Source organism: Geitlerinema sp. PCC 9228, from assembly GCF_001870905.1.
In the GTDB taxonomy this organism is placed as follows: Bacteria; Cyanobacteriota; Cyanobacteriia; order Cyanobacteriales; family PCC-9228; genus PCC-9228.
In genome coordinates, this window is the sequence record NZ_LNDC01000100.1 from 57,672 (window position 1) to 112,590 (window position 54,919).

The 54,919-nt window shown below is 50.7% G+C and carries 42 protein-coding genes (1 of these 42 running past the window's edge); 26 read left to right on the forward strand and 16 right to left on the reverse strand.

Annotation, left to right across the window (positions count from 1 at the left end; genetic code table 11):
• A protein-coding gene (locus AS151_RS09835) for an S-layer family protein (RefSeq protein WP_211517566.1) crosses the window boundary here: on the reverse strand, positions 1 to 1,117 show its 5' portion. Its footprint begins 1,541 nt before the window's first position; the window shows 1,117 of its 2,658 coding nt (coding positions 1-1,117); its start codon is at positions 1,115 to 1,117; the stop codon falls past the left edge of the window.
• Between the two features lie 233 nt (positions 1,118 to 1,350).
• Between AS151_RS09835 and AS151_RS09840 the strand changes: the two genes are divergently transcribed.
• Positions 1,351 to 1,866: a transcriptional repressor gene (locus AS151_RS09840; RefSeq protein WP_071516915.1), complete on the forward strand. Its 516-nt coding sequence runs from the start codon at positions 1,351 to 1,353 to the stop codon at positions 1,864 to 1,866.
• 74 nt (positions 1,867 to 1,940) lie between these two features.
• Here AS151_RS09840 and AS151_RS09845 read toward each other — a convergent pair whose 3' ends face one another.
• Positions 1,941 to 3,695, reverse strand: coding sequence for an NYN domain-containing protein (locus tag AS151_RS09845; protein WP_071516873.1), 1,755 nt, complete (start codon positions 3,693 to 3,695; stop codon positions 1,941 to 1,943).
• A gap of 278 nt (positions 3,696 to 3,973) precedes the next feature.
• Here AS151_RS09845 and mnmG point away from each other — a divergent pair, with 278 nt between their 5' ends.
• The 6 genes from mnmG to AS151_RS09875 all read left to right on the forward strand — a co-directional run bounded on the left by mnmG (position 3,974) and on the right by AS151_RS09875 (position 10,698).
• Positions 3,974 to 5,893, forward strand: coding sequence for a tRNA uridine-5-carboxymethylaminomethyl(34) synthesis enzyme MnmG (gene mnmG / locus AS151_RS09850; RefSeq protein ID WP_071516874.1), 1,920 nt, complete (start codon positions 3,974 to 3,976; stop codon positions 5,891 to 5,893).
• Between the two features lie 329 nt (positions 5,894 to 6,222).
• Entirely contained in the window at positions 6,223 to 7,413 is a 1,191-nt protein-coding gene (locus AS151_RS09855) for a hypothetical protein (protein ID WP_139240598.1), read from the forward strand.
• Between the two features lie 66 nt (positions 7,414 to 7,479).
• Complete coding sequence (locus AS151_RS09860; protein WP_071516876.1) at positions 7,480 to 8,070, forward strand: TIGR04376 family protein; 591 nt, start codon at positions 7,480 to 7,482, stop codon at positions 8,068 to 8,070.
• A 29-nt stretch (positions 8,071 to 8,099) separates the two neighbouring features.
• Positions 8,100 to 8,483: a DUF2358 domain-containing protein gene (locus AS151_RS09865; RefSeq protein WP_071516877.1), complete on the forward strand. Its 384-nt coding sequence runs from the start codon at positions 8,100 to 8,102 to the stop codon at positions 8,481 to 8,483.
• A 63-nt stretch (positions 8,484 to 8,546) separates the two neighbouring features.
• Positions 8,547 to 9,737, forward strand: coding sequence for a TRC40/GET3/ArsA family transport-energizing ATPase (locus AS151_RS09870; protein ID WP_071516878.1), 1,191 nt, complete (start codon positions 8,547 to 8,549; stop codon positions 9,735 to 9,737).
• 421 nt (positions 9,738 to 10,158) lie between these two features.
• Entirely contained in the window at positions 10,159 to 10,698 is a 540-nt protein-coding gene (locus tag AS151_RS09875; RefSeq protein ID WP_071516879.1) for a cyclic nucleotide-binding domain-containing protein, read from the forward strand.
• 17 nt (positions 10,699 to 10,715) lie between these two features.
• Here AS151_RS09875 and AS151_RS09880 read toward each other — a convergent pair whose 3' ends face one another.
• Positions 10,716 to 12,086 (reverse strand): HAMP domain-containing sensor histidine kinase, encoded by a 1,371-nt coding sequence (locus AS151_RS09880; protein ID WP_071516880.1) that lies wholly within the window; start codon positions 12,084 to 12,086, stop codon positions 10,716 to 10,718.
• Between the two features lie 655 nt (positions 12,087 to 12,741).
• On the opposite strand from AS151_RS09880, the gene AS151_RS09890 reads away from it, so the two are divergent.
• Positions 12,742 to 13,065, forward strand: coding sequence for a DUF3155 domain-containing protein (locus tag AS151_RS09890; RefSeq protein WP_071516916.1), 324 nt, complete (start codon positions 12,742 to 12,744; stop codon positions 13,063 to 13,065).
• Between the two features lie 233 nt (positions 13,066 to 13,298).
• A complete protein-coding gene (locus AS151_RS09895) occupies positions 13,299 to 13,793 on the forward strand; it encodes a DUF427 domain-containing protein (RefSeq protein WP_071516882.1) in 495 nt (164 codons plus the stop codon).
• Between the two features lie 3 nt (positions 13,794 to 13,796).
• Here AS151_RS09895 and AS151_RS09900 read toward each other — a convergent pair whose 3' ends face one another.
• The 4 genes from AS151_RS09900 to AS151_RS09915 form a co-directional block, all read right to left on the reverse strand.
• Positions 13,797 to 14,354 (reverse strand): NUDIX hydrolase, encoded by a 558-nt coding sequence (locus AS151_RS09900; RefSeq protein WP_071516883.1) that lies wholly within the window; start codon positions 14,352 to 14,354, stop codon positions 13,797 to 13,799.
• On the reverse strand, positions 14,338 to 15,198 hold the full coding sequence (locus AS151_RS09905; RefSeq protein ID WP_071516884.1) for a DUF928 domain-containing protein: 861 nt from the start codon (positions 15,196 to 15,198) through the stop codon (positions 14,338 to 14,340). The genes AS151_RS09900 and AS151_RS09905 overlap by 17 nt, the downstream gene beginning before the upstream one ends.
• Before the next feature lie 222 nt (positions 15,199 to 15,420).
• Positions 15,421 to 18,063: a DNA mismatch repair protein MutS gene (gene mutS / locus AS151_RS09910; protein WP_343327428.1), complete on the reverse strand. Its 2,643-nt coding sequence runs from the start codon at positions 18,061 to 18,063 to the stop codon at positions 15,421 to 15,423.
• A gap of 672 nt (positions 18,064 to 18,735) precedes the next feature.
• Positions 18,736 to 19,437: a PEP-CTERM sorting domain-containing protein gene (locus AS151_RS09915; protein ID WP_071516886.1), complete on the reverse strand. Its 702-nt coding sequence runs from the start codon at positions 19,435 to 19,437 to the stop codon at positions 18,736 to 18,738.
• A 379-nt stretch (positions 19,438 to 19,816) separates the two neighbouring features.
• Here AS151_RS09915 and gatA point away from each other — a divergent pair, with 379 nt between their 5' ends.
• The 4 genes from gatA to AS151_RS09935 all read left to right on the forward strand — a co-directional run bounded on the left by gatA (position 19,817) and on the right by AS151_RS09935 (position 25,462).
• Complete coding sequence (gatA, locus tag AS151_RS09920; RefSeq protein ID WP_071516887.1) at positions 19,817 to 21,304, forward strand: Asp-tRNA(Asn)/Glu-tRNA(Gln) amidotransferase subunit GatA; 1,488 nt, start codon at positions 19,817 to 19,819, stop codon at positions 21,302 to 21,304.
• A 213-nt stretch (positions 21,305 to 21,517) separates the two neighbouring features.
• Positions 21,518 to 22,381, forward strand: a complete 864-nt coding sequence (locus tag AS151_RS09925) for an alpha/beta fold hydrolase (RefSeq protein ID WP_071516888.1) — start codon at positions 21,518 to 21,520, stop codon at positions 22,379 to 22,381.
• 33 nt (positions 22,382 to 22,414) lie between these two features.
• A complete protein-coding gene (locus AS151_RS09930) occupies positions 22,415 to 25,075 on the forward strand; it encodes a DNA polymerase III subunit alpha (RefSeq protein WP_071516889.1) in 2,661 nt (886 codons plus the stop codon).
• A 24-nt stretch (positions 25,076 to 25,099) separates the two neighbouring features.
• On the forward strand, positions 25,100 to 25,462 hold the full coding sequence (locus AS151_RS09935; protein ID WP_071516917.1) for a hypothetical protein: 363 nt from the start codon (positions 25,100 to 25,102) through the stop codon (positions 25,460 to 25,462).
• Between the two features lie 67 nt (positions 25,463 to 25,529).
• Here AS151_RS09935 and AS151_RS09940 read toward each other — a convergent pair whose 3' ends face one another.
• A complete protein-coding gene (locus tag AS151_RS09940; protein WP_071516890.1) occupies positions 25,530 to 26,429 on the reverse strand; it encodes an NAD(P)-dependent oxidoreductase in 900 nt (299 codons plus the stop codon).
• Positions 26,430 to 26,665: 236 nt separating this feature from the next.
• Between AS151_RS09940 and AS151_RS09945 the strand changes: the two genes are divergently transcribed.
• From AS151_RS09945 to AS151_RS09960, 4 genes are all read left to right on the forward strand, one after another.
• Positions 26,666 to 27,475: a cistern family PEP-CTERM protein gene (locus tag AS151_RS09945; protein ID WP_071516891.1), complete on the forward strand. Its 810-nt coding sequence runs from the start codon at positions 26,666 to 26,668 to the stop codon at positions 27,473 to 27,475.
• 498 nt (positions 27,476 to 27,973) lie between these two features.
• On the forward strand, positions 27,974 to 30,457 hold the full coding sequence (locus tag AS151_RS09950) for an ATP-dependent Clp protease ATP-binding subunit (protein ID WP_071516892.1): 2,484 nt from the start codon (positions 27,974 to 27,976) through the stop codon (positions 30,455 to 30,457).
• Between the two features lie 249 nt (positions 30,458 to 30,706).
• A complete protein-coding gene (locus tag AS151_RS09955; RefSeq protein ID WP_071516893.1) occupies positions 30,707 to 32,812 on the forward strand; it encodes a TIGR00300 family protein in 2,106 nt (701 codons plus the stop codon).
• Between the two features lie 170 nt (positions 32,813 to 32,982).
• Complete coding sequence (locus AS151_RS09960) at positions 32,983 to 33,624, forward strand: DUF2062 domain-containing protein (RefSeq protein WP_084639492.1); 642 nt, start codon at positions 32,983 to 32,985, stop codon at positions 33,622 to 33,624.
• A 93-nt stretch (positions 33,625 to 33,717) separates the two neighbouring features.
• Here AS151_RS09960 and AS151_RS09965 read toward each other — a convergent pair whose 3' ends face one another.
• Positions 33,718 to 36,243: a metallophosphoesterase gene (locus tag AS151_RS09965; protein ID WP_084639493.1), complete on the reverse strand. Its 2,526-nt coding sequence runs from the start codon at positions 36,241 to 36,243 to the stop codon at positions 33,718 to 33,720.
• Positions 36,244 to 36,625: 382 nt separating this feature from the next.
• Here AS151_RS09965 and AS151_RS09970 point away from each other — a divergent pair, with 382 nt between their 5' ends.
• The 3 genes from AS151_RS09970 (at position 36,626) to AS151_RS09980 (ending at position 38,110) form a co-directional block, all read left to right on the forward strand.
• Positions 36,626 to 37,231 (forward strand): hypothetical protein, encoded by a 606-nt coding sequence (locus AS151_RS09970; protein WP_071516895.1) that lies wholly within the window; start codon positions 36,626 to 36,628, stop codon positions 37,229 to 37,231.
• 139 nt (positions 37,232 to 37,370) lie between these two features.
• Complete coding sequence (locus AS151_RS09975; protein WP_071516919.1) at positions 37,371 to 37,832, forward strand: hypothetical protein; 462 nt, start codon at positions 37,371 to 37,373, stop codon at positions 37,830 to 37,832.
• Between the two features lie 68 nt (positions 37,833 to 37,900).
• Positions 37,901 to 38,110, forward strand: a complete 210-nt coding sequence (locus tag AS151_RS09980) for a hypothetical protein (RefSeq protein WP_071516896.1) — start codon at positions 37,901 to 37,903, stop codon at positions 38,108 to 38,110.
• A gap of 348 nt (positions 38,111 to 38,458) precedes the next feature.
• Here the strand turns inward: AS151_RS09980 and argF are convergent, their stop codons facing one another.
• The 3 genes from argF to glyS form a co-directional block, all read right to left on the reverse strand.
• Complete coding sequence (gene argF / locus AS151_RS09985) at positions 38,459 to 39,388, reverse strand: ornithine carbamoyltransferase (RefSeq protein ID WP_071516897.1); 930 nt, start codon at positions 39,386 to 39,388, stop codon at positions 38,459 to 38,461.
• A 37-nt stretch (positions 39,389 to 39,425) separates the two neighbouring features.
• Positions 39,426 to 40,802 (reverse strand): UDP-N-acetylmuramoyl-L-alanine--D-glutamate ligase, encoded by a 1,377-nt coding sequence (gene murD, locus AS151_RS09990; protein ID WP_071516898.1) that lies wholly within the window; start codon positions 40,800 to 40,802, stop codon positions 39,426 to 39,428.
• A 359-nt stretch (positions 40,803 to 41,161) separates the two neighbouring features.
• Positions 41,162 to 43,321 (reverse strand): glycine--tRNA ligase subunit beta, encoded by a 2,160-nt coding sequence (gene glyS / locus AS151_RS09995; protein WP_071516899.1) that lies wholly within the window; start codon positions 43,319 to 43,321, stop codon positions 41,162 to 41,164.
• A 566-nt stretch (positions 43,322 to 43,887) separates the two neighbouring features.
• On the opposite strand from glyS, the gene apcA reads away from it, so the two are divergent.
• From apcA to purN, 5 genes are all read left to right on the forward strand, one after another.
• On the forward strand, positions 43,888 to 44,373 hold the full coding sequence (gene apcA / locus AS151_RS10005; RefSeq protein WP_071516901.1) for an allophycocyanin subunit alpha: 486 nt from the start codon (positions 43,888 to 43,890) through the stop codon (positions 44,371 to 44,373).
• 148 nt (positions 44,374 to 44,521) lie between these two features.
• Positions 44,522 to 45,007, forward strand: a complete 486-nt coding sequence (gene apcB / locus AS151_RS10010) for an allophycocyanin subunit beta (RefSeq protein ID WP_071516902.1) — start codon at positions 44,522 to 44,524, stop codon at positions 45,005 to 45,007.
• A gap of 247 nt (positions 45,008 to 45,254) precedes the next feature.
• Entirely contained in the window at positions 45,255 to 45,458 is a 204-nt protein-coding gene (locus AS151_RS10015) for a phycobilisome linker polypeptide (RefSeq protein WP_071516903.1), read from the forward strand.
• Between the two features lie 260 nt (positions 45,459 to 45,718).
• A complete protein-coding gene (locus AS151_RS10020) occupies positions 45,719 to 46,666 on the forward strand; it encodes a type IV pilin-like G/H family protein (protein WP_071516904.1) in 948 nt (315 codons plus the stop codon).
• Positions 46,667 to 46,708: 42 nt separating this feature from the next.
• The gene (gene purN, locus AS151_RS10025) at positions 46,709 to 47,404 is read left to right on the forward strand and encodes a phosphoribosylglycinamide formyltransferase (protein WP_071516905.1); all 696 of its coding nucleotides are present in this window, start codon (positions 46,709 to 46,711) and stop codon (positions 47,402 to 47,404) included.
• A 14-nt stretch (positions 47,405 to 47,418) separates the two neighbouring features.
• Here the strand turns inward: purN and AS151_RS10030 are convergent, their stop codons facing one another.
• The 4 genes from AS151_RS10030 to rlmN form a co-directional block, all read right to left on the reverse strand.
• On the reverse strand, positions 47,419 to 48,006 hold the full coding sequence (locus AS151_RS10030; RefSeq protein ID WP_071516906.1) for a CPBP family intramembrane glutamic endopeptidase: 588 nt from the start codon (positions 48,004 to 48,006) through the stop codon (positions 47,419 to 47,421).
• On the reverse strand, positions 48,003 to 49,079 hold the full coding sequence (locus AS151_RS10035) for a DUF3326 domain-containing protein (protein WP_071516907.1): 1,077 nt from the start codon (positions 49,077 to 49,079) through the stop codon (positions 48,003 to 48,005). Before AS151_RS10035 ends, AS151_RS10030 begins: the two co-directional genes overlap by 4 nt.
• Positions 49,080 to 49,417: 338 nt before the next feature.
• Positions 49,418 to 49,594, reverse strand: coding sequence for a hypothetical protein (locus AS151_RS22075; protein ID WP_170861363.1), 177 nt, complete (start codon positions 49,592 to 49,594; stop codon positions 49,418 to 49,420).
• A 270-nt stretch (positions 49,595 to 49,864) separates the two neighbouring features.
• A complete protein-coding gene (rlmN, locus tag AS151_RS10040; RefSeq protein WP_071516920.1) occupies positions 49,865 to 50,938 on the reverse strand; it encodes a 23S rRNA (adenine(2503)-C(2))-methyltransferase RlmN in 1,074 nt (357 codons plus the stop codon).
• A gap of 349 nt (positions 50,939 to 51,287) precedes the next feature.
• Between rlmN and AS151_RS10045 the strand changes: the two genes are divergently transcribed.
• Positions 51,288 to 54,674 carry an efflux RND transporter permease subunit gene (locus AS151_RS10045; protein ID WP_071516908.1) on the forward strand — a complete coding sequence of 1,129 codons (3,387 nt, stop codon included), beginning with the start codon at positions 51,288 to 51,290 and terminating at the stop codon, positions 54,672 to 54,674.
• Positions 54,675 to 54,919: the final 245 nt, after the last annotated feature.

The following is a 54,919-nucleotide window of genomic DNA, read 5'->3' on the forward strand; positions in this document are numbered from 1 at the left end:
CAACCACGAAGCGTTGGGTTTCCACTTGCAAGCGACCGCCGCTGCCGGTGGCTTCCGGGGCAACGGCGGCAAATACGCTGCTGGCAAAGCCTTCCGGACTTTCTCCCACTACTTCCACTGCTTCCTGTGCCTGCAAATACACTCCCCGACCGCTACCGTTTCCCAGAGTATCGGCGAGAATGGAAGACCCATCTCGCAGCAAAATGTGCGATCCCTGCAGGCGCACGAAACCACCGCCGTTGCCGCTGGCTTCGAGGGAGGCGGTTTTTTCCAGCAAAATCCGATTCCAAGTGGCGATGTTTTGGGGTTGAAATTCCCAACCCCTCCGTGTTTCCACCCAGCGCATGCGCCCGCTACCGAGGCTGGCGAGTTCGATTTCGCCCCCACTGGCGGTGAGGTTGCCCCCGGAAAGCACGATATTGCCGCCGATGAGGGCGAGGGTGGCTTGGGGGGAGACGGCAAATCCGGTGGGTCGTTCTTCTCGGACGGTGGCTAGGGAATTGTCGAAAAATAGGTTGTTGCCAGGACCGAATACGCGAATGTCGCCGGCGTTGCTGCCGACTTGCAAGCCTATGGGGGTGGATATGGTGAGTAAGGGGGGACTGGCTGGATTGGTGGCATGGAATTGCGTTCCGTCAGCAAATTCTAAGCTGCGGGCGGTGGTCCCTAAGAAAGAACCGCCGATGTCGAGCTGGGCGTTGCTGCCGATGGTAATGCCGTTGGGATTGATGAAAATGAGGTTGGCGCTGCCGTTAGCCTGTAGGGTTCCTTCGAGGACGGAGATGCGATCGCCGGTTACCCGTGTAATGATATTTTTGATGGTATTCGCGTTTTGGAAGGTGGCGATGGTTTCCGCTGGCAGGGAAAATTCCTGAAAGCTGTGGAAAAGATTGGCACCGACTGTGGTTCCTCCTGATATTTCTAAGTGATTTTGGGCTCGCGTGACTTGAGAGTTTTGCGGCAGGGTGCGATCGGGGACAATTTGAGTAATGATTTGTACGTTTTTGTCGGCAGATGTATGGGGGAATGGTTCCCGGGCAACAACAGGTGGGCAGCCAAAAGGTGCGATCGCGACAGCTAGGGTACAGGTAGCGAAAAACTGTTGGATGGGGCGCATGGGCGGCAGGTTTAGAACCAAGTGAAGAATACGCGGCAAGTATGGCAGTGGTATCGCTTCCATTATGGTAGGACAATTTTCTCATGGATGGGGAAATTTTTCCCAACAGCGACCGATGGAAAAAGAGAGAAAAATCCCGGCAAGCTATTGCAAATTTTTCCCATCAAATGGTACAGTACAACCACGAAACTTGCTTTTTATTTTCAACCACAATCGAATCGCGACGGAACCATATGGCACTTTATACCGCTGCATCGCTGAAATCAGAACTTCACCAACGTGGATGTCGCATGACGCCGCAACGGGAAAAGATCCTGCATATTTTTCAAACCCTTCCCCAAGGAAAGCATCTCAGCGCCGAAGAACTATACCAAATTCTATGCGATCGCCACGAACCCGTGAGCCTCTCCACCGTCTATCGCAACGTCAGTTTGATGGCGCGGTTGGGAATTTTGCGGGAACTGGAACTCGCGGAAGGGCACAAACATTACGAACTCAACCGCCCCCATCCCGAACACCACCACCACCTGGTTTGTGTTTTGTGCCACCGCACCCTAGAATTCAAGAATGACTCGGTGTTGCAAACGGGGTACAAGCAAGCCGAAGCCTCCCAATATCAATTGTTGGACTGTCAGATGACCATCCACGCGGTTTGCGAGGAGGCGGTAGAAGCGGGATGGCCCAGTTTGCCGGAGAATTGGACTTGCCCAAAACGGTGCAATCGGTCGCAACCGCTGCCGGATAGTTGAAATTTGTTTTCAGTTGTTTTCGTCAAGCCCCCCACAGCGATCGCTAATGGTTTGCAACAATTCCCCGGGATGGGCTAAGGCAGAATTTGCTGGATGACACTTTCTTCAATTTCTTCGTCAATTTCCATCAACACCTCCCGCAAGCAGTTGCGAACGCTATTGCGCAGAGCTTGCAAAATTTGCGCCGCCGATTGAAACTCCGGCTTCAAAGTTCCCATCCACTTCCAGGGAGGTCCAGCGCGATCGACAATTTCCAAACATTCCGCCGACAGAAAAGCCAACAAACAGTTGAGCACTTTCTCGCGGGGAATTTGATAGTCCAAATTGGCTTCGATTTTCTCTGCCGCCTCTTCAATGGCTTCCCCTTCGATGGGATGGTTGGCCAGGGCATCGGCAACCATGGCAATCTCTTGGGGGTCTTCCAACTTAAACTTTTTGTACCCGCTGAGCAAAATTTGCCGGTACCTTTCTTCGCAATGGACGTTTTCCGGTACGCCATTGGCACCGCTACGCAAAATCAGCTTGGCGGGATGGTTTTTATCTACATCAAATTCCGTATCGTTACAAATCAGTTTTAAGAAAGAAGTGAACCGCTTGTCGTTCACGGATTCCGCGTATTGAGCGTAAATATCTTCAAAATTTTCGATGTTTTCTACCAGGAAATTACGCACTTGCGGCAGAACGATACCGCCACGAATCATGCGTATGTCTTGTTTAAGTTGGGGAAGCACTTGCTTAGTGGTAGCAATTAGGTCGATTTCCGGTACGTCTGCTTTGTGGTGGTGGTTGTTTTCCCACTCATGGCCATCGTTCGCCAGTTTGTCCTCTGGATCGCGCAAACGCACAAAAGCATCACCAACCGATTCCAATACCCGATTGGTTTGGGCTTCGTAGGCACAGCCAATGACAATTTTGCCGTATTCGTGGAGCTTTTTCGCCAGGGAAGCAAAAGCTCCATCCCCGGAGACGATAATAAATACTTCTACACTAGGGCGGGTATGTACCACTTCCATCACATCAATAGCCAGTTGGATGTCCGCCGCATTTTTGTGGGGACCGTGACCGAACCCAAACAGTTGGATGGGATCGATGCCCAACTCCACAATTTCCCGGCGCATCCCCCGCAAGCGGCTATCGGACCAGTTGGCATAGGCTCTTTGAATGGCAATACGCCCCACCTTGCCCGTGTCTTTGACCATACTGACAATTTCTCGCAAAGACAAGTCAGCAATGAGTTTTTCGCTGAATTTGTATCCCCGGGTGAGGTTTTCAATATCGTAGAAAATAGCGGCGTTGTAATTTTTGGCGGGTTGGTGGGCGTGGCCAGATGCGGCAGCATCGGTATCGAGGGTTTGCTGCAGGTGGCGTACCTGTTGGGAAAGCTGTTCTACGTTTTGCAGGAGCTGCTGTTCGCGGCGTTCTTGGTCTTGGCGCTTTTTCAGTTGCTTGTTTGCGGACATGAGTGCCGATTGCAACCGATGCCACGATTGGGGAAACTCTTCCTTGGTCAGCACTTGCAACGCCATTTCGTAGCCAGCGATCGCAATTTGTAGGGTAGAAATTTCGTCATCGCCGGGGAACTGCTGCATAAAATCGCTAAATTCCCCCAACAACTTGGCGATCGCCTTAGCACGGTCGTTGGAACTGCGGTGAAACTGCCGTTGCGCCCAACTGCGTAAGTGTTGGGCAAATTCAAGGTTGAGCTGGTCTTGGTTGGCTTGGACAAAAGCGTACAAAACTTGACGATCGCCGCGAGAATCGGAAGTAGTTTGTAACAGTTGTACGAGAAGGGTTTGATACTCAGAGGTCGGCATCGCTTCCGAAGTCATGCTGAATTTCCTTTCCACGCAGCACCTTGACGCAAGAGAACTGCGCCCCTACTAGCATTCAAAATTAAACAATTGCGCATCTGGAGCGTCCGCTACTACGATCGATTGTAACCGTTTCGCCGCGACAGTAGCTGCCACAATTTCCCCTTCCTAGAAGCGATCGCCATGGCGGGGACCACCAATTTCCCACCAAAGCCAGAAAAATCGCTACTATAATTGGAAAATACCCCATAAACCCCCTCAATCAAAAAGACTGTACCTGTTCTCCACGCTCAATCATGACCGTTACTTCCCCTGTCCAATTTCAAGATGCGTTTGATGTCGTCGTGGTCGGCGGCGGACACTCCGGTTGCGAAGCCGCCCTAGCCGCCGCGCGTTTGGGTTGTCGGACGTTGATGCTCACCCTCAACCTGGACAAAATCGCCTGGCAGCCCTGCAATCCCGCTGTGGGTGCCCCCGCCAAAACCCAACTAGTCCACGAAGTGGATGCCCTGGGCGGCGAAATTGGCAAAATGGGCGATCGCACCTACCTACAAAAACGCATGCTCAACCAATCCCGCGGTCCCGCCGTCTGGGCTTTGCGCGCCCAAACCGACAAGCGGGAATACAGCCAACTCATGCGGCATATTCTGGAAAACCAGGAAAATCTTATGCTGCGCGAAGGCATGGTCACCGATCTAGTTTTGGGGAAAAACGACGAAGTCATTGGCATACAAACCTACTTTGGCGTGGCCTTTGGCTGCCAAGCCGTTATCCTCACCACCGGTACCTTCCTAGGCGGTCGCATTTGGGTGGGGGATCGATCCATGCCAGCGGGTCGCGCCGGAGAATTTCCTGCCATCGGTCTCACCGAAACCCTCAACCGCCTCGACTTCCAAGTGGGTCGCCTAAAAACCGGAACCCCAGCGCGCATCGACAAGCGTTCCGTAGATTACAGCAAAATGCAAGTCCAGCCACCAGACGAACAGGTACGCTGGTTCAGCTTTGACCCGGAAGTTCACGTGGAGAGGGAACAAACCAACTGCTATTTAACCCATACCACCCCCGAAACCCACCAATTCATTCGCGATCGCTTGCATCTGACCCCCATTTACGGCGGTTGGGTCGATGCCAAAGGTCCGCGCAACTGTCCCAGCATCGAAGACAAAATCGTACGCTTTGCCCAGAAAAACAGCCACCAAATCTTCATCGAACCGGAAGGACGGGAGACGCCAGAGCTTTACATCCAAGGCTTTTCCACCGGTCTGCCCGAAAATGCCCAACTGCAAGCTTTGCAAACCGTTCCCGGTCTGGAAAACTGCACCATGCTGCGCCCGGCTTATGCGGTGGAATACGACTACCTACCAGCCACCCAATGCTATCCCACCCTCATGACCAAAAAACTGTCCGGGCTGTTTTGCGCCGGGCAAATTAACGGCACCACCGGCTACGAAGAAGCCGCCGCCCAAGGTTTGGTAGCTGGCATCAACGCCGCCAGAATGGTTCGCGGTGAAGAAATGCTGGTGTTCCCCAGGGAACAAAGCTACATCGGTACGCTCATTGACGATTTGTGTACCAAAGAACTCCACGAACCCTATCGGATGTACACCAGCCGTTCGGAATACCGTTTGGTGTTGCGCGGCGACAATGCCGACCGCCGGTTGACGCCTTTGGGTCGCGAAATCGGTCTGATCGACGATCGCCGCTGGCAGCTGTTTCAAGCAAAACAAGCGCGCATCGAAGCGGAAAAAGAACGCCTGTACAATACCCGCATTAAAGAAAGCGATCCGGTAGGCCAAGCGATCGCGGCTGATACCCAACAAAAAATCAAAGGGTCGCTCACCCTAGCCGATTTGCTGCGTCGCCCTGGATTTCACTACGATCGCCTGCAACAGTACGGTTTGGACAATCCCAAATTAAACCTGGTGGAAACCGAAGGGGCAGAAATCGACATCAAATATTCCGGCTATCTCGCCCGCCAGCAACAGCAAATTGACCGCCTGGCAAAAAACCAACGGCGCAAGCTCCCCCCGGATTTGGATTATCATGCCATCGAAACCATTTCCTATCAAGCCAGGGAAAAACTAGAGCAGGTTCGCCCGCTCACCATCGGTCAGGCTTCCCGCATTGGTGGCGTCAATCCCGCCGATATCAACGCGCTTTTGATTTATCTAGAAACCAAAAACCGGCAAAAAACAGCCGCCGCCTCTTCTTCCTAGGGAAACCAGCCGAAAAACGATCGTCGTGGGATAATTTCATCAGCAGTCGATGCCGGGGTCACTCCCGGACATCTCTCCTGCAAAACCGGACTTAACAGTTTCCCGCTCTAAGGCCCCTGGGAACGGGTCCAATGACAAAGGTAGGATTTATGGGGATTTCTCCCGTAGTTCCTTACCTTCTGAGTTTTGAGCGCGTGAATCAGGAGCTTGAAAGCCCTGACTTTTTAAAGCTCCCGATTCATGCAGTAAACTATAGGGTAGGCATCGCCATATTGAATTTCTACAAAATTTGGTTGGCGGCGGTTGAGGTCTTTAAACAGCAAACAGCTATGGCACAAACAAGCAATTCCCCATTTTCCGATTCCCATCGCATGGAGCAATCTCCATCTACAAACGGCGAAACACAGCATGAGGCCCCGGCAGAGAATCCTTTGCAAGTGGAAGCTTATGCCGACCGCCTGATGGACGATGTGTTTGCCGATGTGGAACGGGTGGCTTCTGGCAGCAATCGTTTGCCAGCGGAACCCGCCCAACCAGCCCCCATGCAGCTGAAATCAGTGCGCGTTCCCTCCATCGTGCTTTCCCCGCAATGGGAAGCCCCGCCACCCGCTACCACAACCGAAGACACCAGCAGCGATCGCAGCAGCCACGCTTGGCAGTTATTTGACCGGATTTTACTGGCTTCTGCCGGTACAGCGTTGGTTTTGATTGTAGGACTGTGGCTGGGAACCCGCCAGCAGGTACGGCAATTTTTTGGCATTGCCCCCACCCCGGCACCGGAACCTACCCAGGAAAATGCCACTGGATCGGCCCCTGGGGTGCCCCCATCAGTGGCGGAGAAAGAAGAATTTCAAGAATACCTGCGCCGCTCTCTAGCAGCGATCGAACGCAACCAACAACAGCAACGCTCGCCACAGCCTCAAGTGGCGCAGCAGCCAGCGGTGGACCCGCAAACCATGGCCCAGGTAACCAACAATCCAGAACTGGCCAGTGCCCTCAACCGCCTAGCTAGCGCTATCGAACGTTCCCACCTGCAAGCTTCCATGCCGCCAGGGGGTCTGTATCCCATGCCCATGCAGGGGTCCATGCCTCCGATGGCCCAGCAGCCCAGCCAACCCGTAGCGCCACCGCCGACCCCCACGCCTGCGATTCCCCCATCTCCCACACCAGTGGCTAGCCAACCGGCCCCCCAAACCACGACGCCAGCAACGCCACCAACCCAACAAACGTCGCCAACCACATCCACACCAGCGCCCAGCCCCAGTCCATCGCCAACACCAACCACAGCCACTTCGCCGCAACCCCTCGACAGCAGCGAGGGCAACCACGTTTTGGTGGGGATTATGGAATTGGGCGATCGCTCGGCGGGCTTATTTGAAATCAACGGTGTCGCCAGGCGCATCCGCATCGGTCAAACCATTGGTTCCAGCGGTTGGACCTTGGTGGAAGTGAAAGACGGGGAAGCCATTATTCGTCGCAACGGCGAAGTACGCTCGATTTTTGTCGGACAGAAGTTCTAGCCATCGGCGACGGTCCCGACCGGTTGTTACAATAAAATAGAAAACCGCAGCCGAGGAGTATCCACCGTGGGCTTATTTGAAGACGTTAGCAAATTCTTAGAAGAACGACTGGATGAATTTCTGCGCAAACATCCCCATCTGGAGCTACAAGCTTTAGAAGAGCAGTTACGAGAGCAAGAAGATGACACGTTAAAACTAATATTAGATCTACAAAAGCAAGAGAAACAAAAACAAAACGAGATTCTTTCCACGGCGCAAGATATCCAACGCTGGCACCAACGCATGGAACGGGCGGAAGCTTCGGGACGCCAGGATTTGGCCCAAGCTGCCCGGGAACGGGAAGCCACCCTTTTGCGCAAGGGGAACCAGCTTTGGGGACAGATGCAGGGCATCAACCAGCGCATTGAGAAAGCCAAAGAGCTATATTACCAACTACAAAACCGGCGTAAAGAAGTTTCGGCTAAGGCGAAGGCAGCAGCAGCTGAAGCAAAGTCTAAAGAAAATCAGGAAAGTTGGGATAATAAAGCTTGGTTTAGTGATTACGAACCAACCAGTCGAGGCGATCGATCCAACTTTGACGATCCGTTAGAACAACAGTTCCAACGCTGGGAAACCGAACAGGAACTGGAAGAAATTAAGCGCAATGTCAACAAATAATCTTGTGGAAACGAGGAAGTAGCAGGTTCATGGATATTGTCGAAATTCTCAAACGGGATTACCAGCGTTTCCCGGCGGACCAAACCTACAGCATTTACGAGGCGGATGTGTATTTTGCCGATCCCCTCAATCGATTCCGCGGTGTCGATCGCTTTCGCGATAACATTACTTTTATTGCCACTTGGTTTCGCGATGTGCGCATGGAGTTGCACGAGATTCGCCGCGATCGCCATGTGATTACCACCCGCTGGACGTTAAATTGGACCGCTCCCCTGCCATGGCAACCTAGGGTCCGCATTCCCGGTTGGAGCGAACTTACCCTCAACGACCGCGATCGCATTATCTCCCATATCGATTATTGGCACTGTTCGCGGTGGGCGGTTTTGCGCCAGCATCTATCGCTTTTTAGTTAAAAAAGAAACAAACGCGCTACATTGGAGAAAAGTAAAAAATTGTAAAAAATTGGGAGAACCATTATGCGTTTGCTGCTGATGACAGGAAAAGGCGGCGTCGGCAAAACCTCCATGGCAGCCGCCACCGGCTTGCGTTGTGCGGAATTGGGCTATAAAACCCTGGTTCTCAGTACCGATCCTGCCCATTCCCTCGCCGACAGCTTCGACATGGAGCTAGAACACGAGCCCAAGCAGGTGTGCGAAAATCTCTGGGGCGCGGAACTAGATGTTTTGCTAGAGCTAGAAGATAACTGGGGCTCTGTCAAACGCTACATCACCGAAGTCTTGCAGGCGAGAGGTTTGGAAAGCGTACAAGCAGAAGAACTGGCCATTCTCCCCGGCATGGACGAAATTTTTGGTTTGGTGCGGGTCTTCCGGCACCATCAAGATAGCAACTTTGACGTACTGATTGTCGATTCTGCTCCCACTGGCACCGCTCTGAGACTGCTCAGCTTGCCAGAAGTGGGGGGATGGTACATGCGGCGTTTTTACAAACCCCTGCAAAAAGTTTCCGCCTCCCTCAGACCGTTGGTAGAACCCCTATTCAAACCCATTGCCGGTTTCTCCCTCCCCGACGAAGAAGTCATGGATGCGCCTTACGAGTTTTACCAGCAAATTGAGGCGTTGGGCAAAATTCTCACCGACAATACCATTACTTCAGTACGGTTGGTAACCAATCCCGAACGCATGGTAATCAAAGAATCCTTACGCGCCCATGCTTACCTGAGTTTGTACAACGTGGCGACGGATTTGGTAATTGCCAATCGGATTATTCCCGACGAAGTAACCGATCCGTTTTTCAAACCCTGGAAAGAACACCAGCAACAACACAAACAGGAAATTCACGAAAACTTCCAACCCTTGCCGGTGAAAGAGGTTCCCCTGTACTCCCAGGAAATGTGCGGTTTGGATACCCTGAGAAAACTCAAAGAGATTCTCTACGGTGAGGAAGACCCCACCCAGATTTACTACAAAGAAACCACATTCCAGGTGATTCAAGAGGGGGAAGAGTACAAACTGCAACTGTATTTGCCGGGAATTCCCAAGGACAAAATCCAGCTCAACAAAAACGGCGACGAATTAAACATTCGCATTGGCAACCACCGGCGCAATATGGTCCTACCCCAGGCTTTGGCGACCTTGGAACCGGTTGGGGCGAAAATGGACGGAGATAATTTGACGATCCGCTTTGCTGCCAATGTGGGCGCTGCATAGAGCGCGATCGCAGTTTCTCCCACCTAAAAAGCGACCCGTGCGCCCTGAGCCGCTGTCAAACCAAAATGTGCGGCCAATTCCTTTAAAAGTACGTCCACTGCAGGACGGAAACCCCCTCCCTGAGGGTCCCTATCGCCGGGGATGGTCTAGCATCAAGCGCGAATTGATCTAGGCACACCTAACGAAGCAAGAATCTCACCAATTCTATTCGTAAGAGTGTCAAAATGTTGCTAAAGGGGAGACCGCTTCCCCTGGAAATTCCCAAATTAGGTTCCTACTGGCTTGCTCCCATATTTCATAAAATGTGGGAGCCTTGATTTTCGAGCTGGCGCGTTTTCCTATAGGTTAGGTTCTGTTGCAACGAACTCCTACCATAGAATAGGAACAAACTAGCTTCGTTAGGAAAACAATATAGTTAGGCATGAAAAAAGTTCTATTTATACTGGGAGAACTGAACGACGACGATATCGACTGGATGATTACCACGGGGCATCGCGAGGAACTAACTGCCGGTACTGTCTTAATTCAAGAAGGCAAACCCATCGATGCTTTGTATATTTTGCTCGATGGCGTTCTCTCGGTTTCGGTTTCGGTTTTGGGAGGCAAAGAAATTGCCAGACTCTCCAGCGGTGAAGTGGTGGGAGAAATGTCTTTTATCGATTCCAGTCCGCCTTCCGCTACGGTGAAAGCAGTTACGAAGGGATTGGTTTTATCCCTGCCGCGCCGCCAGCTCAGCGATAAGTTGGACCGGGATGTGGGATTTGCCTATCGCTTCCACCGGGCAATTGCCGTTTTGCTCTCGCAGCGCTTGCGGGGAACGGTTTCCTTGCTGGGATACGGAGAAAATCTGCAAATCGCCACCAACGGTAGCTATCAAATTCGCGACCCCATCCTTTCCCACAATATGGATATTGCTAGCGCGCGTTTCGATTGGCTGTTGCGGCGGTTGCGGGAAGGATAGGTGGTTGTTCCTTCCAGCTAACTGGCTTCTGGCAGCCACAGCAAAAACGTCGTACCGGGATTTTGGGGATGGCTTTGCCAATCGCGGTCTAAGGCCGGACTAAAAGCTTGAATTTTGCCGTTCATGCGTTCTACCAATTCTTTGGCAATGGCTAGCCCCAATCCGGTACCGGGAATGTCGGTTTGTGCTTGAACGCCGCGGTAGTGACGCTCGAAAATCCGCTCCAGGTCTGCTTCCGGAATGCCCGGACCGGTATCGCTGATTTCAATGGGTTGCAGGGCTTGGTTGCCTGGGGGGGGGCGGTGACCGGCTTCTACTTTGACTCGACCGCCGGCGGGAGTGTATTTGACGGCGTTATCCAGCAGGTTGGTCAGTACTTCCCGCAGGGCGGTGGCATCGACTTGAATGAGGGGCAAGCGATTGGAGACCTTTTGTTGTAGCTGCAAATCTTTGGCTTCGGCCATGGCTTGGGCGGAAGCGAGAACAGGGTCTAAAATTTCATAGATGGAATGGGGATGTGACGGTAGTTGGGAGGAGGGGGGTAACTGGGCATGGGAAAGGGAAGCAGGTTGGGATGCCCCGGTTTGGTCGGTGGCAGCTTGCAAGGCCTTGGGATGGGGTGCTGGGGTGGGTTCGACGGCAATTTCCACTGGTTCGGTTTTGGCAGTTTGTTTGAGGATTTGCAGCAGTTCTTGCATGCGATCGCTTTCTCGCAAAATATTGCTGGCTAAATTGCGGTTTTTGTCTTCCTGGGGAAGGCGTTTTAGTAAAAGCTTGCCAAAGGTTTGCAGGGCGGTGAGGGGATTGCGCAGTTGGTGCAGGAGATCGTCGAGACGTTGGGACCATTCCCGTTGCTGCTGTTGCTGTTCGCTGGCTTGATGCTGCCACCACTGCGATCGCCGGTCCACAATTCTTGCAAGCGCTAGCGTATGGCTTATGCGAGAAATTTGTCCCTTTTCTTCTTGGTTCCAAGGGCGATCGGAGCGCATGGTTACCAGAAATCCCATGACTACCCCTTCGTGGATTAACGGAGAGATGCTGCGGTGCTGCTGCTGCCAGTTTTGGGGCAAATTCGCTTCGGAAATGCCCACCGGCAAGGTCTCGCTTCGGTCTTGAGAACCACTCCCGAGCAGTTTGGGGGCTGCTGGTTGTTGCTGCAAGTCTTCGAGAAAAATGGTGAAGGCTTGTTTTTCCCGTTCGGCTTCCGTTTCTGGATAGACCACCACAGGCACTAAGTTGAGCTGGGAGTGGGCTTCTAATTCCGATACAGAAGGTTTGTCTGGGGTGAGGTAAACCATACTTAAAGAAGCCCCCAGGGATTGGCTCAGCAGAGCGGTTTGTTCTCGACAGAGGGTGACAAATTCTTCAGAAGTGGCAGAGGTGAGCATGGTATCTATATATTTTTTTCTGGCAAGCGACGATAGGTTAGGCGCACTGAATTGAATTGAGCACAAGTCAGACGCTAGCGCCGATGGTGGGGACCAACTGACTGTTGTGGCAGGGGAACTGCAAGCAAATCCAGCCAATGGCATGTGGGCAACTGCTACTATCCCGACGAATCCACCAGGACCAGCAATCGATCTTTCGCGCCTACGGCGAACGGGTAAGGGGTGTCTTTTTCCATTCTACCCCGAAGCTTTCTCTCGATCGGCAACAGCCGCAGCGATCGCGGGCTATGAGTTCTTAACTTTCTTGCTAAGGAAGTTGTTGTCCCGAAAATGGTTTTTTTGAGTTGCTGGCGGGCAAATTTTTACCTGGAGAGCCACCAGACAACCAAAAGAGAAAATTCCAGAAAAATTCGTTGGCTCGCTTTTGTTGCTGGGAAAAGAAGAACTCAAAAGTCCTGCTGTGCGCCCTTTTTGGCAGCGATCGCTGCGGCGAGCTTTCCCGATCTGTTTTTCCCACTTTGCGAATTGTTGGGATTTTTTCATTTTGTATCGAAGCTTTAATAATCCTTGAATTTTTCGGCAGTAGCGGATATAATTTTATCGGTTTTTGTATCAAACAATACAACGATCGGCAAAAAAAAAGGAGGGGTTGAGCTTGGCTAGAAGACGCAAGCGGAAAAGCCGCCGTCGTTTGGAAGGACGGAAAATTCTAGAGCACGTACCTCAATATAGCATCGAAAGTGGTGAAGAGAAGCCAGTAACCGCAGCCAGGAAATTTATTCAATCGGAAGGAATCGTGCCACCGGCGCTGTTATTGGTCAAACGAAACGAACATACCACCGATCGCTATTTTTGGGCGGAAAAAGGATTGTTCGGCGCTCAGTACGTAGAAGAAAATCATTTTCTCTTTCCCAGCTTACGGGCCATGCTAGAAGAAAAGGTAGAGCCATCCAATTCCGTAGCGATTTCAGGTCGCTAGCCACACCTGAGACAACCAAACGGATAACATTGGACCCAAATCGGAAAAGGTTGGTCTGCTATAAGGTCCTATCATCGGCAAATGGGTATTTGGCGAGCAAGTGCTCCCATGCAAGCTCGGCGGTAGCTACAATGTGAGTAGCCGTTGGTCGCAGTTGTTGGCGATCGCCAAATCCAGCGGTCGTGGTTAGGGACACCTAGCAAGCATGCCTGAGGCTACAGGAGAGTTACTTTATGCAATCAGAACGCATCCAGCCAGGACCCGGTCAAGAATCGGTCTGGGACTATCCCCGTCCGCCGCGGGTAGAACCGACCAGCAAACACGTTCGCGTAATTTTTCATGGAACAACCATCGCCGACACCCAGCGAGCGCAACGGGTTTTAGAAACCAGCCATCCACCGACTTACTACATTCCTTTAGAAGACGTGAAAACGGAATATCTCTTTCCCACCTCTCGCACAAGCTTTTGTGAATGGAAAGGGAGGGCTAAATACTATACCATAAAAGTGGGCGATCGAGAAGCAACCAACGCGGCTTGGCAGTATCCCCAAGCAAATGAAAACCATGCAGCCATCCGCGATTGCATTGCTGTTTACCCCAGTAAAATGGATGCCTGCTATGTAGATGACGAGCGCGTACAACCCCAAGCAGGCGACTTTTACGGCGGTTGGATTACCAGCGATATCGTTGGCCCCTTCAAAGGCGGTCCGGGAACCTGGGGATGGTAGGGGTTAAAAAGAAAGTACCCCAGCACAGCTAGCCAGACCCAAAGCCGCTACACTGCCGGCTACATCGATATCCCCAGCCAACAAGCGATCGCGTACTTGCGAAGTGGGTACTGTCACAATTTCGATGTCTTCAGTACTATCCAAGGCGCGATCGCTACCTACATAGGCACCCCTGGCCAAAAATACGTATATACTGTTGGTATCGTTCACCGGATTGTCATGGAGAACTGCTAGCTGTTGCCAGTGGCTCGCCAAATACCCCGTTTCCTCTTGCAATTCCCGACAGGCAGCGCTTTGAGCGGATTCTTGCTCCCTTTGAAAGCGACCAGCCGGCAATTCCAGCAAAATTTTGCCCACGCCATGGCGGTACTGGCGTACGAACACCACATTTCCGTCTGTGGTTACCGGAATCGTCAGGGCAATATCCGGCTTTACGCGGACAAAGAAATCGGGAATCACCTGACCGTTGGGGAGTTTGACCTCATCTTGGCGGATGCGGCACCAAGGATTGTCGAGGACCAAATGCGATCGCAGGACTTCCCATTTATCGATGGAACTCAAGATCGTCTGTTTCCTCCTGTGATGGCAGCGAAAACGTCAGCGGCGATTTAGCCACCCGATCCAAGTTTACCGAACGCAGCAACTCTTGCCACTGCTGGGCGTACTTATTGGAGGTCATTTCCCCGTAGGTACGGCCGCCATTGCTTTCCGATTGCAAGCGCAATTTGGCTAGCAAATCCAGCGCATCGTACCACAAACCGGTTTCCGCATACAGCGTTACCCGATCCATCCCCGAGGTCGTTTCCAGTTGTTGTTGGAACGCATCGGTCGGTTTCACCCGGCGAATCCAACCAAAATCGTAGACATCCTGGGAGCGATCGCTAATATCCCCAGAAAGAATCAACGAGGCTTCCCAATAGTAGGTTTTTCCCGGTGCCAACGCCGGTGCCTGGGCATCGCTCAAATCCACGCGCACGACCCCTGGTACCCCTGTGGTTTCGATGGTGGTGCGGTAGAGAATTTCCTGTTGCTGTTCGTCAAGCAGAGCAAATTCCACCGGTACTTGGCAGCGGGTGGGAACGTACATATAAAAACTCGGAGATGCTTGCAATGTTAATCCAAAATAATCTGGGGGTAGCAACAGCGTAAACTGCCCAGCGGTGGGGCATCCCCCGCGGGTGCCAGCTCCTTCCAAACGCCCCGGTTTGCCCTCATTTTGCGGTTCAAACGAGCGCGGATTGGGTTGTTGTAGCCTGCCAGAAGGTGCTTGTGAAGGGGGGGTAAATTCCAAAGCTGCAGCTGGCATCCCCCAAAAGCTGAAAACCAATAGCGCAGCCAAACCAAAACGACGTAGATGCTGGTATGGATGGGCGTTTTGACGACCAAACCTGTTTCTCGTTGTCATAACCACCGGATTTCCCCTTGTTCTTTACAGAACCCATTCCCAATGGAACCCTGTTGTGGAATGTCTTATTATTTCCAAACTGTACCGCGCGATCGCGGTGGTTCCCTATCCGTTGAAATAAAATTTCATTTATACCGGATCCAATTCAGCAAAGAATGGGAATCGACTCCAAAAGTTCCCCATCTTCATAAAACGCAACAAAATGCCACCAAATCCTGCTTGCTACGAAAAGATATCAATATCGAGCTGTTGCTGGCTCACCTCCTCCTCAGGGGATTGTTTGGCCGTTTTCGGAGATTGCTGGCGGTTCATTTCGCCTCCCTTACGCAATCCCACAGCTAGCTTGCTGTGTTTTTCAATTTGCCCCATCACCTGACGCGCGCGGGAGATCACCGGTGCCGGCAATCCCGCCAAACGACCCGCTTCAATGCCGTAGGAACGGTCGGCCCCGCCAGGCTGCACTTGATGCAAGAAAACAATGCGATCGCGCAATTCCTTCACCGTCACCTGATAGTTAGCCACATTGGGCAAAATAGAAGCCAGTTCGTTGAGTTCGTGGTAGTGGGTAGCAAAAATCGTACGCGCCTGAATTTCCATCGCCAAATGTTCCGCCACCGCCCAAGCAATGGACAAACCGTCAAAAGTAGCCGTACCGCGACCAATCTCATCCAACAGCACCAAAGAATTGTCCGTAGCATGGTTGAGAATATTCGCCGTCTCATTCATCTCCACCATAAACGTGGATTGCCCCGTTGCCAAGTCATCCACTGCTCCGACCCTGGTAAAAATGCGATCGCAAATCCCCAAAACTGCCTTATCTGCCGGGACAAAACTTCCCGTTTGCGCCATCAACTGAATCAACCCAACCTGACGCAAATAACAGCTTTTGCCGCTGGCATTCGGACCAGTAAGTACAATCAAATCCGGGCGCGGGTTATCCGTTGTTTCCGCCTCACCACTGGCTTTCGTACCCAAACGTACGGAATTAGGCACAAAGAACCCATCCGGTATAGACCGTTCCACCACCGGATGCCGTCCTGCCAAAATGGTAATTTCCCGACCTGACAGCATTTGCGGGCGACAGTATTTCCGTTCTCCAGCAATTTCCGCCAACCCGCACAGCACATCCAAAGCCGCCACCGCCTTAGCCACCTGACGAATTTTATCGCCGCGATCGCCCACCGTAGAGCGCAATTGGGTAAAAATCTCGTACTCCAAGCGATTCAAGTCGTCCTGCGCCGTCAAAATCCGCGCCTCGCGTTCCTTCAAATCCGGCGTAATGTAGCGTTCCTCATTGGTCAGGGTTTGCTTGCGAATATAATCCTCCGGTGCCTGCTCTGCCTTGGAACGGGGCAAACTAATATAATAGCCAAAGGTCTTATTAAACCCCACTCTGAGATTGGCAATCCCCGTACGTTCCCGTTCGCTGGCTTCTAAATTGGCAATCCATTGGCGATCGGCTTCCACTTGGGTACGATAGTCATCCAAATCAGCATTCACCCCATCGCGAATCAACCCCCCTTCCTTCACGTGAATGGGCGGATTGTCCACCAAATGCTGGCGAATGGTTTCTCCCAACTGTTCCAACTCCACCGGCACCGCGTGCAGCACCTGCAAGTAAGGAGACTGGCCCCGCTGGCATACCGTCGCCAGCTGCACCACTTTGGTCAAAGAAGCTGACAAAGCATACAAATCTCGGGCATTCGCCGTCCCTGCTCCCGCGCGGCCGGTGAGCCGTTCCAAATCATAAACTTCCCGTAGCAAATCTTGCAGTTCCTCGCGCAAGTTACTATCGTCCAACAGTTCCGCAATGGTATCTTGGCGGGCTTCAATGCCTTTCACCTCCAACAGCGGTTGCAGCAACCAGCGGCGTAGGGCACGTCCGCCCATAGGGGTACGGGTTTTATCCAGCGCCCACAGCAACGACCCGTGTAAGGAACCATCGCGCACAGTTTGCAAAATTTCTAAATTGCGTCGAGTCTGATGGTCTAAAATCAAATAATCGGTGAGAGTATAAGTGCGCAATACCTGCAATGGTACTTTGGGAGGCGTAGTATTTTCTTTTTCTTGGCTTTTTTGTTGGCTTTCACGCCCTTGTTGCTCGAAGGTATCTTCTAAATATTTCAACAAACCACCCGCCGCCCGTATGGCTAGGGGCAATTGTTCGCAACCCAGTCCTTCCAAAGATTTCAGATTGAACCGCTCGATGAGGGCTTCGTAGGCTGCAGCTTTATAAAACGATTTCGGCGATCGCAAAGAATAGCAAAAACTCGCTGGCAACCCTTCCGGCAGGTGTTCCGACGTTTCCCCCGGTCGCAGCAATTTCCCCGGATCGGGGGCATTAGTGGGCACCAAAACTTCCGCCGGTGACAGCCGCAGCAACTCCTGTGCCAGCAGTTCGATGCCCCGGTCTTGGGTCGTCAGAAACTCACCCGTGGAAATATCCGCATAAGCCAGCCCCCAGTGTTCGCCAGCCACCACCGCCGCCGCCAAAAAATTATTGCTGCGCGCATCCAGCATCCCCGACTCAATCAGGGTTCCCGGCGTCAGCACCCGCGTAATTTGCCGGTCCACCATGCGTTTTTCTGCTTCCGCATCTTTGGCATCTTCGGTTTGGTCGCAAATCGCCACGCAAAATCCTTTTTCCAACAAGGTACTGCTGTAGCGTTCCACGGCATGGTGGGGCACCCCCGTCATAGGTACCCGACCAATTTCTTTGCCGCCTTCCTTACTGGTGAGGACCAGTTCCAACTCCCGCGCCACCACAATGGCATCTTGAAAGAAACATTCAAAAAAATCCCCCACCCGATACAGCAGCAAGGTATGGGGATATTGGTCCTTGACCTCGGTGTAGTGCCGCATCATCGGGGTCAGCTTGTTGCGATCGAGCTGTTGGTAATCGGCGTTTTTAATGGCAGCTTGATGTTTTTGGTTTCTCGCTTCTGGCGCGTTCGATGCACTGTTCGATGCACTGGGGGAGATGGTCATGAAGTAACCTCCTTGTTCGCACTGCCGGGGCAACTGTGGCTGGGGGCATCTTTACGATAATAGCGCGATCGCGAACCTAAGGAAAACAATCTGATACCAAATCCCATATGTACAAATTAGATTTTATATAGAAACCCACCAGACCGAAGGAGACTGCAGGTGGTAAGGTGGGGGATTTTTTTCGGGTCTTTGCGGTACGACGGAGGAGCTGTGAAATTTTTTTTGGCAATTGGGGATTGATTTTGGGAAAGTTTTGACGTACAATATAAATAATGGAAATAGTGTCTTTGACTTGAAAATTGCGTATATTCCCATTATCTAAAAGCGTCTACTAATAAAATACCATATTTGGGGCAATCGTGGGAAAAAATTTCACTTTTTTCGTTTTTTTCGTTCGTTTCTCCAAGACCAAGCCGGAGGTTTTTCCCTGGGGGAAAACTCAATCAAATGGCAGGAATGCTTAAAATTCCAGCAACGAGCTTGTCTTTGCTCGTCAAAAAATAGGGTGAGTTCTCCCACCCTATTTGAAATTGCAGCAATAGAGACAATCTATGCGTCTTGTTTGCGTTTCAGCAGAGAAGTTCCACCCAGCACACCAACAGCCAATAAGCCTAATAAAGAAGTAGGTTCGGGAACGCCAGCAATATCAGTGGCGGCAGATTTGGTTCGGAAAATGGTGTATTTGCCTTCTGTGTGAGATGCAGTTTGCAACCATTCAGCGTCGCCAGAAATGCCACTAATGGTTCCCCAAGGACTCATGCCGTTGGTACCAATACTAATAGTATCTGCCCAACCCCCATTGCTGATGAAAGATTCTAGTTCGCTGTTGCTGGGCATAGCATTGATGTTCTGGTTCTCCAGATAAGGATTGTTGCCACCCTTAATGAATTCCCAATCCTCGTCTCCCGTCAATACAGTTTGGCCGCCAATTTCAAATTCGCTCAGCCAAGATTCCGCGACCCTGCCATCATCCCAAGTGACGACATAGAGATAGTCATCAGCATCGATATTGAAATTCCAGGTTTCTGCTTGCGACCAGTTATATTGTCCGGGGTTGCCGCTGTCTCCCGTTTCGTTGCGACCGACGAAGTTCAAAGTACTGCCGTCTTCGTTTCCGTGGAAAATTCCGTAGAAGTTATCCGCCGTAATAGTGGATTTAATGCTGACGGCGGTAGCTTCCGTTGCTCCTACAATAACAAAACTAGCAGCGATCGCAGCGCCGGCAAATACTTTCTGAATAGATAGCGTCATATACATCTCCAAAGAATCGTTAATTTGCGTACATTGGGTGCCATATAGTTCCCTTCTCACGATTCCCAAAGCCGCAGGACAGATATCGGGGGCAATTTGTATCTTGATAGAAAGTTTACCTAGGCCAGGTTTTTTATAAAGTACGCGTGAAGCAAGTAGCTCTTGGGAAGGGAAAATCCTCTTGCCTGAGAAACAGGAAATGGTACGCTAGTGTTTTTGCGGTGGTATGGTAGTTGCCGGGGTAGAATGCCCTAATCGTCGCGAAGGGAAAGGAATTGCCCCTTGGGAATACATACTTGATAATTGTTTAGTAGCTCTGTTGCGTAATCAACGAAGAAAAATCTTTCATATCTGACAGCTGAAGCAAGGAAGGTAGTTTATGGCATCCATTCGCAATCTGCATCGGCAACTGGTGAGAAAAGAGATTTCCGCTGTGGAACTCACCCAGCAAACATTACAGCGGATCGAGGCACTGGAACCCCAACTGCACAGTTTTTTGCAGGTAACCAAAGAGCGCGCTTTACAACAGGCCCAGGCGGTGGATGCCAAAATTGCAGGCGGCGAGTCCATTGGCTTGCTAGAGGGGATTCCAGTGGCACTCAAAGATAACATGTGTACTCGGGGAATTCCCACCACTTGTGCGTCTCGAATTCTGGAAAACTACATTCCCCCCTACGATGCCACAGTGGTACAGCGATTGGAACAAGCCGGTGCCATCACCATAGGCAAAACCAATCTGGATGAATTTGCCATGGGTAGCTCTACGGAAACCTCTGCCTATCAGAAAACCGCCAATCCTTGGGATACCGAACGGGTTCCCGGTGGGTCTTCCGGTGGTTCGGCAGCTGCGGTGGCGGCGCAAGAGTGTACGGTGGCTTTGGGGTCGGATACGGGGGGATCGATTCGGCTGCCCGCTTCTTTCTGTGGTGTGGTGGGATTGAAACCGACCTATGGCTTGGTTTCCCGCTACGGTTTGGTGGCGTTTGCCTCTTCTTTGGACCAAATCGGACCGTTTGGGCGTACTGTAGAAGATGCGGCAATTTTACTACAAGCGATCGCGGGTCACGATCGCATGGATGCGACGAGTTTAAAAACAGAAATTCCCAACTATGCCGATTACTTGCAGCCCAACCTTAGACCCCGTAGTACCATTCGCATCGGTGTCATTCAAGAAACTTTCGGGCAGGGATTGGACCCAGAAGTGGAAGAAGCGGTAAAAAAAGCCGTGGAGAAAATGCAAGAGCTGGGAGCAGAAATTCAGGTCGTTTCTTGCCCGCGATTCCGCTACGGTTTGCCGGCATACTATATTATTGCTCCTTCGGAGGCTTCCGCTAATTTGGCACGCTACGATGGGGTTCGCTACGGTTCCCGGATTGAAGAAGCGGATAATTTAATGGCCATGTATACCAAAAGCCGCGCCCGTGGGTTTGGTGCGGAGGTGAAACGCCGGATTAGCATTGGTACCTATGCCCTGTCGGCGGGATATTACGATGCCTATTACCTGAAAGCTCAAAAAGTGCGCACCCTCATCAAACAAGACTTCGAGCGCGCCTTTGCCCAAGCGGATATTTTGGTTACCCCCACTGCCCCAACCACGGCCTTCAAAACTGGCGAGAAAACCGACGATCCCTTGCAAATGTATCTATCGGATTTGATGACCATTCCGGTGAATTTGGCGGGATTGCCTTCTCTGAGTATGCCTTGTGGTTTTGACCAACAGGGATTGCCCATTGGCATGCAGTTGATTGGCAACGTTCTCCAGGAGAAAATGCTGCTGTCGGTTGCCCACGCCTACGAACAAACTACGCCGTGGCATTTGGAAGCACCGCAAATCGTCAAAAGTGGCTCGCCCTCTGCTGTATCCTGAGCTACCCTATTCAATAGGTGTCAGAAGAACGATACGTTGTTGCTACAATCACCTATCTTGGTTCGGCTCGCTTCTGCTGAGCTGTGCTGAAGCAATGGTTCCTGGGAAATGGCTGCGTGAGGGGACCATAGCAGCAGGTTCCCGAAGCGTCGCTTTTTGGCAAGCGGATGCAGCCAGCTTCCATTTTTTTGCTCCTCTTATCGGCTACGCCTTATGGCTATCTCTTTAACGCAAGTTTTGGTTTTGCTGCTTTTGGTGGTGGTTGCCTACGTATCCACTGGTATGTATTTGTGGGTACAGCAGCGGCGGTTGATTTTTTATCCCAAACGGGCGATCGCTACGACACCAGCCAAAGCCAACATGGAGTACAAACAGGTGTGGTTACCAGTGGCAACCCCTGTCAAGGCCAATTCCACGGTCGATTCCCAACAAATATACGGTTGGTGGATTCCCAACTCGCAAAATCCCGCCCCGACGATTTTATATTTACACGGCAATGGCGGGAATATTGGCGATCGCGTGGATGTTCTCCGTCGCTTTCACCAAATGGGATTTGCTGTGTTTGCCATTGACTACCGCGGCTATGGGCGATCGCCGGGGGATTTTCCCTCGGAAACAACTGTCTACGAAGATGCGGAAGCGGCGTGGAAATATTTGCTCCAAGAAAAAAACATTCCCCCGCAAAAAATTGCCATTTACGGTCATTCTCTTGGAGGCGCGATCGCGATCGAACTGGCCATTCGCCACCCCCAAATGAAAGGCATCATTGTAGAAGGAACTTTTACCTCTATCCGCGATACCATCAACTATCAAGGTTTTTTCTACCAATTGTTCCCCGTAGACTGGATGCTTACCCAACACTTCGATTCCCTCAGCAAAGTTTCTCAACTCAAAGTTCCCATTCTCTACATTCATGGGGAACAAGACGATGTGATTCCCGCCCACATGAGTCAAACCCTCTACGATGCCACTCCCCAACCCAAACAGATCCTCAAAATTGCCCAAGCCGACCACATCAACGTTCCTGAAGTCGGCGGCAGTACCTACGAAAATAAAATTCGCCAGTTTTTAAAATAACCATTTTTCAGAACATATATTCTAGGGATTTTTATGTCTTTTGTTGGCTTGCACATTCACAGCGATTACAGTTTGCTAGACGGGGCTTCTCAGCTACCCCAACTGGTCGATCGAGCTGTGGAACTGGGGATGCCAGCGATCGCACTCACCGACCACGGCGTTATGTATGGCGCGATCGAACTGATCAAACTTTGCCGCAATAAGGGCATCAAACCCATCATCGGCAACGAAATGTACGTCATTAACGAACCCCTCAACACCAAAAAACGCCCACGAAAATACCACCAAGTGGTCCTCGCCAAAAATACTCAAGGATATAGAAACTTAGTTAAACTAACCAGCATTTCCCACCTACAAGGATTTCAAGGTTCGGGAATTTTTGCCCGCCCCTGTATCAACAAAGAATACATCGAAAAATATCGGGAAGGGTTGATCGTCACCAGCGGTTGTTTGGGCGGCGAAATTCCCCAGGCCATTCTCCAAGGACGACCCGATGTTGCTAGAAATATCGCCCAGTGGTATCAAGAACGGTTTGGCGAAGATTACTATTTAGAAATTCAAGACCACGGTTCCCCCGAAGACCGCGTGGTGAACGTAGAAATTTGCAAAATTGCCCAGGAATTCGGTATTGAAATCATTGCTACTAACGATTCCCATTTTATTTCTTGCAACGATGTGGAAGCCCACGATGCCCTGCTTTGCATTCAAACTGGAAAATTAATTACTGAAGAAAAACGAATGCGCTACAGCGGTACGGAATATCTCAAATCCGCTGAAGAAATGAGAAAACTATTCCGCGACCATCTCCCCGAGGAAATTATCGAACAAGCGATCGCCAATACTGTCAAAGTTGCCGATAAAGTCGAACATTTAAAATTAATGGGCGAATCTCGCCTGCCCCACTATCCCATTCCCTCGGACCATACCCCAGAAACCTATTTAGAAGAAATCGCCTGGAAAGGACTATTAAAAAGATTAAACGCCAAATCCCGTTCGGAAATCAAACCCGCTTACAAAGAACGCATGGAATACGAGCTGAAAATGATTCAGCGCATGGGATTTCCCACGTACTTCTTGGTTGTTTGGGATTACATTCAATTTGCTAGAAACAACAATATTCCCGTAGGTCCGGGTCGGGGCAGCGCCGCCGGTTCTTTGATTGCCTATGCCATGGAAATTACCAACATCGATCCGGTACACCACGGATTAATTTTCGAGCGTTTTCTCAATCCAGAACGCAACTCCATGCCCGATATCGATACCGACTTTTGCATTGAAAGACGCGATGAAGTTATCGACTACGTAAGCGAAAAATACGGGGAAGATAAAGTCGCGCAAATTATTACCTTCAACCGCATGACCTCCAAAGCGGTATTAAAAGACGTGGCGCGGGTATTGGGCATTCCCTACAGTCGCGCCGATAAAATGGCCAAATTAATTCCTGTTTCCCGGGGCAAACCAGAAAAATTAAAAGTTATGATTTCCGACGAAACCCCGGAACCGGAGTTTAAAAAGGCCTACGACGAAGACCCAGAAGTACGTCAGTGGGTAGACATGGCCATTCGCATTGAAGGAACCAACAAAACCTTCGGCGTTCATGCAGCTGGCGTGGTGATTTCTTCCGAACCTCTCGACGAAATTGTTCCCCTACAAAAGAACAACGACGGAGCAATTATTACCCAATATTTTATGGAGGATTTGGAATCGCTGGGTCTGTTAAAAATGGACTTTTTGGGATTGAAAAATCTCACCATTATCAACCGAACTGCAGAGCTAATTAAAGCCAACCACGGTATTGAAATTGACCCAGAATTCGTTCCTTTGGAAGAAAGAAAAGCCCAGAAAATTTTAGCCAAAGGGGAAGTTAATAAAATCCCCGAACCTATTCGCAAAACCTATCAAATGCTGGAGAAAGGGCAGTTGGAAGGGGTATTCCAGCTGGAATCTTCGGGGATGCGCCAGGTGGTCAAGGATTTGAAACCCTCTAGCATTGAAGATATTTCCTCGATTTTGGCATTGTATCGCCCCGGTCCTTTGGATGCTGGTCTGATTCCTAAGTTTATTAACCGCAAACACGGTAAGGAAAAGGTGGAATACCAGCATCCTCTGCTGGAACCGATTTTGGAGGAAACTTACGGCACCTTGTGTTTCCAAGAGCAAATTATGCGCATGGCCCAGGATTTGGCGGGATATTCTTTAGGGCAAGCTGACTTGCTGCGTCGGGCGATGGGTAAGAAGAAATTGGCGGAAATGGAGAAACACCGGGAAATTTTCATCGATGGTGCTACCAAAAATGGGGTTCCCCAAGAAACGGCGGAGGGATTGTTCGAGCAAATGGTAAAATTTGCTGAATATTGTTTGAGCTACAATACGGAAGTGCTGACGGTGGAGTACGGTCCGCTACCCATTGGCAAAATTGTAGACGAACAAATTCATTGTCGGGTTTACAGTGTGGATGAAAATGGGTTTGTGTATACGCAAGCGATCGCGCAATGGCACGATCGCGGCTACCAAGAAATTTTTGCTTACGAGTTGGCAGATGGTTCTGTCATTCGCGCTACCAAAGACCATCAATTCATGACTGAAGATGGGCAAATGTTTCCCATTGATGAGATTTGGGAGAAAGGGTTGGATTTGAAAAAGCTACCTACGGTCCAAGATTTGCCTGCGGCTGTCGGTTATACTGTCAGCTAGTTGGTTACCATTGGAGAAGCGATCGTGTCTACCTGTCCGAAATGCCAGCAACGCGTCGATCCCCAAGCGGTAGAATGTCCCTATTGTAAAGAAAAATTAAAAGCCTTTGGGCATCCGGGGATTCCCCTGTATCGCGCCCAAGATACGGAGTATTTGTGTTCTACCTGTATCTACCACGAAGACGATAGCTGTACGTTTCCCCAGCGCCCCTATGCCAAAGAGTGTACCCTATACCGCGATCGCGCGCAAACCACCGTAGAAACCACCCCAGATGCCTACCGCCGCAGTCAGGGAATTCGGGGATGGCTGCGACGCAATCAAGGCTTGGTGGCGTTGCTAGCAATATTTCTGCTGGTATTCTTAGTAACGCTGTTACAAGCCAATTAACACCATTTTTTAGAAAAAATACAAGAAGCGATCGCGTATTTGTGTAGGGGTGTTTCCTGTAGCACCCCTAATCTCCCCTACTAGAAAAATCAGGGTATGAAGATGGATTTGAGGAATAAATAGCAGCAAAAATAGCGGAATAATCGCTATCCGACCATCCCTGTTGTTGGGCTTTTTCTAAAATAGCGCGTACTCCCTCCAATGCCTGGGCGTTTATCTGGGTCCTTTCGGCTTCTTTTAAAAAGAGATTGGTGTCTTTCAGCAAATGTTTAGTAGGAAAATTGGGGTTGTCATAGTTGCCATCAACCAGACGAGGCAATTTTTTATCAAACGTAGGTGCGTACAAAGCACTTTCGCGCAAAATAGCCATAAATTTTTCTACGGCCACATTTTGCTCTTTAACAAAGCCCAAACTTAGGGCAAAAGCACTGGTTAGGGAAGCAATTAATTGGTTGAGTCCTAATTTCATGGCAGCAGCGGTGCCCACTTCACCGATATGCATGGGTTTGCCAAAAGCGGAAAGGAGATGCTGCCATTTCTGATATTGTTCGCTGCTGGCACCAACCATAACCTGCAACTCACCGGATTTGGCTTGGGGAACGCTTCCCAAAACCGGTGCTTCCAAATAATCGCCGCCGTGGTTTTTAACTTCCTGGCAGATTTGCTTGCTCTCTTCCGGACCAATGGTACTCATTTGAATTATTGTTTTTCCGGATAAATGGGGATGGCAGGCATCGGCTAGCAAAACTTCTCGAATGGCGGCAGCATCGCTAACCATCAGAACCACACATTCGCACTGAGATAGCAAAGTAGCTGGCGAGTCAGTTCCTTCGGCACCGGCATTTTTTAGAGATTCTAATTTGGCGGGGGTTCGATTGTAAGCTACCAGGGAATACCCCGATTGTAAAAGTTGCATGGCCATAGGGGTTCCCATTAAGCCAGTGCCAATGATTCCTATTTTCCTCATATTTCCTACTTTTGGTTCGCTACGAACGGGTCTATTGTATCAAGGGGAATGGGAACGCGATCGCGCCAGATCCGAACCGCCAAAATCGGTTATGTTCAAAAGTGGCAACATCATCAAAACCCAAAATGTATTATTTTTAAAGATTCAGTAAACCATCGGGGCACCAAAGTGCATGGGTGAACCTCTCTGCGTAATATGGAACTAGAGGCAGGAAAGATTTCGAGGTGGATGGTACCATGAACCAATGTTTTTCTACCTTCCTGACTCCCTGTTTGCTTTCAGGAGTAGCTATTTTAGCCAGTTCTGCCGTTTCGCCGGCAGCAGCCTTTGAATTGGGGTACAAAGAATATCAAAACCCAGTTGGCAATCCATCTCAATACGAACAAACTCCTGCTGTAGGCATTACCTCCTCAGATATCGGTAACTCTTTTACCGTTGACTGGTCGCTATCTCCAGAAAATGACAATGTAGATATCGACGAGGAGTTGCAGGCAACAGGCAAGTTTACGGTTAACGATTTTCGCAGCGACCAACTCGATTTAACCGTGGATGTAACCAATACTACAGCCCCATCTTTTCAGGCTGCTATTGTATCCATGGGCTGGGGCGTTCAAGGTCAAGACGCTTCCCCATCCATGGGTTCTAAAGGAGAAACCTTTCAAAATGTCACCGCTGCTAAAAATTTCCCTGGTGGCTTTAAAGATTTTGATGCTTGTATTTCTGCTACCAAAAACTGCAACGGGGGCAATATTAAGAAAGGTTTACAATCGGGAAGCAATAGCGATTCCTTTCAGGTTTCCTTAGCTGGCGATTTTGGCGACAATCCTTCCACCTATTTGCAAGATTTTGGGATGAAATTCCAAAGCGAACAAGGAAGTTACCAACTAGCGGGAGAAACGACGGAAAAATCAGCCTCTAGTGGTATTTTATATTACAACCAGCAGGAAATACCGGAACCCTCAGTGGGTCTGGGTTTGCTGGTTGTGGCTGGTAGCTTTAGCCTTTGGTATCGCCGCCAAAATCGTCGTTCGATTCCGAAAGCTTAGATACAATTTCCACAGTAGCGTTTTTTTTTGCCGTGGTTTTCTTCCTGTACCATAACCAGACAATCTCAAGCTGTCTGGTTGTTTTTTTTATATTTTTTTAGCAATTTTGGGAATTGATTTCGACCAGCGATCGCTGGTGGGGCATGAAAATCTTCCATGGAAATAGTCTTTTTCCTGCCCTTTCCCTTGCAAATCTGGAGTTATTATCCTAGGTTGGTAGTACATTCACCAGTCCTTCCGCTAGAGTTTGGTATGATTTGGTGCAAACAATGTTCAAGCCAATTCTAGGGGGGTAAGCTGGGTTTGCCTGTCCAACGCGATCGCCAGCCCAAAAAGTTTCCACAAACGCTAAAATTCCCGCCATGTGGCAACTGCCCCGTTAAAATTACGGATTTCCTCACTCCAGATACCGGGCAAGAGCGATACATTGTAAAAGAGGTTGTAAAGAAAAATTTACAAAAAGGTCGTCGTTAAAACTAGAAGCACTGAGGCTACATCATGTTTGAACGTTTTTCCGATAAAGCTATAAAAGTAATTATGCTGGCTCAGGAAGAAGCCAGGAACCTAAAACAAAATTTTGTGGGCACCGAACACCTGTTGCTGGGGTTAATCGGTGAAAATAGCAGCCTGTCTTCGCAGGTGCTGCAAGACATGGGTGCCAACCTATCCGACGCTCGCCGGGAAGTGGAACAAACCACCGGTCGCGGTTCCGGCTTCGTACCAGCGGAAATTCCCTTTACCCCTCTGGTCAAGAGAATCCTAGAACGCGCCCTAGAAGAAAGCTCCAAACTCGGGCACAACTACATCGGTTCCGAACATATTTTCCTCAGCCTGTGCCAGGATGAAGACTCCGTAGCCGCCAAAGTTCTCAACAAACTGGGCATCAACATGGAAGATGCCCGCAAGCGGCTCATGGATCGCCTGGGAGACGAAGAAATCGCCGTTCCTGCCGGCGGTCGCGGTAACAACAATAATAACGCCAAAACCGCTACTTTGGACGAATTTGGCACCAATTTGACCGCCAGCGCCGCCGAGGGCAATCTCGATCCGGTGGTAGGTCGGGATAGCGAAATCGAACGCATGGTGCAAATTCTGTGCCGCCGTACCAAAAACAACCCCGTCTTGGTCGGGGAACCCGGCGTCGGCAAAACCGCGATCGCGGAGGGTCTCGCCCAACGCATCGCCAACAAAGACATTCCCGAACTGCTGGAAGGCAAGCAGGTCTACAATCTGGACATGGGGTCGTTGGTTTCCGGCACCCGCTATCGCGGCGAATTTGAAGAACGCCTGAAAAACATTATCGAAGAAGTCAAAAACGCCGGCAACATCATCCTGGTCATCGACGAAATCCACACCATCATCGGTGCCGGTGCCATTGAAGGTGCCATGGATGCCGCCAACTTGCTCAAACCTGCCTTGGCACGGGGCGAACTGCAATGCATTGGCGCTACCACCCTGGATGAATATCGCAAGCACATCGAACGCGACGCCGCCCTGGAACGTCGTTTCCAACCCATCATGGTGGGCGAACCCAGCATCGAGGATACCATTGAAATCCTGATTGGATTGCGCAGCACCTACGAAGAGCATCACAAGCTCACCATCTCCGACGAGGCTTTGGTAGCAGCGACCAAGCTCTCCGACCGCTATATCAGCGATCGCTACCTACCCGACAAAGCCATCGACCTGGTAGACGAAGCCGGTTCGCGGGTCCGCCTTTCCAACGCCACCTCCTCTCCCCAAGTCCGCGAATTGAAAAAACAACTCGCCGACATCGTCCAGAAAAAAGAATCCGCCGTCGCCGAACAGGACTTTGAAACGGCCAAACAGCTGCGCGAACAAGAAATTGAAATCAACCAGCAGCTAGAACAGGCGCGCCAAGAAGAAGGGGAAACCCCACAAAACAATCCTGTGGTGCAAGAAGAAGACATCGCCCAAATCGTCGCCAGTTGGACCGGCATCCCGGTGATGAAGCTTACCGAATCCGAATCCGATCGCTTGCTGCACCTGGAAGACACCCTGCACGAGCGTCTCATCGGTCAGGAAGAAGCCGTTAAAGCCGTATCTCGGTCGTTGCGCCGCGCACGCGTGGGACTGAAAAACCCCAACCGTCCCATTGCCAGCTTCATCTTCTCCGGACCCACCGGTGTGGGCAAAACCGAGCTCACCAAAGCCCTCGCCGACCAAATGTTCGGCAGCGAAGAATCCATGGTCCGCTTGGATATGTCCGAGTTCATGGAACGCCACACCGTATCCAAGCTCATTGGTTCGCCTCCGGGATTTGTAGGCTATGAAGAAGGCGGTCAGCTTACCGAAGCCGTACGCAGCAATCCCTACACCGTCATCCTGATGGATGAGATTGAAAAGGCACACCCCGATGTGTTCAATATGTTGCTGCAAATTTTAGAAGATGGTCGCCTTACCGATGCCAAAGGTCGCACGGTTTCCTTCAAGAATACCCTGCTGATTATGACCTCCAACATCGGTTCCAAAGCCATCGAAAAAGGTGGCGGCGGTATGGGCTTTGAACTGGTGGAAGACGAAGGTGCCGCAGCCTACGATCGCATCAAAGGTCGGGTCAACGACGAAATGAAGGGCTACTTCCGCCCCGAATTCCTCAACCGCATCGACGATGTGATTGTTTTCCGCCAGTTGAACAAAGACGAAATCAAGCATATTGCCGATATCCTGTTGCAGGAAATTTCCCAACGCCTGTACGAAGAACAGGAAATTCACCTGGAAGTTACCGATGCCCTCAAGGACCATCTGGTGGAAAAAGGTTACGATCCTACTTACGGCGCTCGTCCGCTACGTCGTACCATCATGCAGTTGCTAGAGGATAATTTGGCAGAAGCCATCCTCTCCAGCCAACTGGAAGCTGGCACCACGGCTGTGGTGGATGTGGATAGCGAAGGCAATATCCGGGTGGCTGACAAAGCCAACGCCCAACATCTGCCTGCTTTTGCTGGCGCTAGCAACTAACCGCCAACGCTAAGTTCTGCCGGAACTGGGAAAAAAAATCTGCAGGTAAGTTACCTGGGATGTTGGAAAATTGGGTAGAATTGCCTGGTTTTCCGCTTCCCAGGTTTTTTATGGATGCCAAGCGATCGCTTGGGAAATTGCTATATTTTATACAAAATTAGGTGACAAGCAAGCATACCATTGACCTTCTGATTCGCCATTGCCATTCCATGGTTTGACCATTGTTTGTTAGCCAAAAAGGGTTACTTTATGAATGCACCGATTCGCTTTCTCATGTGTCCTCCCGATTTCTACGATGTGGATTACGTTATCAATCCTTGGATGGAGGGCAATATTCATAAATCTTCTAAAGACAATGCGCGCGCGCAGTGGCAAAAACTATATGAAATTATCAAAGAACGCACCCAAGTGGACCTCATGCAACCGGTACAGGGATGGCCGGATTTGGTGTTTACCGCCAATGCTGGGTTGATTTTGGGCAATGTGGTGGTTCTCAGCCGCTTTTTGTACCCCGAACGGCAGGGAGAAGAGCCGTATTTCCGGGAATGGTTTGAAAAGCAAGGGTTCACCGTGCGCACGCTACCGCCGGATTTGCCCTTTGAAGGCGCTGGCGATGCGCTGCTCGATCGCGCGGGTCGCTGGTTGTGGGCGGGATACGGCTTCCGTACGGAATTGGATGCCCATCCCTATTTGGCGAAATGGTTGGATATTGAGGTACTGTCGCTGCGCCTAATTGACGATCGCTTTTACCATCTGGATACCTGTTTGTGTCCCCTGAGCGATGGCTATTTGCTATACTATCCTGCTGCTTTTGATTTTTATTCCAACCAGCTCATCGAACGGCGCGTTCCTCCGGAAAAACGCATTGTGGTGGCAGAAGCCGATGCGGTGAATTTTGCCTGCAATGCAGTCAATATTAACAACACGGTAGTGATGAATAGGGCAAGCGATCGCTTGCGCCAACAACTGGCAGAGGTAGGATTTGAAGTGGTGGAAACGCCCCTGACGGAGTTTTTAAAAGCTGGTGGGGCAGCCAAATGTCTCACCCTGCGCGTCACCGAACCGGTAGATGTGGAAATTCACGCCAACGCGCCAGTGGAAAGTCGCATTGTGCGTTTGGAAGGGCATTTGCTAGACTCCGGTCTCATCAACCGCGCCCTGGATATTGTGGTGGAAGAAGGGGGTAGCTTCCAAGTTCTCAATTTCAGCTTGGGCGAACAAAGGCAAAGTATGTCTACAGCAGAAATTAAAGTATCGGCACCCTCGTGGAAACTTTTGGAAGAAATTGTTTCCCAGCTAATCGATCTGGGAGCACAAGATTCTCCCCAACAAGAACAAGATGCTCCCCTGGAACCGGTTACCAAAGCTGGGGTAGCGCCGGAAGATTTTTACGTGACCACTATTTATCCCACTGAAGTGCGAATTAATGGTACTTGGCATCGAGTGACCAAACAGCGCATGGATGCTGCGATCGCTGTGAATTTCACCGCTGACGGTCCTGTGGTACAATGTAAGTTAATTCGGGATTTGCAGTTAGGCGACTATGTCGTAACCGGTGTGGGCGGTATTCGCACCCTACGTAAAGCAGACCGCGATCGCGCTGGCAGTCAAGAATTTAGTTTTATGTCAGCGGGGGTTTCCAGCGAACGCCGGGTGGAACTGGTAGTGGAACAGGTAGCCTGGGAAATGCGACAAATTCGCGATCGCGGCGGCAAAGTCGTGGTTACCGCTGGACCGGTAGTCATTCATACTGGTGGCAGCGACCATTTAGCCCGGTTGATTCGAGAAGGCTACGTCCAAGTTTTGTTGGGTGGCAACGCGATCGCGGTTCACGATATCGAACAAGCGTTAATGGGCACTTCCCTCGGTATTGACATGAGTCAGGGCGTTGCCGTACACGGCGGTCACCGCCACCACCTACGTGCCATCAACGAAATCCGCCGCTGCGGGGGCATTGCTCCAGCTGTGGCACAGGGCGTGCTAACTCGGGGAATCTTATACGAATGCGTTCAAGCCGGGATTCCCTATTCCTTAGCTGGCTCCATTCGCGACGATGGTCCGCTACCAGATACGGAAATGGATTTAGTTAAGGCACAACAAGATTACGCTCGTTTGTTAGAAGGAGCCGATATGGTGTTGATGCTTTCCACCATGTTACATGCCATCGGCGTGGGCAATATGACCCCCTCCGGGGTGCGGATCGTATGCGTGGACATCAACCCCTCCGTGGTAACCAAACTCAGCGATCGCGGTTCGGTGGAATCCATCGGCGTAGTAACCGACGTGGGATTGTTCCTAAGCTTGCTCACCAAACAGCTAGACCAGCTCACCAGTCCCTATCCCGCCTCCCCCTAGCCTAGTCGGGAAGACCGAACCAGGTAAGTCCCCCCAGCAAACACAAATTTTCCATCCAGACACCAGTTCCGTGACAAGGGCGGGCATTTTTCACTATCCTATACTTAGAGAAACATTTCTCCATAAATTTCGCAGCAACGGCAAAGTCGTTAAGGAACATAACCACAACCATGCCTGTTCGGTCTTTCATTGGAGGTTTGCGACCCGGCCAAACCTCTAGCAAGGGGAATCGCATTTCTTCACCAGAGGAAGCGACCCAATCCCCCAAACCACCGGTAGGCTTTCGCAAGCGCTGGATGCGAAGGCTGCGTTACATTTGGCTGCGCTTTTTACGGTTGCGCGGCACTCCGGAATATTTAGCCAGGGGATTGGCAGCAGGCGTATTTGCTGGGTTGTTTCCCTTGTTCGGTTTCCAAACCCTCATTGGCATTGCTATTGCGGTTCCGCTGAAAGGTCACAAGCTGATGGCGGCTGCCGGTACTTGGATTAGCAATCCTTTAACCTACGCGCCTTTGTTTTTCTGGAATTTTTATTTGGGCAAATGGCTGCTCAACTCCCAGATCTCCTTCCAACCGGAAAGCTTGGAATCCATGGAGCAATTCCTACAGCTAAGTACGGAATTTGTGGGCAATATGATGGTTGGTTCCGCAGTGATGGGGTTGATTTGTGCTGTAGCAAGTTATTTTATCGGCGTCACAGCGATCGCGTGGTTGTACCACCAACGCCGTCAAAACCGCCGCCGCAACGTCCAAACCCCCTCAACCCGCGGCTATCTAGCTACACCAGAAGCACAAAACGCCGACTCGCTATAGACAGATTTTTCTGCCATCTCCAAAAAAAGCGGCTCTTGGAAAAAATCCAGGCCGCTTTCTATTTTTTTTGATTCTTATGGATGGAGTTGTACGCTAAACCACAAAATCGCTCTGGTCCAAAGCTTCGACCCCCACATTGTTGACCGTTGCCAAAACCTGGCCATTATAGCGAATTTCCGCACCAGCATCTGCTACAGCAATGTTTAGCTGGTCGTAGGAGAGGTCGCCTTTGAGCAAGAAAGTATCCGCACCATCTTCAAAATCAGTGATGGTATCGTTGCCTCCCATCTCGTGCAAGAAAAAGCGATCGGCACCAGCGCCGCCGGTGAGAATATCTTCACCCATATCTCCCGACAGGTCGTCGTTGCCAGCACCCCCCAATAGAGTATCGTTGCCTTGACCGCCATAGAGATTGTCGTTGCCTTGCTGGCCTTCCAAACGGTCGTTGCCGCCGTTGCCATAAATGCGATCGTTGCCGCCATCGGCATATAGTTCGTCGCCAGCGTCGCTGCTACCGGCAGTCATGGAACCACCAATCAAGGCATCGCTACCGGCAGTACCGGTAAGAACATTTTCACCCCCATCGCCATTGACCATATTGAAGCGACTGGCAGATTCCTGCTTCACCGCCATCAAATTATCAATCCGATCGATAAGTTCTCCCTTGGTGCTGTACAGTTCCATAGAAATTTTCTCTTCATTAGCGTCTAAAATGACGTAGCTTTCCTGAGAACTGTATTTAAAACCTTCCTCGGGATTTGCCTGATTCTTCCAGTATTCCTGCCAGGGACTTTCCTCTTCCGAGTAGTAGGGAGCACCAGCAGAACCGGCAGTGATGTACCACACCGGATTTTCTAAATCGCTCAAAGGCGATAGCGTTTCTCCATTATCGCCGACAATTTGGTTGCCGTTGGTATCATCGCGGCTTACATCACCCACCGGTACTTGGTCGTTAATCAAAACCCGATGGTAAGCGTGTTCGTCGCCAGTCATCACCGCCGCCACCTTATCGTGTTCGGATACCATGCGCGCAAACTGGTCGCGTACTTCCAGAATGCCCTTTTCTTCAGGAACCAACTCTTCACCGTTGTAAATATGGGCGCGCACGCTGTTATCCCCTTCTAACTCCGGCGTATCCTTATCGGTATACCACATGGCATCATCCACGTGACCGCCGCTGGGGAAGACTGGTTCTTGAGCGTACAGAATGACGTATTTGACAGAAGGATCGTTTTGCGCCGCTTCCAGTTCCTGCTCGATCCAGTTGAGTTGGTCCTGGAACATGTAACCTTCCGGGTTGCCCCCTACCTCTTCGGAAGCATAGGAAACCCAGTAGTTGTTGTTGAAGGCAATATATTTGGTGGGACCGTATTGGAACGAGTAAACGTTTTCGTCGTAGGTAGGACGCTCTGGGTTGGAAGGTTGCGGTCCGTTGCTGGGGTTGACAAATTCCTTAGCAAAGACAGCTTCGGAACTTTCGGTGGCGTAGCTGCCGTTTTCATCAAAGCGATCGACGCTAATGCCGTAATAAGAACCGTCGTCGTAATTGCGCAACAGGGATTCGTGGTTCCCCATAGCAGGGTAAACCGGACGTTCGGCATTGAAAGGGGCCACGGTTTGTTTCCAGGCTTCTAGCTGGGTTTCAAAATCTTCCGGCGATACGGTGTAACCGTTTACCAAGTCACCGCCAAAAATCATTAGGTCGGCCCCTTTGGTGTAACCGCCATATACGCCGCGCGATAGGGTGGCAGCGTTGGTTCCCATGAAGGCTTCCAAACCTTCTTCCGGACGCCCTTCTCGACTATCGCTCATGAAGACAGCCTTGACGTTGCCGTCGCTGGGCAATTGCCCTGGTAGGGGAGCAGTGGTGAAATCGTTGGAGGGCATGGTAACTGTTTCTTCACCAGCTCCCACGGTGACCTGGTATTCGTATTCGGTATCTGGCGACAGACCGGTGATGGGAATTTCGTGATTGGTGGTAGCGGGGGAGGTAAAGGTACCCACGCCTTCTACTTCTACAGCGGCAGGAGCTGGGTTGGCTGTCTCGAAGCTAATGACCGCACTGGTGGGGTCTTCGCTGCGAATCATGTTGACCGCTGGCGGTTCGATCGAGGAAGTCAGCTTGCGGGTGGTATCGCCTTCAATCCGAAAAGCCGTGTAGGTGTCGTAGGTGCTGACGTTATCTCCCAGGGTGCGGTCTTGCCCTTCTTTTTCTTCAAAGAGGGTCATGCGAACGGCAACGGTGCCTTGGTTGGTCCAACCTTCGCTGTTGTGGTCGCCTTCGGTGAGGTTGGTGGTTTCGATGGTGGCTTGACCGGCTTCGATGCTGTCCCTTTCCCGGAAACGCTTGTAGTTGAGGTCGGTTTCTTCGCTTTCAAAGGGATAGGGACCGACAAAAACGGTTCCGTAGATGTTTTCGGGATCGACTGTAGAGCCATCTAGAAGGGTGATTAACCCCGTGTTGGGGTCGGCGATGCGGTTGAGGTCAAAGGTTAAGCCTTCGCCGTCACCATCTGCGATCGCGGCTTGTAGTTGTTCGGGGCTAAAAAGGTTGCGAATCCCATAATCCGTTACTTCCGGATATTGGGACAGCTTTTCCATGTCTAGAAGGTTACTCATGGCTATCTAGGTCCTTGCATGCTATAGGGCCGGTAAACTGAAAAAGTCAAAAAAAAGTCTGCTTAGCACCAACAATTTTTTTTGTTGGTGACATACACTTGCAAAAAATCAAAACTATGTGGGCAAGTTTTTTAGGCAAGTACGCCAAGTTTTGAGCTTGACATGGCCAGTTAAAAAAAAGGTTATCTATCTATTAAGTGTGGGATAAAAAAATAATTATAAATATAAAATCAAAAATGCAATTGCGATAAAAAAATATGGGTTGGTTTTACGTTCTCTTAAAAAACCTGTGCTACTTGTTTTACTTGGAGTTTTTGGCGAACCGCTCATGTCCTCTCTTCATCGCAATTCCCCTAGCTCCGGGGAAAATACTTCTTCGGAAATGGCAATGGAAACTCGCGATCGCAGTTGGCTGAGAAATGCCGATATTGCCACAAATTGCGTGTACGGCTTGAGCTTATTAACGGCTGCCGCCTTTCTATTTCTACCCCTAGTAAATTTCTTACATCCCAGTCCCTGGCATCGCTGGATGAACGGACTGCACGGACTTGCAGCGATGCTGGCTACTGTAATCGTTGCTTATGCTGGCCATTTAGCTTTTCCTCTTTTGCGAGGCAAATCAACAATTTTACCGCAAATTCGTACCCTGAGTTTTTGGGCTAGTACCCTTGCTTTCTTAGCAATTTGCTCCGGGATGTGGAGCTACACCCGCTATCGTGCTCCTATTAACGGTGCCAGAGCTTGGTTAAAAGAACATACGCCTTTAGTGCATTATCTATACATGGAATATCACGAATTTACCGTGCTATTTACTATTCCCATTGGCGTGGCTTGTACCTGGATTGCCTGGCGTTACGGCGATCGAATCCTTCACAACAAAAATCGCACCGTTCTCTCGATTGTTGCTGTGGGTTTAATGGCGATGATGTTTTTCGGAATTGGTGGATTTATCTCCGGACTAGGAGTTGCCAAAATTCACGGTTTGTAAAACTGGCAGATCGCTCGTAGAAAAACAAATTCTACTTCTTTTTCCACCCAAAATTGCTTCCCCATGTTGACATTATCCCTTGGTTGGAAGTGGCAAGCAAACAAAAAAAACCATATTTGACGGCACGAAGTTGACCGAAATGAACCAAAATTATACCACCAGAAATTATCCCATCTACCTGAAAGTTTGGAACTTTCTGAAAAATTTCCCTTCCCAGCTATCAAAAGGTGCTACCAATACTCCAGACACCAATGGACCGGCAGCTGCAGCCATTTTAAGTGCTACCTTTTCCTGTTTCTTTTTAATGGTAAACCAACATATTGCCATGTTGTCTACTACTTGGAAAAACTGGTTGTGGACCCTCGGTGCTTGGATACCCGGAAGTCACAATCCAGATGATTTGTACGGCAGAATCGGCCCTTATGCCGGCAAAGCTACGCTGCTATTACTTGCCTGGCTGGCTAGCTGGTTGATTTTGCACCAGTTTTTAAAAAACCGCGACCTCAGACCCGGCACGATCTTTTTCTGGAGCATCCTCTTTATCGTTGCTGCCACGGTTATGAACTGGCATCCGCTATTTCCCTATGCACCTTTGTACTAGGGGAGAATGCTTTATTTTTTCACCGATATATTGTCGCACAAACATGAAATGATGGGAAGATGATAGCCATGCAAACACAACGAGTGCGCGAAATTCGCAAGCTGCAAGTCTACATTGCTGGTTTGTTGGGAATTTGGGTTTTGTTCGTTCTTTCTTTTTTGACTGCTTGGTATCGTACCAGCAACGCGGATCGATTTTTCGGACAACCGTTTCACTCTTTTGAGTTAGACGAGCCGGCGACCAACCAGCCGATTAATACCATTTCTGAAAAACCATAATTTTCTGGAATTTTCTAATTTCCCTGGTAGGGGCGCTTCGCGAAGCGCCCCTACAAAAATGCCTCTATTATCTATATCTATTGCATGTTATCAAGAAAATGGTATAATTCTGGGTCGCAAGAATAATTTCCAGTTATAAAAAAGCAATGCCGCCAAAAAAGTTTCTATCTGGTGGCATTGCTTTTTATTTAAAAAAAAACTGGCATCAAAAAAACTTATTTTTTATAATTCTATTTAAAAACACAATGATTGTCTGAAATTGATAAACTGCCTTGGTAGGGGCGCAACGGGTGAGCCACCCCTACAAAAATACCCGACTATTTCTTGCGCAATTTTAAGAAAACGGTATTACGTTAGAATACTTGCTAACAAAGCCTTTTGAGCGTGCATGCGGTTTTCCGCCTGGTCCCAAACCCGAGACTGTTCCCCTTCCAAAACCTCCTCCGTAATCTCTTCACCGCGGTGGGCAGGCAAGCAATGCAACACGATCGCATCGGGGTCTGCTAGGGAAAGCAAATCCTGGTTGAGTTGGTAAGCCTGGAACGTGGGAATTCGCTGTTCGGCTTGGGATTCTTGCCCCATACTCGCCCAAACATCCGTATATAAAGCGTGAGCGTTTTCAGCGGCCATTTTCGGGTCCGTTGTAATGGTAATTTCCGTTCCCGCGATCGCTGCGAGGTTTTTCGCCTTCGTCACAATATCAGCCTGCGGTGCAAACTTCTCCGGTGTAGCAATGCGGATATTCACGCCAGCCAACGCACAACCCAGCAACAAAGAATGCGCCACATTATTCCCATCTCCCAAATAAGTGAGGGTAATTCCCTGCAGCCGACCGAAACATTCCCGTACCGTCAGCAAATCAGCCAGTGCCTGACAGGGATGGTACAAATCGCTCAACGCATTAATCACCGGAATATCCGCATAGCGAGCAAACGCTTCCAACTCCTGCTGTTCGTAAGTACGTACCGCCAGTACGTCCAAATACCGACTCAAAACCCTTGCCGTATCGGCCACCGGTTCGCCACGGGATACTTGCGTCACGTTGGTATTGAGGTCCAATACTTGACCGCCTAGCTGGTAAATCGCAGTAGAAAAACTCACCCGCGTTCTGGTGGATGCCTTGTAAAATAGCAAGCCCAAAATTGGCGGTGCCCCATAATTACCTGCCAAACGGCGGTTCAGTGTTCCTGCCTTCATTTGAGCAGCCAGATCCAGCAACCTCCGTACTTCCTGGGTGCTGCAATTCGCCAGTGTTAGGAAATCTTTACCCTTCATCATGTTTGCCACAAATTGGATATGCGTTTTTCTGGAATATTTAAAGATGCTCGATCCTAGCGCACAGCTGTCGGAAATGGTCTCCCCGTTGCTCGAAATTTGTATATCGATCGAAACTAGCACATGCTGGCGATAAAAGCACAGTACGCGCTCGATACTTAGGGGCAAGGGCGATCGCACGTTCCACCGCCGCCTCCATAGTTTCCACAATTTCGTAGCCATCGAGATTGAACGCTTGCATCCGCCTAGCAAATGTTGGGGCAGCTTCTCCAATTAACAGCACCATAGCTGCTTTTTCGCGAATGGTTTCGTACCAACCAGTATCATCTCCCGTTTTCGCCTCGCCACCAGCAATTAAAATCACCGGTGCTTCCACCGCATTCAACCCCACTTGGGCTGCCTCGTAGTTGGTTGCCTTGCTATCGTTGATCAAGGGAATACCGCGATAGGTGCCCACCACCTCCAGCCGATGGGGAACGCCGCGAAAGTTCGCCACTGCCGGGGCAATTGCTTCATTTTCTATGCCTGCCAACTTCGCCGCCGCCACAGCCATTAACATATTTTGTAAGTTATGTGCCCCCTGCATGGGCAAGGCATCCGCACGCACGATGGCTTCTCCCTGGTAGGTTACCCAACCCGACTCGATATAAACCCCCAACGCCGGATTGCCGGGAATGTACTGCCGACCGCGAATGCTGGTCCAACAGGCATCCTCCCGCATGGCAATGACATCGGGATTTTCTGTGGCTTGCTGGCGCAAAAATGGATCGTCGCCGTTATAAATTTGCCGGTGGGATTGCCTTAACAGATGGGCTTTGATGCGGCAGTAATTTTCTACTGTATAGTGGCGTTCCAGATGGTCGGGGGTAAAAGTGGTCCAAACGCCAATTTCTGGTGCCACTTCTGAGGAGGATTCGATTTGATAGCTGCTAATTTCCGCGATCGCCCAGTCCAAAGGATGTTTGAAAGCATATCTGGCCAAATCGCAAGCAGCATAGCCAATATTACCGCAAGCAAAAGCCTGTCGCTGGGCGGTCTGAAAAATGGCATCGGTCAGGGCTGTGGTTGTGGTTTTGCCATTGGTACCAGTAATACCAACCCATCGTTTGTCTTTGAGGGCGCGCCAGGCCAACCCCATTTCCCCAATGGTATCGATTTTTTGTTCTCTCGCTTGGACCAAAGCTGGCAAATCCCACCGTACCCCAGGGCTAACCACAATTAAATTCCAGGGAAAGTTGGGGTCGAAGGCATCCCCCAAACGAACTTCGATGCCTTCTGCTTCTAGTGCTTGTTTTTGTTGTTGTAGGGAGGCAGAATTGCCCGCATCGCTAACGGTTACGCGCCAACCCAGTTCGGCACACAACCGGGCAGCAGCGGCACCGGATTTTCCCAAACCAATTACGCAAGCGTTATCCATGAATTTCCTTCTTTTGCTATGGCTAACGGGGAAAGAGCAACGAACGCCCCAAAAACCGCGCCAAAATATGCAGATTTTCGGGTTGTAGAGGTATTTTAGACCAACTCCTCTCCCCAATTTTTGACGAGAAAAGACGGGAGTTTGAAAGCCCTGCCTCTTTCCCAGCCGGGAGGAAAAGCAATCCGTGCGGCTTTAGCCACCGTCAAAATGTGCTACGATTGCTTGAAAAGTACGTCCACCACAGGGCGGAAAAACGCTCGCCGAGGGGACCTGTGGTCGGGGATGGACTAGCTTCAGCACGAATCCATCTAGGCACACCCTATGAAGCGAGAATCTCACGAATAGAATTCATGAGAGTTTCAATCTTTGACGATCGCGCCAAAGTCAGCCAAAACCCGGGCGTGGTTGCGCAACAGACCCAACAAGTTGAGGCGGTTGCGGCGAATTTGGTCATCTTCTGCCATTACCAAGACACTGTCTTCACCGTCAAAGAAATTGCTGACAATGGGGATAATTTCCGCGATCGCATCCACCAATTGCTGGTAGTTTTTCTGTTCCCGGGCAGCTTCGGTTTTGGGTAGCATCTCGATCAATGCTTCGTAAAAGGCAGATTCGGAATTTTTCTCGAAGCAGTGGGTATCGATCGCGGCTTTGGGGTCGAGGGTATCTCGATCCAATTCTCCCTGTTTGGCCAGTCGCGAAGAACGGTTGACGGTTTCGTAAATTTGTGCCAAAGTCCCGTTATTGCGGATTTTTTGCAAGAAAGAGGCACGTTCGTGGAGGTCGCGGATATCTTCTAGGGCGCGTTGGCTGTATTCGGGATCCTCTTCTCCCAGGACCGCATTGACCAAATCGTAATCGATGCCCTGTTCGTCTACCAGCAAACTGCGCAAGCGACCGTTGAAAAAGCTTTGCAGTTGGGAAAACAGTTCTTCAGCGGTAGTGGCAGCGGCATCGGCATGGTTTTCGGTAAAGTCGTTGACTGCCGAGCGCAGCAGTTGGTACAAATCGACGGATAAGTTGGCATGCCATACCACGTTGATGATGCCTGTGGCGGCGCGGCGCAGGGCAAACGGATCGGAAGACCCCGTCGGCAGCATGCCCAAACCAAAAATGCTCACCAACGTATCCAAGCGATCGCTCAAACCGGTGACTTGACCGGTAATGGTTTGTGGTAGGTCGTCGCCAGCACTGCGGGGCAAATAATGCTCGAAAATCGCCTTGGCAACTTCTTCGGTTTCGCCACTGGCGCGGGCGTATTTTTCCCCCATGATGCCCTGCAATTCGGGAAATTCATAAACTACCTGGCTAACCAAGTCGGCTTTGCAAAGCCAAATGGCCCTGTGAATGAGATCGCGTTGGTCGGTGGATAACGACAGCTGGTTGGCAATGCGATCGGCAATGGTCTGCATGCGATCGACCTTTTGTTGCAAATCCCCCAACTTTTCTTGAAAAGTAACGCTTTTTAATTGCTCGGCATAGTTTTCCAGGGAGTGGCGCAAGTCCGTTTCGTAGAAAAACTGACCGTCAGCCAAACGTGCCCGAATTACCCGTTCGTTGCCCGCAGCGATGATATCTGATTTTTTGGGGTCGCCGTTGGAGACGGTAATAAAATAGGGCAGCAGTGTATTTTCATTTTGGGTAGATTTGACGGGAAAATACCGCTGGTGGGTAACCATCACCGTAGTAATGATTTCCGGCGGTAGTTCCAAAAATTCCCGGTCAAACTGACCCACCACCGCGGTGGGATATTCCACCAAATTGGTTACTTCCGCCAACAAATTTTCCCCCAGGTCGGCTTCGCCTCCCACTTGCTGGGCAGCAACTTTGACTTGGGTTTCGATGCTTTGGCGGCGTCGTTGGAGGCTAACTTCTACACCGGCAGCACGCATTTTTTGGACGTATTCGCCGGCACTGTGAAGTTCTATGGGGTCGGGATGCAAAACGGGATGTCCGTAGCTGGAACGTTTGGCTACGATGGTCTCAGACCCATTTTCTAGCTGTACGGGCAAAACGGTGCTATCCCACAGGGCAACCAACCAGCGGATGGGGCGGGAAAATTTTAAATCGCCGTCTCCCCAACGCATCATGCGCTTGCCTTCGGTGTTTTGAATCCAGTTGGGAATGCATTCCGTTAAAATTTCTGGGGTGGCTCTGGCGCGGATGTGTTTTTGGACGAACACAAATTCGCCTTTGGGTGTTTCCCGTAGCTGCAAATCTTCAATATTGACCCCTTGTTTGCGGGCAAAACCGGCTGCGGCTTTGGTGGGTTTGCCGTTTTGGAAGGCCACGTCTTTGGGGGGACCTTTAATTTCCTCTTCGCGATCGCTTTGTTTGTCGGGCAATCCCGAAACCAACAGGGCCAAACGACGGGGAGTAGCGTAGGTTTCGATGGATTCGCTGGTGAGAAAGTGTTCCGCTAGCGACTGGCGTACTATGGTTTCCCATTGGGCGATCGCAAGATCGATAAAATCAACGGGTAATTCTTCTGTACCAACTTCTAATAAAAATGTAGCCATACCGATTGCAAGCAATTCCAGAAAATGGACAAGCAGGTTTCCCTAGTGTACCTTTCCAAAGGCAGAAGAGAATAGGGGGCAGGGGCACATCGGGACAGGGGGGTATCGGGGCAGGGGAACCAAAAATCAATTTATTTCCTAAATCTCCTAATCTCCCACGCTCCCAATTCTTTCCCCATCCCCTTTCCCATGGTTTAAATATTAAAAAATATTAACCATCTTCTCAGAAATGAAACATCATGCTGCAAAATATCCGTATTTGAAAAACGTAGATGGGAAAGTACGAACAATCTTGCAAGGAATTGTTGCACTTCCCAGTAAAATATCAGATAGACTCCTTGTATAATGACCGAGAGCTCCCTTGGCAGCAGTCAAAAGTTTTCGGTTGCTGGGAGGCTACAGCACGGGTCGCGTGGCGCGACCCAAGAGGCAAAACCAGTCGAACGTTAACCGTTGGGCTGCTGTCTCAAACCCCAATTCTCCAGGGAAACCCATTTTTCCGGGGGAAGTAAGGACGCCACAACTAGCCTGAGAAAACGACATTCCTGTTGGGAGGAAGTACCTAAATGAGTATCGTCACGAAGTCCATCGTGAATGCCGATGCCGAGGCTCGCTACCTGAGCCCTGGCGAACTAGACCGGATCAAAACCTTTGTCAATTCCGGCGAGCGTCGTCTGCGCATTGCGCAAGTAATGACCGATTCCCGCGAACGCATTGTCAAGCAAGCCGGCGACCAACTGTTCCAAAAACGTCCTGATGTGGTATCTCCTGGTGGCAACGCCTATGGCGAAGAAATGACCGCCACCTGCTTGCGCGATTTGGACTACTACCTGCGCCTGGTTACCTACGGAATCGTAGCCGGCGATGTCACCCCCATCGAAGAAATCGGCATTGTGGGCGTTCGTGAAATGTACAAATCCTTGGGAACTCCGATCGATGCCGTAGCGGAAGGGGTTCGTGCCATGAAAGACGTATCCATGGGCTTGCTCTCCGCCGAAGATGCTGCCGAAGCCGGTTCTTACTTCGACTACGTCATCGGTGCCATGCAGTAAGCCTAGTCACTGCTAGCAGCTGAGGCCGTTGTTGGCTCGCCCAGCCTTGGCCGCGACGAAAAAAAAACGTTGTCCGACAAGGACGCCACGATCGCGAACGAACTGGTTATTGTAAACCGAAGATAGAAAACACGAGGAAACAAGAAAAATGCAAGACGCAATTACCTCTGTAATTAATTCCTCCGACGTTCAAGGCAAATACTTGGACAATGCGGCGATGGATAAGCTGAAGAACTACTTCAGCACCGGCGAACTCCGCGTGCGTGCTGCTGCTACCATCAGCGCCAACGCCGCCACCATCGTTAAAGAAGCCGTTGCCAAGTCCTTGCTGTACTCCGACGTCACCCGTCCTGGCGGCAACATGTACACCACCCGCCGCTATGCTGCTTGCATTCGCGACTTGGACTACTACCTCCGCTACGCCACCTATGCCATGCTGGCTGGCGACACCTCCATTTTGGACGAGCGGGTACTCAATGGCTTGAAAGAAACCTACAACTCCTTGGGCGTACCCATTGGTGCTACCGTACAAGCTATCCAAGCCATGAAAGAAGTAACCGCCAGCTTGGTGGGTCCCGATGCCGGTAAGGAAATGGGTGTATACTTCGATTACATCTGCTCTGGCTTGAGCTAAACTAGCTTCCCCCATGTAGGAGGTAGCGGTAGCTCTCGGGGCAACCAATCTCCTCAGGTAAGGTTACAAACAGTCAAGAGGGAGTGCTAGCTCCTCTACAGCCTGTTAGCTTTGGTAAAATCTTTCGAGGTTGGAGGGGTTGGCATTGACTCTTGACTCCCTGCCTGAGATATTGCCTATCTAGCGAAATTTCCTATAGCGAAAAAATTTTTTAATTTCCACCTGTCATTTAAGGAGAAAGCAGCCCATGCGCATGTTTAAAATTACCGCCTGCATGCCTAGTTTCAACCGCATTCGCACGCAAAGAGAGTTGCAAAACACCTATTTCACCAAGTTGGTTCCCTACGATGCTTGGTTTAGAGAGCAGCAACGTATCATGAAAATGGGTGGCAAAATTTTAAAAGTGGAATTGGCTACTGGCAAACAGGGCGTCAATACCGGTTTGCAGTAAAGCTATTGATACGATTGAAGGTACCAGCGTGCTGGGCTTTCCCACATCACGAGGAGGTCGTTCGGACCTCTTTTTTATTGGTTGGCAGTTTTGGGTTGTTCTGTCTGCCTGGGTAGTGGTGGAATTTGGGTTGGAACTGCCGCCAATAGATAGCAGTCATATCGATCTAATATAGATCTGCTGGGTTTCTATGCCCTTTGCGTGTCTTTTCTTTGTTTTTGCACAGCAACGCCCATCAAAACCATCACCAACCACATAATATGCCAACCTTTGTCCGTCCCAAGTTCCGAAATCAACTGCGCCAGTGGGGAATTTACAGCCTCTGTGGTGGGTTGCTAGTTGCCCTACCGGCAGCTACCTTAGCCAATGCGAATACAGTAGCGGCAACGCCGGTTCTAGCACAAGCCGATGCGCTAACCGACAGTCGCCAAGTGGCCGAACAATTGTACGGTCGTTGGGAAGCCACCAACTCTGCCAATAATGGCATGACCTTAATTTTTACCAAAGTGGGGCAGTTTTATATTATTTTGCAAGAATCGGACCCGATCGCTTTAAAATTTGGCTATACCATCAATCCCACCCCCGATCCGATGGAACTAAACGTTCGGGTGGGAGAAGGAGAAACGGTAGAAACGATTTTTGACCTCACCCCAGACGGCCAATTAATCGTACAGCTGGCGGGAACCAACCCCGGTCAACCGCGACCGACCAGTTTTGATCCCAATGCTACCAAGTTCCGCAAAGTCTCCCAAGAAATGAGCCTGCCACCGGATGTTTCCATTTACAATAGCGAAGGTCCGACCCATAAAACCCGCCAAATGGAAGGCAAAGAATACTTGCGCAGCCTCAGTCGGGCGCAAAAAGCCTACCATATTGATAACAACCGCTTTGCCACCGAAATGAATGCTTTGCCGGTGGATGTACCGCAAACGACGGAAAACTATCGCTACGAGATTGCGGGGTCTAACCATCCCGAAGAACAAATTGTGATGACGGCAACTGCCCAGCAAGAGGATTTGAAAAGCTATACGGCGGCTATTTTTGTCATTACTGACGAAAGCGGTTTGACCAGTAGTGTGGCTGGGATTTGCGCGACACCAGAAGCTTCGCAGACGCCACCGCCGCCACCGGAGGCACCTACCAATGTGGCTGGCGATATTCAATGTGGCGGCAATTCCCAGTTGGTGGAGTTGCCGAACCCAGAATGATATGCTGGGAGTTTGGTTGTCAGCAATGGTAGTGCTTGTTTCATGAATAACGACTGGTTGATTTCCCTGCGATCGCCCTATACGCCAAGTTTGATCTCGCCCAATTTACCCTCTCAGTTTTTTGATGCCAGCCAGCAAGGAGATCCCCCGGTGAAATTGGGGGTTTTGGCTTCCGGCAGCGGTAGCAATTTTGTCTCCATTGCCCAAGCGATCGCAGCCAGACAACTCAACGCCCAAATCCAAGTTCTCATCTACAATCGACCCCAAGCCAAAGTGGCAGAACGCGCCCCCTTGTGGAACGTTCCCACGGTTTTCCTGGACCACAAACAGTACAAGGTACGGGAAAAATACGACGCCCAACTTGTAGAAACCCTCAAACAATACCAAGTGGAATGGGTGGTTATGGCAGGGTGGATGCGGATTGTAACGCCGGTTTTGTTGGAAGCGTTTTCCGATCGCGTTTTGAACATCCATCCCAGCCTGCTACCGAGTTTTCCCGGGGTACATGCCATCGAACAGGCGTTGCAAGCTGGCGTCACCATTACCGGCTGTACGGTTCACATGGCAGCGGTGGAAGTAGACAGCGGACCGATTTTGCTGCAGGCGGCGGTTCCGATTGTGCCCGGCGATACCCCCGAAACCCTACACCGGCGGGTTCAAGTGCAGGAACACAAAATCTATCCCCCCGCGATCGCATTGGCTGTGGCGAGGGAAGCCGCCCAAACATCTACCTACTAGCAAACAACGCTCTTCTAGGATTGCTGGCTTTGCGATCGCTTCCAAAGAATGCTGGAGACAGAATTGGTGGTAATGTGGGCAACAATGGGCACCAGCAAATTCCCTGTAACCAGGGCACTGCCGCCCAGCAACAACCCCACAGCCGTTGCCCACACCGTGTAAGGCCACTGTTCCCTGCCCAACAGATGCAGAATGCCAAAACACAGGCTAGAAACCACCACAGCCACTGCATCCAAACCAAAAGCCGGAACCATCACGCCGCGAAACAGCAGTTCTTCGCTCAATCCGGGCAGCAATCCCAACCAAATTAAATCCGACCAGGTGAGAGGTTTGAGAATAAATTGCAAGTAGGTGGCCGCGCTACGGCGATAGGCGGGCCAAATTTGATAGACTAGCGCGCTTGCTAGGGTAATGATACTGCCAAGTCCCACCCCCAGCCAAATTCCTTCCCAGCTGAGGGTTAGTGGCAGCAGTTGGATGTTGCCTAGATACTGCCACAGTTTGGCGGCTACCAAAAGCAAAGCAGCCGTCACGCCCATGGCGACGAGAACTTGGGTGCGGGTTAGCGGTTCTAGTTCTGGTTGAGGCGTCCGTTCACTCACCGATTTTCCGATAAACAACACAAGGGGGGAATTTCCGGTGCTAGTGCTTCCGTACTTATCCCAGCGCGATGGGCAGCCAAGACGCCCACAGCTTCCAAATACGAGCGCACGCGGGTAGCGGCAATTCCCAAAGCTTCGGGAGGTACGTTGGTCGCAGTTTGGTTGTCTTCTACAGCGATCGCTTGGATGCCCATCTGAGACAAACTTAACATAGCGCTTCCCCCAAAAGCCCCCTCGGGAACCACTATGGCATCTACTTGAGACGCCCAAATACTGTCTGGTGGAAAGTTGGGCTGCTCTGCTGGGGAAATAACAAATTGAGGGGCGCGACTCAACCCCACCAAGACGCTGGGAAAAAAGGTATAGCCCAATTCTTCAGCAGCGGCGCGCGGCGATAGGTTGGGGTCGAGGGGAAGCGGGTATAGCGCTGGTGCGTGGGCGCAGGGGATGCGAAACGTGCGTACCACCAAATGGCTGATAATGGCTTCTGCTCCGGCAAGGGCATCGACACCGTGCCCCTGGCGGTATTGTTGCAAGGTGGCGTTGGCTGGGTCTTCGTCGGGAAAACGTGCTACCACAGCAATGGCGTTCGCACCAGCCTCGATGAGGTCTTGGGCAGCCCGCAGCAGACTATCGGGATTACCCACATTCCCCCAGGAAGTTCCGGAGGTGGCGGTTTGCAGTTCCACTTCTAAGGGAGCGTCGGTAATGGTGTAGTCGCTGATGTGCAGTCCTAGACTGGCGCGCGTTGCCTGAGCTGCTTGAATGTGGCGCAGTTGCAGGTCTGACTCGATGGCGCGATCGAGAATGAAGCCAACGCGGTTGCGACGTACGGGTTGCAATCCCCACGCACCGGCGGCAAATTGGTCCAATCCGTACCCTTCTACGTAAAATAGGTTGGGTTGGTTCCAGTACAGCTGCGCCCCGTTGAGGACGTTGGGATGGGTGATGACCCGCTCGGCTACTTGGGCGATCGCGCGTACCACCGGCATGGCATCCCCGGCATAGCCCCCAATGGCAGCGCCTGTTCCGGTGGGAACAATGAAAACGACGGTGTATGGATGTTTTTGCACGGAAAATCTCCGATACGTTGGCAAGCCCTGTCGTTTTAGCGCCGGGAGGAAAAACGAACGGTAACTAAAAGCGAGAAGAGGTGCAGTTTCCGCTCTTTCGGTGTTAGAGCCGGCATTGCCTCCCCTGTTTCCTGGCCAATGTTTTTCGGGCTGGTTGGGCTAACGGCACTGCCTGACCCCTGGTAGGGCGGTTTAACTGTTAACGGCAGGGCGACCAACACCGAAAGCATTTGTCGGTGCCATGACCCTAAAAACCTAGCCCCAAAGGGCGAAGGGCTAGTCAGCTACCTGAAGCTGGAGGCATGAAGTCCCCGTGCTTCAGCCGGGGGCTGACGGGGCTACTGTTCGCGCACAACGACGGCTTCTACTTGGGCTCGCTTTCGATCGCGATCGACGTTGGTAATCGCCCAACGCAAGGGTTCTCCGCGTTTGTTTAGTTCGGCTGCGATTTCTTTTTGTAAGTTTTTTGGTTGTTCTTGCAGGTTGATTTCCGCTTCGATGAAATGGGTGGTCATAAACGGGATTATCCTTATTTTGGCGGCTACAGATTCCTAGATTGGTTTTATTCTATCTGGTTTTGGGATGCTGTTTTTGTTAATTTGTATTAAAAATTGGGTTTCCCACTCGTTTTTTGCCGGCGCTTGGATATACAATATCTAAAAGGGGGAGGAGAACCTCTTGTATTTATAAAAGATTATACTTCCCCTTCTAATATAGATTTTAGCGCACCCCCAGCAAAATAGCTGCCAATTGCAATATTTTTTAACATTTTTCCGCAAAAACAGTTAGGACTGACGGGTGCGCAACTGGCCGCAAGCGGCATCTGCTTCCAACCCCCGGGAATAGCGAACGCTAACCGCCACGTGCCGTTCTTGCAATGCTTGTTGAAACCGGTCAATGCGCTGTTGGTCGGGGCGCTTGTAGGCAACTTCCGGGATGGGATTGTAGGGAATTAAATTAACGTGGCACTGAAACCCCCGCAAAAGCCGTGCCAGCTGTGCTGCATGTTCCGGGCGATCGTTGTACTCAGCCAGTAGGGTATATTCAAAACTCAGCCGCCGCTTGGTGGTTTGTACGTACTCGCGGCATTCTTGCATGAGTGCTTCCAGAGGATAGTGTTTGGCGCTGGGGATAAGTTCCTGGCGCAGTTGTTGGTTGGGGGCGTGCAAACTAACTGCTAGGGTAGCTTGGAGTTTTTCCTGGGCTAGCTGGCGAATGCGACCGCGAATGCCCACAGTAGAAATGGTCAGCGATCGCGCTGCGATGCCCACATCCTGATTGAGACAGCGAACCGCCGGCAAAACCGCCTCCAGATTCAACAAGGGTTCGCCCATGCCCATAAACACCACATGGGAAACCCGCCGACCGAAATCTGCTTGAACCGTCAAGACTTGATCGACAATTTCGTGGATTTTGAGGTGGCGCTGGAAACCGCTTTTGCCTGTAGCACAGAAATCGCAAGCCATGGCACAGCCCACCTGGGAAGAAACGCACACCGTCAGCCGTTTTTCAGTGGGCATCCCCACCGTTTCTATGATTTGACCATCCTCCAGTTGCAGCAGGTATTTCACCGTTTTGTCAGGGGCAACCGACCGATGGAAAATTTGCGATCGCCCCACGGGCACATCCGCAATTTCCGCTCGCCATGATTTGGGAAATACGGTAATATCAGATAGGGAATGGACGCCCTTTTCATAGAGCCACTGATGGAGCTGCTGGGCGCGATAGATCGGTTGTCCTTGCTGTTGCACCCATTCCTGCAATTGAGGCAAAGACATGCCTAAAAGCGGCTTTTGGGCAGATGCGGGCGTTTGCTGGTTGGCAGGCAGTTGGGAGGGAGAAGTAGGAATCGAACTCATAAGAAATAACTGAATAGGCAAACAAACAATAAAATAACCAAAACCAAACAGAGGCAAGCGATAATTCCCTATTTTCCTCAAGAGAAGGAAATGTTTTGTACCGGCAACAGCACTTGGGTAGATAGCATCCAAATTTTAATTGTAGCGAACGGTTGGGGACAACGGCTACGACGGACACTTTCCAACTTCTGTCCCCACCCAGTTGGCGCTGCGGTCCCTTGGCAAGGACTAGAAAAACATGGGAAAATCATCCCTCTTGCGTTACCATTACTAATTAGTTATATAATAAAATTAACGAATGCAAGAGGAACAGGTACGGCCACACTGCACCTATTTCAGATAAACTGCTATGTCTAACCCTCAATCTGCCAACGGTGCTGACCCCGAACAGCGCAACATAGTTGGCCGCGTCACCGCCTATTTTATTAACTCTCAGGTAACCATATTGGTCATTGCGGCTTTGGTTATTTTCGGGGTAGCAGCCGCTATCTTTACCCCCAAAGAAGAAAACCCCCAGGTTGTCGTCCCTTCAGCCAACGTCTACCTAGAGTACCCAGGTGCGCCGGCTGAAGTGGTAGAAAAAACTGTCACCAATCCCATCGAATCCAAAGTGCGGGAACTGACAGGTATTGAAGAAATTTACTCTGTCTCCCGCGATTCCCAATCGAAAATAACGGTGCAGTTTTACGTGGGTGAAGACTGGGAAGACTCCCTGTTTAAACTCCAAAACAAGCTTTATAACTGGCAAGATATTCTTCCCGAGGGGTCTGATTATATTGTCAAACCCATCATCGTTGACAATGTGCCCATCGTCACCCTGACTGTCACTGGCGAGGGATATAGCGACAACGAATTGCGCCGAATTGGCGATCGCCTGTTAGAGGACTTGCGCAGCATCCCCAATACAGGCAGGCTCACCATTACCGGCGGTCATCCCCGGGCCATCCGCATTGATTTGGACCCCGATCGACTAGCCAGTTACGGACTGTCTCCAGCCAGCATTGCCCAACGGCTCAAGCAAGAAAACGTCAAACTGCCTGCCGGCGATGTGACCGTGGGCAAAAACCGTATCTTTCTAGAAGGCGGTCAGCTGTACCAATCGGCCCAAGAAATTAGCAATACCATTGTGGGGCGCGGTGAGGGCAATGCCCCCATTTACCTGCGCGATGTTGCCAACGTACGGGATGCTTTTACCGAACGGCAGACTTACTCCCGCATCCATTTTCGAGAAGATTGGGATGCCACCGAACCGTATCCCAGCAATAACCTCCATCCCGAAGAAGGGTTTCGCGAGCAGCCTAGCATTACCCTAGGCATTGCCAAGAAAGAAGGTACCAACGCCGTCACGGTAGCCAAACAAATTTTCCAGCGCGTTGACGAGTTACGTTCGGACTTGCCCCCTGGTGTGGAAGTAGCGGTCAGCCGCAACGACGGTCGTGAAGCTTCCCAGGCGGTTGGAGAGCTGTACACCAGCTTAATTCAGGCGATTATCATCGTAATAACGCTGCTGGTGATTTTCCTGGGCTGGCGGGAAGCCTCTATTGTGGCGTTTGCCATTCCCCTGACCTTAGCAGGCACTCTGTTGGTGGGTTGGATTGCCGGGCAAACCATTAACCGGATTACCCTGTTTGCGTTGATTCTCTCGTTGGGGATTTTGGTAGACGATGCGATCGCGGTAACAGAAAATCTGCACCGCCACTTTGCCGAACGCCCCAACATGAGTGCCAGCGAGAAAATCAAAGAAGGGATTGCGGCGGTCAACGAGTTGGGAACGCCCATTTTGCTGTCTACCGTTACGGTAATTTTGGCGTTTATTCCCATGGGATTTGTGACCGGCATGATGGGTCCGTACATGGGACCGTTGCCCTTTAACGTGCCCGTGGCGATGTTGATTAGTACCGGCTTGGCTATGAGCGTGACGCCCTATTTGGGGGTAAAGCTCATTAAAATCAAGCACAAGCGATCGCAAGCGGCATCGAACCAAAATGGTGGCAACGGCGGCCATCCGCCCCAGAATCCCGGCAATGACGGCAATGCCACTGGCAACCAGGGCGAAAGCAGCCAGCAAACTCTAGCCGAGGCTAGCGAAGCGCCGAATAAGGTTTATCGCTTGTACCGGCGGGTCATGGAACCGTTGCTGGATTCGCGAACCCGGCGGCGGTTTGTCATCTTTTTGATTGTGGGCATGCTGCTGGCAACTTTCGTGCTACCGCTGACTAGGGCGGTGAAGTTTCGGATGTTGCCCAAAGCGGACGAAAATACCTTTTTGGTGCAATTAGACAATCCCTTGGGCACGGACTTGGAGCGAACCAACCAGGTTATGAAAGAACTGGAGGCGGTGGTCGAGAAAGACCCAGATGTGGTCCAGTTTGAAACTTATGTGGGTACGGCAGCTCCCATTGACTTCAACGGCATGTTACGGGGCAATACCGATCGAGAAGGCGAGCATCTGGGCGATATTCGGGTTCACTTAACCCACAAAAGTACCCGGAAAGCCCAATCAGAAGACGTGGTGCTGCGGTTGCGTCCCAAACTGCGGGAAATTGCCGATCGCTATAATGCCATTGTGAAGTTGGTGGAGGTGCCCCCCGGTCCTCCTGTGCGTTCGACGATGCTGGCGGAAGTGTACGGACCGGATTACGAGAAAATCCGGGATTTGACTAAGGAAGTAGGCGAAGTATTCCGGGAAACCAAAGGGGTGGTGGATGTTGACGATTCGGTGAAAAACACGATCCCCCAAATGCGTTTGGTGGTGGACCGCCAGAAACTCAATCAAATGGGGTTGAGTACTTCGGCAGTTGCCCAGACCATTAGCATGGCGGTGAACGGGTCTCAGGTGTCGATTTTGCAAGTACCGGGAGAACTGACGCCGGTGCCGATTGAAGTGCGCTTTGCCGAGAGCGATCGCGATAATATTAGCGATTTAACCCGCATTCAAATTCCCACCCCCAATGGCGATTTGATTCCTTTATCGGAATTGGTGAAGTTCGAACCAGCAACAGTGGACCAACCCATTTTCCACAAGAACCAAGACCAGGTGGCTTATGTGTTTGGGGAAATGGGTGCTACAGAGGAAATGCCCAGTGCGGCTCGTTCCTCGGTTTACGCGGTTATCGATCAGTTAATCCATTTCTTCCGCAATCCGCTGCCAGAAGGTTACTACATCAAATGGGAAGGTGAATGGGATTTGACCCTGGATGTGTTCCGCGATTTGGGATTGGCCATGCTAGTAGCGGTGATGCTCATCTATTTAATTTTGGTGGGTCAGTTCCGCAGCTTTAAGGTACCTCTGATTATTCTGGGGTCCATTCCCTTGGCAATGATTGGAATTTTGATTGGTTTTTCGCTTAATGGCGTTTACTTCAGCGCTACGGCGATGATTGGGGTGATTGCTCTCGCTGGTATTGTGGTGCGCAATGCGATTGTTTTGCTGGAGTTTGTCAGCGATCGCTTGAAAGAGGGTAGCGAACTGAAGGAAGCTGTTATTGAAGCAGGTGCAGTTCGCTTCCGCCCCATTTTGCTAACCAGTGTCACTACCATGCTGGGTACCTTGTCGATTTTGAGCGACCCAGTTTGGTCGGGATTGGCTTGGACTTTGCTGTGCGGAATGTTGACTTCTTCGGCGTTGACGCTGGTGATTATCCCGCTGATGTATTTTGGGGACAAACAAAAACTACAATTCAAGGAAAAAGCCAAATTAGAAGCCCAAGAATCCCCTTCTGCGGTTCGTTCCTAATCGGCTTTCTGAATTTATGGAAAATTTGGTTTTAGATGCGTCGCTGGGGCGGCGCATTTTTAATCCCACATTCCGCTGCTCGATCTGCTACCTCCTAATAGGTTATTTACTGGACAATAATTGACTTTTGTTGACTTGATAGTCGTAGCTATCTTTCTTGTAGATTGGCTAGATGTTGTATGAGAAAAGAGGGAGAGGTGCAGTCCCCCTTTGCGCCCTATAATAGAGCTACTTCCCTGCACGGA

What these genes read in the sequence shown, in the direction of transcription:
- AS151_RS09915 (WP_071516886.1), bottom strand. Translation starts at nt 19,437, where the DNA reads ATGACGCTATCTATTCAGAAAGTATTTGCCGGCGCTGCGATCGCTGCT.
- rlmN (WP_071516920.1), bottom strand. Translation starts at nt 50,938, where the DNA reads ATGAGTTCGATTCCTACTTCTCCCTCCCAACTGCCTGCCAACCAGCAA.
- AS151_RS09960 (WP_084639492.1), top strand. Translation starts at nt 32,983, where the DNA reads ATGCCTGTTCGGTCTTTCATTGGAGGTTTGCGACCCGGCCAAACCTCT.
- AS151_RS09945 (WP_071516891.1), top strand. Translation starts at nt 26,666, where the DNA reads ATGAACCAATGTTTTTCTACCTTCCTGACTCCCTGTTTGCTTTCAGGA.
- AS151_RS09905 (WP_071516884.1), bottom strand. Translation starts at nt 15,198, where the DNA reads ATGACAACGAGAAACAGGTTTGGTCGTCAAAACGCCCATCCATACCAG.
- AS151_RS10045 (WP_071516908.1), top strand. Translation starts at nt 51,288, where the DNA reads ATGTCTAACCCTCAATCTGCCAACGGTGCTGACCCCGAACAGCGCAAC.
- AS151_RS09975 (WP_071516919.1), top strand. Translation starts at nt 37,371, where the DNA reads ATGAACCAAAATTATACCACCAGAAATTATCCCATCTACCTGAAAGTT.
- AS151_RS09855 (WP_139240598.1), top strand. Translation starts at nt 6,223, where the DNA reads ATGGCACAAACAAGCAATTCCCCATTTTCCGATTCCCATCGCATGGAG.
- AS151_RS09965 (WP_084639493.1), bottom strand. Translation starts at nt 36,243, where the DNA reads ATGAGTAACCTTCTAGACATGGAAAAGCTGTCCCAATATCCGGAAGTA.
- murD (WP_071516898.1), bottom strand. Translation starts at nt 40,802, where the DNA reads ATGGATAACGCTTGCGTAATTGGTTTGGGAAAATCCGGTGCCGCTGCT.
- AS151_RS09925 (WP_071516888.1), top strand. Translation starts at nt 21,518, where the DNA reads ATGGCTATCTCTTTAACGCAAGTTTTGGTTTTGCTGCTTTTGGTGGTG.
- AS151_RS09930 (WP_071516889.1), top strand. Translation starts at nt 22,415, where the DNA reads ATGTCTTTTGTTGGCTTGCACATTCACAGCGATTACAGTTTGCTAGAC.
- AS151_RS09840 (WP_071516915.1), top strand. Translation starts at nt 1,351, where the DNA reads ATGGCACTTTATACCGCTGCATCGCTGAAATCAGAACTTCACCAACGT.
- AS151_RS10020 (WP_071516904.1), top strand. Translation starts at nt 45,719, where the DNA reads ATGCCAACCTTTGTCCGTCCCAAGTTCCGAAATCAACTGCGCCAGTGG.
- AS151_RS09940 (WP_071516890.1), bottom strand. Translation starts at nt 26,429, where the DNA reads ATGAGGAAAATAGGAATCATTGGCACTGGCTTAATGGGAACCCCTATG.
- AS151_RS22075 (WP_170861363.1), bottom strand. Translation starts at nt 49,594, where the DNA reads ATGACCACCCATTTCATCGAAGCGGAAATCAACCTGCAAGAACAACCA.
- AS151_RS09895 (WP_071516882.1), top strand. Translation starts at nt 13,299, where the DNA reads ATGCAATCAGAACGCATCCAGCCAGGACCCGGTCAAGAATCGGTCTGG.
- purN (WP_071516905.1), top strand. Translation starts at nt 46,709, where the DNA reads ATGAATAACGACTGGTTGATTTCCCTGCGATCGCCCTATACGCCAAGT.
- AS151_RS09980 (WP_071516896.1), top strand. Translation starts at nt 37,901, where the DNA reads ATGCAAACACAACGAGTGCGCGAAATTCGCAAGCTGCAAGTCTACATT.
- glyS (WP_071516899.1), bottom strand. Translation starts at nt 43,321, where the DNA reads ATGGCTACATTTTTATTAGAAGTTGGTACAGAAGAATTACCCGTTGAT.
- gatA (WP_071516887.1), top strand. Translation starts at nt 19,817, where the DNA reads ATGGCATCCATTCGCAATCTGCATCGGCAACTGGTGAGAAAAGAGATT.
- mnmG (WP_071516874.1), top strand. Translation starts at nt 3,974, where the DNA reads ATGACCGTTACTTCCCCTGTCCAATTTCAAGATGCGTTTGATGTCGTC.
- AS151_RS09880 (WP_071516880.1), bottom strand. Translation starts at nt 12,086, where the DNA reads ATGCTCACCTCTGCCACTTCTGAAGAATTTGTCACCCTCTGTCGAGAA.
- AS151_RS09870 (WP_071516878.1), top strand. Translation starts at nt 8,547, where the DNA reads ATGCGTTTGCTGCTGATGACAGGAAAAGGCGGCGTCGGCAAAACCTCC.
- apcB (WP_071516902.1), top strand. Translation starts at nt 44,522, where the DNA reads ATGCAAGACGCAATTACCTCTGTAATTAATTCCTCCGACGTTCAAGGC.
- AS151_RS09865 (WP_071516877.1), top strand. Translation starts at nt 8,100, where the DNA reads ATGGATATTGTCGAAATTCTCAAACGGGATTACCAGCGTTTCCCGGCG.
- argF (WP_071516897.1), bottom strand. Translation starts at nt 39,388, where the DNA reads ATGATGAAGGGTAAAGATTTCCTAACACTGGCGAATTGCAGCACCCAG.
- mutS (WP_343327428.1), bottom strand. Translation starts at nt 18,063, where the DNA reads ATGATGCGGCACTACACCGAGGTCAAGGACCAATATCCCCATACCTTG.
- AS151_RS09955 (WP_071516893.1), top strand. Translation starts at nt 30,707, where the DNA reads ATGAATGCACCGATTCGCTTTCTCATGTGTCCTCCCGATTTCTACGAT.
- AS151_RS09875 (WP_071516879.1), top strand. Translation starts at nt 10,159, where the DNA reads ATGAAAAAAGTTCTATTTATACTGGGAGAACTGAACGACGACGATATC.
- AS151_RS09970 (WP_071516895.1), top strand. Translation starts at nt 36,626, where the DNA reads ATGGCAATGGAAACTCGCGATCGCAGTTGGCTGAGAAATGCCGATATT.
- AS151_RS09950 (WP_071516892.1), top strand. Translation starts at nt 27,974, where the DNA reads ATGTTTGAACGTTTTTCCGATAAAGCTATAAAAGTAATTATGCTGGCT.
- AS151_RS10015 (WP_071516903.1), top strand. Translation starts at nt 45,255, where the DNA reads ATGCGCATGTTTAAAATTACCGCCTGCATGCCTAGTTTCAACCGCATT.
- AS151_RS09845 (WP_071516873.1), bottom strand. Translation starts at nt 3,695, where the DNA reads ATGACTTCGGAAGCGATGCCGACCTCTGAGTATCAAACCCTTCTCGTA.
- apcA (WP_071516901.1), top strand. Translation starts at nt 43,888, where the DNA reads ATGAGTATCGTCACGAAGTCCATCGTGAATGCCGATGCCGAGGCTCGC.